Raw genomic sequence first — 55,778 nt, forward strand, 5'->3', positions numbered from 1 at the left:
GCAGGGCCAGCGGGGTGATCAACGGGACGGTCTTCTCGATCCGTCTGTCCACGACCGCTGGTGGGGTGGCCTGGCTGGGGAGGGTGTTCATCAGTGGGGACCTTTCCGCCGGACTTCCGCGGTCGATCCCGTGGTCAGCGCCGGCTGCGAATGAGAAAAGGCAAGGACGGATGTCCTTGCCTCGAGCCGGCTGGTGGAACTTGGTCAGGCGTCAGCGATCGGCTGAGTCGCCCGGCACCACAGCCGGCCACTCAAAAAATCGCCAATAGCAACGCTTCACGTCCGAAACGATAGCACCCGCCTCCCACCCCGCCTTGGCGGTGGTGAGTAACCGGGGGTGTTCGTTCGTCGTTGAGGGTCGCAACGACATGTTGATGTTCTAAGGGGTGCAGTGAGGCCGCGAACGTTCGAACTGGTCAGGTACCACGACCTCAGCGGGGTGTCCGGGACCGGTGTGGTGGCCGAGGGCTGCGTGTTCACCGACGGTTCGGTGGCGCTGCGCTGGCGCGGCAACAATCCTGCGACGGCGGTGTGGCCTGATCTCGAGTCGGTGCTCGCGGTGCACGGTCATCACGGCGCGACCGAGGTCCGCTGGCTCGAGCCCGAGAGGTCCGAGCCTGATATCGACCAACTGTTCGGCACCTCCCACACCGTGCGCCCGCCGACCGGCATCGCCGACCCGTCCGGTCTGCCGACGCCGCATCCCCGCGGCTGGGCCGCCGCCCGCCACCTCCGCTGACCCGTCCGCTCGGCGGAGCAATCGACCGCAGTACCACCGACCCGCAGTACCACTGACCGCAGTACCACCAACCGCACGGGAGCCACCGCCATGGACCTCACTGCCGATCGGCCGCGCCTGCTGCCCACCCTCGACCCGTCGTGGACGACACCACTGGGCAACCAGCGGTTCGGGAGTTTGTCAGGTAGAACTGGGCTCGTGACACAGATCTACCTGGTCCGGCACGGTGAGCCGGACTACACGCCCGTCGACAGCCGGGGCTGGCCCGGTATGGCGGCCGACACCGCGCCGCTCAGCACCGACGGCGCCAAGCAGGCCGAAGCCGTCGCGGATCTGCTCAGCGGCATCGGCGCGACGTACCTGGTCACCTCGCCGTTCACCCGGGCACTGCAGAGCGCCGCGATCATCGGCCACCGCCTGGCGCTCGGCGTACGGGTCGACTACGACCTGCGCGACTGGCTGCCGGACAGCACGGGCTCCTGGCGTGGGGCGGCCGACGTACGGGCCGCACGGGCGGAGTTCGACGAGTACGGCGGGGAATGGCCGGAGGGGATCCGGCGGCCCTGGGAGCCGCTGTCGCGGGTTCGTGAGCGGGCGCGGGCCGCGTTGGCCCGGCATACGGCGAGCACGGACGGCCCGGTGCTGGCGATCACGCACGCCTTGGTGATCGAGGCACTCACCGGCGTACCGAACACGGCGCACGGCACCCACGAGTACTACCGGTACGACCCGGCCGACGACGCCTGAGCGCTATTCTCGACCAGTGCCTGCCGACGGATCAGCCGAGTCCGTGGCCCCGTCGTCCGCGCTGGAGCGCGCCGGCCGCGTAGCGCCACCACTGGCCGCAGTACTCGCGGTGATCGCACTGGGCGGCGTGGTCGGGTCCCTGGCCCGCTACGGGCTCGCTGAGGCGTTCCCGCACAGTGCGGGGAGCTTCCCGGGGGCGACGTTCGGCACGAACGTTCTCGGGTGCTTCCTCATCGGCGTACTGCTCGCCCGGCTCACGCCGCTGTCGCATCCCCTGCTGCGACCGTTCCTGGGGACTGGGATTCTCGGTGGGTTCACCACGTTCTCGACCTTCGCTGTGGACACGGACCGGCTGCTGCCGGACCACGTGGTCGTGGCGTTGCTGTACTTCTTCGGGACGGTCTTGACGGCTCTCGTCGCGACGCTTCTCGGTGAGCTGACAGCCAAGGGTGTACGCCGGTGAACCTCCTGCTGATCGCCGCCGGAGCCGCAGTGGGCGCTCCCCTGCGCTACCTGACCGACAAGCACCTCGTACACCGGCTCCTGGTCGGCACCACCACCGGCACACCGTTCCCGTGGGGCACTTTGACGGTGAACGTCCTCGGCAGCTTCCTCCTCGGCCTGATGACCGGCACCACCAACCACCCGATGACGCTCCTGCTCGGCGTCGGCTTCTGCGGCGCCTTCACGACGTACAGCACCTTCGCCGCCGAAACCACCGCCCTGGCCACCACCGGCCACCCCACCAAGGCAGCTCTGAACGTGGTGCTGAACCTCGCCGCCGGGTTAAGCGCCGCGATCCTCGGCGCCACAATCAGTTAGGTACTTCCGCGGTGATGGTCGCCCGTGGGTTGCAGCGGGCGGTGGAGTCTTCAGCGGCTAGGTCGGAGGGCGGCTGGCTTCCGGGTACCGGCGACGCTGGCTCGCCTTCGGGGGACGCTCGACTAGGTGCAGCCGTGCGCTGTTTCGGTCGCGACGGCGGAGCGGCGTGCTGGGGTGGGTGGGTTGAGCGCCCGACGAAGGCTAGCGGTGGGCGGCGGTTACCAGAGCGTCTACGGCGTCGGCGAGGGTGGGGACCCAGCCGGTGGGGGTGCCTAGGGCTTGCCAGCCGGGGCCGCCGATGACGAGGGAGTACGACGGGCGGGTGCGGGCCAAGGTCTGGAGCGCCTCCGCGTCTGCGGTTCTGGGGGCGCTGGACCAGATGAAGACGGCGGCCGGGCGGATTCGGCGTACGGCGGCTGACAGGGAGTTGATCGGCGTTGCCGCGCCGAGGGTTTGCACGCGGACGCCTCGCTCGGCCAGCGCAGCTGCCAGAGCCAGTAGCGGCAGCGCGTGGTCTTCCAGCTCGAGACAAGCCAGTACTACGGGGCGCGTGCTCTCGTCCGGCTTGTGGCGCTCGATTGCTCGGCGGGTGTGGTACCGAAGCCCTCCCGCGACCGCGTCCGACGCGAGGTGCTCGACCTCGATGCACTTGCCGGTTCGCTCCCACTGCTCGCCGACACCGACCAGCAGCGGCACCAGCCTGCTGGTCCACGCCTCGACGGCGCCGGAGCGGTCGAGGCTGCGGGCGATCTCGTGGGTCAGCCGCATGCCGTCCATCTCGTTCGCGAGCTGGAACAGGTCGGCCGCCTCGACCGGCTTGGCGGCGCGGGGCCGGCGGACGAGGGTGCGGGGGCCGTCGGCAACGGAAGTGGCCGATGTCACATTGGGTGATCGCACGGGGTAGATCCGGTCACGAACGGTCGAGGCGGCCTCGGCGGTCGGGACACCGGAGTTCACCAGTTTGACCATCGCGCGCAGCCGGGCGAGATCTTCCGGGCTGTACCGGCGGTGACCGCCTGCTGAGCGTGCGCTCGGGCTCAACCCGTACCGCCGCTCCCAGCTTCGCAGGGTGGGCGCGGCGATCCCCAGGCGTCGCGCGGCCGCGCTCACGGTGAGGGTTTCGGAGTCGGTCGGCACGCCGTTCATGATGCCTGCCCCGGGCCGCCGAACGGCAGAAATCGCCACCTGCTGATAACAACTCGACCGAGTTTCGAGACAACAAGGGTTGAACTGCGCATGAGTTGAGCATAGTTTTCACCGAGCGCCCGTCCGCGCTCACGGTGAGTCAAGGAGGTTGCCATGTCGAGAGGGATGCCTCGCCTACCCCGCCCGCTCATGGATCTGTGGGACTGGCAGTCGCAGGCCGCGTGCCGCGACGTCAACCCGGAGCTGTTCTTCTCCCCCGAATCGGAGCGTGGCGTTCGCAAACGCGCTCGCGAGATGGTGGCCAAGTCGCTCTGCGGTACCTGTCCGGTCCAGCCCGAGTGCCGTCAGCACGCTCTCTCCGTCGGGGAGCCGTACGGCGTCTGGGGCGGCACCACGGAATCCGAGCGGGACAACGTGGTACTTGCCGAACACAGGAAGTCCGCCTGACGGCCCGCGCGGGAAGCGGCACTCCGGTGCCCGATCAGACCCTCCCGGGTCCGGTTGCTCGGCCAGAGCAGCCGGACCCGGGCCCCACCACCCGCCGAAAGCAAACCCTCGAAATTCAAGGGGTGGCAGAACGGCAGTGAGTGGAATCGATGCCAGGCGCAGCGTTCAGTACTTCGGCATGCCGGCGACCGGCTCGGCTCAGGTCGAGCGGGTCAGGCCGCGGGAGCGTAGTACGGAGTTCTCCAGGGGTCTGAAGACGAGCAGTTCGATGCCGACGCCGACGACGAAGATCAAGATGATGCCGGCGAAGACCAGCGAGATGTCCGACAGCGACATGCCGTTGTGCAGGTACTGACCGAGGCCCTCGCCCAGGTCGGGTGAGGTCGCGATCAGTTCGGCCGCCATCAGCGAGCGCCAGGAGAAGGCCCAGCCCTGCTTCAGCCCGCCCAGGAACCCGGGCAGCGCGGCCGGCAGCAGGATGTACCTGATCCCACCGACCCGCGAGGCGCCCAGGGCCTGGCCGACCCGCGGCAGGATCGGCGGCACCTGGTCGAGACCGGACACCAGGCCGTTGGCGATCGACGGTACGGCGCCGAGCAGGACGACCCAGTAGATCGCGCGGTCGTTCAGGCCGAACCAAAGGATCGCCGCGGGCACCCAGGCCACCGAGGGCAGGCTCTGCAGACCGGACACGAGCGGACCGATCCCCCGCCGGACCACCTTGAGATTGGCGATCGCCAGGCCGAGCGGCACCGCGATCACCAGCGAGATGGCGAACCCGATCACGGCCCGGTGCACCGAGACCCAGAACAGGTCCACGATCTTGCCGGTGGTGACGAGGCTCCAGATGTTGGCCCACACCGCCGACGGCGCCGGGAGCTTGTACTCCTCCCAGATCGCGGCCGCCCACAGCGCCTGCCAGATCCCGATCATCAGTGCGATCGCGACGACCGGCGGCAGGACCCGGGCCGCGAGTCGCTTGGCCACCGCCGCCGGGCCGGTCGCCCGGTCGGACAGCGGCGTGTCGAGGGCATCCAGACCGGCTCCGACGGACTCGGCGTCGGCCCGTGCGACCCGTTCTTCCAGGCTCGCCTCAGGCTGCATGGCTGCTGATCACCCTTCGCAGCTCGGCGTTGATCTCGTCGACCGTCGACACCTCGGACGCACCGGCGAGACCGTCGACTGTCCACTCACGAACGACGCGACCCGGCCGGGACGACAGCAGTACGACGCGCTGCCCGAGCCGGACGGCCTCCCGGACGTCGTGGGTGACGAAGAGGATCGCCGTACCGGTGGCTCGCCAGATGCGCAGGAGTTCGGCCTGGAGTACGTCGCGGGTGATCGCGTCCAGGGCCGAGAACGGCTCGTCCATCAGCAGCAGCGAGGGCTTGTGCCGGTCACCGTTGGAGGTGTGGTCGGCCGTCGAGGCCAGCGCGCGTGCCAGGGCGACGCGCTGGCGCATGCCACCCGACAGCTCATGCGGCCGCTTGTTGCCCAGTCCACCAAGGCGGACCAGGTCGAGCAGCGCGGCTGCCTTGCGCCGGCGCTCGGAGCGACCGACTCCGGCCATCCGCAACGGCAGCTCGACGTTGCCCGCGGCCGTGAGCCAGGGCATCAGCGCCGGCTCCTGGAACACCACGGCCGGGCGGGACGAGCTGAGGTCGATCGTGCCGGACGATGCGTTGTCCAGTCCGGCGACCAGGTTGAGCAGCGTCGTCTTGCCGCAGCCGGATGCGCCGAGCAGGCAGACGAACTCACCGGCCTCGACCTGGAGATTCACCTGGTCCAGCGCGACCACGGACTGCTTGCCGTTGCCGAACACCTTGCCGACCCCGTCGAACCGGACGGCTTGCTGAGCTTCGGTACGAACCCGTTGTGCCTCGACTGTCGCGGTCATGTTCGCCTGCCTCTCGATGGCTCCGAGTCCTACTTCTTGTCCAGGCCGGCCGGGTCGACCTCCGGCTTACCCGCGGCTTTCAGTACTTCGTTCAGCAGCGTCAGGTTGGCGAAGCCGGCCACGTCCGGGGCGTCCTTGGCGATGCCGGCGGTGACCTGGTCCTTGGCCAACTGCGGGAAGTCGGCCGCGACCGGGTCGGCGGTGAGCTCGATCTTGCTGAACGCACGCTCGATCACCGGAGCCTTGAGCGCCTTGCCGGTCAGGCTGAGCAGTTGCGCGTTGACCGTCTTCTGCGCGGCGGCCTTGTCGGCGGTGCCGGCGTCGATCGCGGCGACCAGGCCGCTCAGCAATGCCTTCACCGTGGCCGGGTGCTCCTGCAGGAACTGGGTCCGGACGATCAGGACCGTGGTCGGGAACTTGCCACCCGGCCACAGCTCGGCCTCGTCGACCAGCACCTTCGCGCCGGCGTCCAGGATCAGCCGCGACGACCAGGGCTCGGGCAGCCAGGCGCCGTCGACCTCACCCTTCTTGAAGGCGTCCAGGGTGGCGGCGTTCTCGAGGTTGGTGACCTTGACCTTGCCGGTCAGGTTCTTGCCGGCCAGCCACTTCTTCAGCGAGACGTCCTGGGTGTTGCCGAGCTGTGGTGTCGCGATCGTCTTGCCGGCCAGGTCCTCGGGCTTGGTGATGGTCGGCTTGACCACGAACTGGGCGCCGCCCGACACGGTGCCCGCGATCAGCCGGACCGCGTCGCCCTTGGACTTGGCGTAGGCGTTGATCGCCGGGCCGGAGCCGATGAACGAGGCGTCGAGCGATCCGCCGAGCAGCGCGGTGACCGCCTCCGGGCCGGCATTGAACTTGGTCGGCACCAGCTTCGTGCTGCCGAGCTCCTTGGCGAACAGCCCCTCGCCCAGGCCGATCAGGGCCGGCGCGTGGGTCACGTTCGGGAAGTACCCGAGCCTGAGCTCGGTGGCCGCCCCCTTGTCGGCGACCGGCGCCGCGTCGTCGCCGGACTTGTCGGCGCGCGAGCAGCCGGCCGCGACCAGCAGCGCGACGGCGACAGCGGCGGCCGCGACCAGGCGCGGAGTACGAGTGAAGTGCTTCATTCGGCGGATCCTTCGGTCTCAACGGGACGCGCCGTCTGACCGGCCCGTCCGTCTGTGCGATCGGAAGAGATTGGGCCGAGGTCCCCCCTGGGCTACCGCTCTCGACCTTGAGTAAACAGCAGAAATTGAACCAACTCAATAGCCTTAGGGTTCATTGCTGTCCACTGACTGAGACCGGGAGAGCCGTTTCTGGACAGGAATCGACGCACTGTCACCACAACGGCACAGAAATGCCGATCAGCCCGTCCGGATACCGGAGACGGGCTGGTCGGGCGAAGGCGATCAGCCGCGCGGGCCGTCGTCCGGCTTGGCGTCGTCCACCGGCGTCTCGGTGTCGGCAGGGTCCGGTTCCGGCTCGGGCTCCGGGTCGGCCTTGGCGGCCGGTGTGCCGGGCGTGCCGGGCGCGCCCGGGTGCTCGGGCTTGTCGTCCGCGGCGGGGTGGTTGGACAGCCGCGGGTCGCGGAAGGGCTCCAGCGAGGCGAGGAAGTCCGGGTCATCGTCCGGCGCCAGCGGGCGCGCACTGGGGCGGCGCTTGGGCGCGGGACGGTTCACGGCGACCTGCTGGCGGTCGTAGTACCGGACCATCAGCAGCCAGACGATCGGGCCGGCGAACGGGACGAACACGATCAGCAGGATCCACACCAGCTTCGGCAGATAGGGCACGTCCTCGTCCCGCGTCTGGATGCAGGAGAACAACGCATAGATGGTGAGCGCCAGGCTGATCAGGAAAGGCAGATAACGAGCCACACCCCCACAGTACGGCTCCCCCGCACGCCACGTCGCCGAACCGCTCCGAAGGTCGCACCGATCAGATCGCCGATCGGCTCCGAACACCTGCCGACAGTGCGGGCCCGGCCGCCCGGCAACTCCGGGTGCCGACGGAGGAATGATCGTTAAATTGTTCAGAACTTATGCACCGGTGAGGCTTTGAAGCATGAACGGTCAACGCCGAGCCGTCGCGGTCCTCGGGTCCGGTATCGCCGGCCTGACGGCGGCCCACGTCCTCAGCCGGACCGACGACGTCACCCTCTTCGAAGCCGATGACCGCCCCGGCGGCCATGCGCACACCCACGACGTCACCGACTCGGCCGGCCACGGCCTGCGGATCGACACCGGCTTCATCGTGCACAACGAGCGCACCTACCCCAACCTGCTCCGGTTGTTCGCCGAGCTCGGGATCAAGACCCAGCCGACCGAGATGAGCATGAGCGTGCACTGCGACGGCTGCGGCCTCGAGTACGCCGGTGGCCGCGGTGCCGGCGCGTTGTTCAGCCAATGGCGGCGGACTCTCGATCCGCGATTCCTGCGGATGCTGGCCGAGGTGCCGCGGTTCCATCGGGAAGCGCGGGCCGTGCTCGCGGCCGGGGACGACACGCTGACCTGGGGCGAGTTCCTGCGCGACCGGCAGTTCTCGCCGTACTTCATCTGGCACTTCGCCGTACCGCTGGTGTCGTGTGTCTGGTCCGCCGGGTCGGCCGACGCCGCGCTCTACCCGGCCCGCTATCTGTTCCGATTCCTCGAGCACCACGGCATGCTGACCGTCGGCGGCTCGCCGCGCTGGCGAACCGTCACAGGTGGTTCCCGCTCGTACGTCGATGCCGTAGTGGCCCAGATCAGCACGGTGCTGACCTCGACGCCGGTCCGCACCGTACTGCGGCACGACGACGCGGTCGAGGTGGTCACCGCTGACGGCCGCAGTACTGAGTTCGACCGCGTCGTCGTGGCTACGCATGCCGACACCGCACTGGACCTACTCGGTGACGCGACTCCTGAGGAGAAGACGCTCCTGGGCGCATTCCGGTACTCGGCGAACCCGACCTGGTTGCACACGGACAGCGCTGTGCTGCCCAACTCCACCCGAGCACGGGCGTCCTGGAACTACCGGATGCGCGGCTGCCAGACCGACGAGCCACAGGTCCTGGTGAGCTACTGGATGAACCGTCTGCAAGGACTGGACTCGCCCGACGAGCACCTGGTCACGCTGAATCCCGAGGGCTGGGTCGACCCGGCCACCACAGTACGGCGGATGGACTACGCGCACCCGGTGTTCACGCCCGAGTCGGTGGCTGCAGCGCCGGTACTGCGTACTGCCGGCGGCCCGCGTCTTGCGTTCGCAGGAGCCCACCTCGGCTGGGGGTTTCACGAGGACGGGTGCCGCTCGGGCGTCGAAGCCGCCGAGAGACTGGGGGGCTCATGGTGAAGCCGGAGCTACCGCTGCTTCCTGCGGTCGTACCTGGCCGAGTCAGCCACACCCGGCGGGTACCACTGCGGCACCGGTTCGCCTACCGCACGTACCAGTGGCTCGTGGACGTCGACGACGTGCCGCACCACGGCATACTGGCGTCCTTCTCCCCTGCCGACCATCTCGGCTCCCCAGACCGCACGCTGCGCGAGAACGTGGCTGCCTTCACTGCAGCTCAAGGTGTGGTGCTCGAGCAGGACGACCGGGTGCTGATGCTGGCGAACGCGCGCAGCCTCGGCTACGTCTTCGACCCGCTCAGCGTCTTCTGGTGTCTCAAGTCGACCGGTGAGCTGCGCTGCGTCGTACTGGAGATCCACAACACCTACGGCGAGAGGCATGCGCACCTGGCCCTGCCGGACGACAGCGGACGCTTCTCACTCGGCAAGGAGTTCTACGTCTCGCCGTTCTTCACAGTGCACGGCCGGTACGACGTGGCGCTGCGACTGACTCCGGAAAAGGTGACAGTGGCGATCGACCTCGTGCAGGACGACGTCCGGGTGTTCTCCGCCGCCTTCACTGGACGGCCGCGTCCGGCCAGGAGCAAGGCCGTTGTCGCCGCGGCCCTGCGCACTCCCTTGGTGACCTACCAGGTGTGGACCTTGATCCGCCTGCACGGCATCGGCCTGTGGTTGCGCCGTCTTCCGGTCGTTCCGCGCCGACCGCACATTCCTCCGGAGGGAGTCCGATGAGCACGCTGCAACTCGTGGAGACCGACCGCTGGCCAGGTGTCGCCCGTACGCCGAACAGTCCGGTGCGGGCCGCGGTCGCCCGGCAGATCCTGCGTCGCGCGGTCCGCGACCTTCCGATCGTCGTCCTGCTGCCCGACCGCACCCGGCTCGGCTCGGGCGGCATCGGAGCGCCGGTGATGGAGATCGTCTCCGAGGCGTTCTTCCACCGGATCGGCGCCGACCTGAAGATCGGCTTCGGGGAGGCCTATATGGCAGGCGACTGGCGAGCGGGCCGCGGTACTGATCTCGCGGACCTGCTGACGGTCTTCGCGAGCCGGCTGACGGACCTCGTTCCGCCTGTGCTGCAACGGTTCCGGAAACTGATCGAGCCGCGGCTCGCCGAGCAGAACGACCGGACCGGCGCACGGCTGAACATCGCCCGGCACTACGACCTGTCGAACGACCTCTTCGCCGCTTTCCTCGATCCGACCATGAGCTACTCGTCCGCCTGGTTCTCCGCGGCCGAGGACGACCTGGAAACCGCGCAGGTCCGCAAGATCGACGGGATCCTCGACCTGGCCGGGGTGCGGGCCGGATCGCGGGTGCTCGAGATCGGGACGGGCTGGGGACAGCTCGCGATCCAGGCGGCGCGGCGAGGCGCGACCGTCACCTCGATCACGCTGTCCGCCGAGCAGCGCGACCTGGCCCGCAAGCGGATCGCCGAAGCCGGTGTCGACGCGACCGTCGAGCTCCGCGACTACCGCGAGGCCGAGGGCCGGTACGACGCGGTGGTCAGCGTCGAGATGATCGAGGCGGTCGGCGAGCGGTACTGGCCGGCGTACTTCGCGACGATCGACCGGTTGCTGGCCCCGGGCGGCCGGTTCGGGCTGCAGTCGATCACGATGCCGCACGACCGGTTGCTGGCGACCCGGCACGCGCAGGGCTGGATCCACAAGTACATCTTCCCGGGCGGCCTGATCCCGTCGCTGACCGCGATCGAGCAGATCGCCTCGACCGCCGGCGGGCTGGTGATCGAGACCCGGCGCGACCTGGGCGCCGATTACGCACGCACTCTGCAGCTGTGGCGGGAGCGCTTCGTCGCGCAGGCTCCCGCGGTGGCGAATCTGGGCTTCGACGCCGTCTTCCGGCGGATGTGGGAGTTCTATCTGGCCTACTCCGAGGCGGGCTTCCGGGCCGGCTACCTCGGCGTCTCCCAACTGACCCTGGTCAGGAGCTGAGGAATGGATCTCGCCGGGCGGAAAGTCTGGATCATCGGTGCTTCGACGGGGATCGGCGCGGCGCTCGCCTCCGAGCTCGCCGGCCGGGGCGCGGCGGTGGCCGTTTCCGCCCGGCGGGTGGACGGGCTGCGGGCGGTCGCCGGCGACCGGATGGCGGTCGTGCCGCTCGACATCACCGACGCCGACCGGGTGCCGCACGCCCTGGCCGAGGTCGTCGAGGCGTTGGGTGGGCTCGACATCGTCGTACTGAGCGCCGGCTACTGGAAGCAGATGGGCGAGGACTTCGACGTGGAGTCGTTCCATCGGCATCTCGACGTGAACCTGGGCGGCTTCGCGAACTGCCTCGGCGCGGTGATTCCCTACCTGCGCGAGCGCGGCGCTGGGATGATCGTCGGGATCTCTTCCGTCGCGGGGTATCGCGGCCTGCCCGGCTCGGAGGCCTACGGGGCGACGAAGGCGGCGCAGATCAATCTGCTGGAGGCTCTCCGAGTGCGGCTGCGCCCCGACGGTATCGACGTACTGACGGTCTGCCCCGGGTTCGTCGAGACCGAGATGACCGAGCAGAACACGTTCCCGATGCCGTTCATCGTCTCGGCTCCGGCGGCGGCCAGGGCGATCGCGGACGGGATGGCGAAGCAGTCGGCGCGGATCGTCTTCCCGTGGCAGATGGCGTTGCTGATGAAGGCGGCCAAGCTGGTTCCCGACCGGCTCTGGGCGCTGGCTCTCACCCCTCGGTCGTGAGCTGACCGGATCCGGTCGCGGGTGTTGCGTTCGCCGGGCCGGGTACGTACGGTCCTGCGGGGATTGCGCCGACTTCAGAGCAGGAGCCTGCCCGATGGCCGAATTGACCGACGACGGCTGGACCTCCGGTGGACCGCTGGCGGTGACCAGACCCACGGTCGAGTACGCCGAGCAGCCGCTCGGCACCGATGTCGACCGGCCCCGGCTCGCCTGGATCGCCACCGCACCCGGCTACGGTGCCACCCAGTCGGCGTACCAGGTGGTCGTCGCCACTTCGGCTGAGCTGGCCGCGTCCGGCACTGGGGACGTCTGGGACTCGGGGCAGGTGTCGTCGGACGCGTTCCGGATCACCTACGACGGGCCTGCCTTGGCGCCGCGAGCTCGCTATCACTGGTCCGTCCGGCTGTGGGACGGGTTGGACCGGATTGGGCAATGGAGCCGGCCGACCTGGTTCGAGACCGGGCTGCGGGACGAGGGGTTCGGCGACGCACAGTGGATCGGTGCCGGGACCGAGGCGGCTCCCCTGCTTCGACGTACCTTCAGTGTCGGTCGACCGGTGGAACGCGCGCGCTTGTACGTGAGCGGACTGGCGTATGCCGAGCTGCGAATGAACGGCCGGCGCATCGGCGACGCAGTACTCGACCCGGGCTTCACCGACTACGACAACACCGTGCTGTATGTGACCCATGACGTCACCGACCTCCTGCAAGCAGGCGACAACGTCGTCGGTGCCGCGCTGGGCCGCGGGTTCTACGGCATGACGACGCCGAACGTCTGGCGCTGGCACCAGGCACCCTGGACCGGCGACCCGAGATTGCTGGCCCGCTTGGTGATCACGCATCCCGACGGCAGCGAGACCGAGGTCCGTTCCGACGACTCGTGGCGGGTGACGAGCGGACCGACCGTCTCGGATTCTCTGTATGCCGGGGAGACCTACGACGCGCGGCTGGCCTTGCCGGGGTGGGACGGACCGGGCTTCGACGACTCGGCCTGGTCCGACGCCGTCGTCCTGGCTGCTCCGCGCGGTGTCGTGCGTGCGCAGGAGCATGAGCCGATCCGGGTGGTCGAAGAGGTCGCACCGGTCGAAATCACCGCGCCGCGGGACGGCGTACAGGTCGTCGACTTCGGGCGGACCACCGCCGGCTGGGTGCGGCTGCGGGTCAGCGCGCCGGCGGGAACGAAGGTCAGCCTGCGGTACGGCGAGACGTTGCTGCCGGACGGCGGAGTGGCGGCGGTCAACCGGCATGTCGAGGGCGACCGGTTCCAGCTCGACGAATATGTTGCTGCTGGCAACGGTATCGAGGAGTGGGAGCCGCGCTTCTCGTACAAGGGTTTCCGCTACGTGCAGGTCGAGGGCGCGGCCGCCGAACTGACCCTCCGGGTGGCGCATTCGGACGTCCGCCCGGTCAGCCGGTTCCAGGCGAGTGCGCCGCTGTACGAGCAGATCGAGCAGGCGATGCGGCGGACCGTGCTGAGCAACCTGCACGGCATCCCGACCGATACTCCGACCTTCGAGAAGAACGGCTGGACCGGCGACGCGCAGGTCGGCGCCCCGACGATGGCCGGCCAACTCGACCTGGCCCGGTTCTTCACCAAATGGCTCGGCGATCTGCGCGACAGCCAGCACGACGACGGCCAACTGCCGGTGATCGTGCCGAGCGCCGGCTGGGGTTTCGAGGAGCTCTCCCCCGCCACCGAGTGGTCCACCGTCTACCCGTTCCTCCTCCGCGAGATGCACCGCTGGTACGGCGACGACCGCCTGCTCTCGGAGCACTGGGAACCAGTACTGCGCTACCTCGACTGGGAGCTCGCGCGGGTGGAGGACGGGTTGTCGCTGAGCGTCCTCGGGGACTGGATCCCACCGGGTTACCCGGCCGGACCGCCACCCGAGGACCGACGGCTCACCGGTACGGCGTACCTGTACCGCGCGTTGCTCGCGGCAGCGGAGATCGGCGAAACCCTCGGCCGGGTTGATCAGGTGGAGCGGTTGCGGAAGTCGGCGGCTTCGCTGGCCGACGGGTTGAACCGGGAGTTTCTGGATCGCTCGGCCGGGCTCTACCGGACCGCGAAGGATCCCGACTACCGGCAGACCTCGAACGCGCTGCCGCTCGCTTTCGGGCTGGTCCCGGACGACCAGGTGGAGCGGGTGGTGGCGGGTCTGGTCGCTGATGTCGAGGCGCGAGGATTTCACCTGAATACCGGCTGCCTCGGCGTCGGGGTGCTGTTGCCGGTACTCACGGCGTACGGGCACAGCGACGTGGCGGCCAGGATCGCGTTGCAGCGGACGTACCCGAGTTGGGGCTACTGGTTCGACGAGGGCGCCGACACGATGTGGGAGATGTGGGAGACCGACACCCGGTCGCGCAACCACTACTTCCAGGGCACGGTCACGCAGTGGCTGCTGGAGAACGTCGCCGGTCTGCGGAATGTCGCGAACGGCTGGGAGCGCATTCTCGTCCGGCCGGACGCACGGGATCAGGTCGATTCGGCTTCGCTGCGGATGGATACCGTGCGCGGCCGGGTGTCGGTGTCTTGGCGACGGATCGGGCGGGTGTTCCACCTCGAAGTCCAGGTGCCGGTGGGGTCGACGGCAACGATCCACGTGCCGTCAGCGGGTGACGTGACCGCGGTACCGGCTCCGTACGCCGGGAAGCCTTCCGTTGCGGACGGCTATGCGATCTTCACCGTGGGGTCGGGGCACTGGTCTTTCACGAGCCGGACTTCGTGAAGATCAGGTCGCGGCAGACCCGGCCTTCGGCGTGGGCGCGGCGCTCGAACTTGGTGACCGGGCGCCACTCGGGCCGCGGGGCCCAGTCGGCGTACTGGTTGGTGAGCAGCGGTTCCGCCGTACAGATCTCCAGCATGCGGTCGGCGTAGTCCGCCCAGTCCGTTGCCAGATGCAACGTTCCGCCGGGGACCAGGCGGGACGCGATCAGCCGGACGAACGGCGCGGTGACGAGGCGCCGCTTGTGATGCCGCTTCTTCGGCCAGGGATCGGGGAAGTAGATCCGTACGCCGTGCAGCGCCTCGGGTGCCAGGTGGTCGCGGAGGAAGTCGAGCGCGTCGCCCTTGAGCAGGCGGACGTTGGCGAGTTCGTACTTCTCGATCCACAACATCAGCTGGCCGAGACCGGCCGGGTAGACCTCGGCGGCGAGGTGGTTGACCTCAGGACCGGCGAGCGCGAGCTGGGCGGTCGCGTCGCCCATGCCGGTCCCGATCTCCAGAATCGTCGGCGCCTGCCGCCCGAACCAGTCGGCGAGGTCGACCTGCCCCTCGATCTCCTCCAGCCGCCGGCCGAGCCCGTCCCAGTTCGTCCGCCAGACCCGCTCCTGCCCGGCCGTCATCCGGACACTCCGCCGGACATGGCTGAACACCCCAGCCTGCCGGACCAGCTCCCCCGTCTCCACCCCCCAACCCTAAACGCCGCTCACCGCCCGGCCTTCGCGGGGAGGGCCGGGCGGTGGTCGGGTGTCAGTCGGCCATCCAGGTGAGGCCGAGGCGCTTGACGGTTTGTTTGCCGGCGATGCCGTTGGCGTCCGGGCCGGTCCAGCCCTGGGCGAGCTGGAACTTCTTGACCGCGCCGAGCGTGCCGTTGAGGTAGTTGCCGGTCGGGGCGGGAGCGCCGATCGGAATGCCGTGCTTGACGAGGGCGAGTTGCAGGTTCCAGACGCTGTCGGAGTCCGTCTGGCCCAGGCGCATCTTGGATGCGAAGACCATCCGGTTCTGCCGGAAGCCCAGCCGCTGGTCGTTGTCCGCGCCGAGCGGCAGGTCCCGGCCCTGCAGGACCGTGCTCCAGCCGAGCCACTTCGCGTGACTCCACTTCTCGGTGATCCGCGACAACGGCACCAGATCGATCCGGTCGGGCTTCACGATGTCGTTGCTGGCGATGTACGGCACGTCGCTGCGGTACTCGACCACGATCGCGACGTGCCCCTCCTCCGACGGACCGTGCCAGAAGCAGGGCGCCCCGATCGGCGGCCGCTTGTCCGAGTGCCGATCGATCATCGGAATGGAGTCCCACTCCAGCTGTGCCGACCCGTCCTGCGCGGGCAGGTCCCACGCCGTACGGACGAACACCAGACACTTCCGCCGCCAGCCGGTCGCGCCCTTCTTCCCCTTCGCCCAGTCGGCGGCCTTCGTTGCTGTTCTCATGACGTTCCCCCTGGCTCGGGGCCGCCCACTGCGGACGACCCACTGGACCAGCGTCTGCCGCCACCTTCAGAAACCCTTAAGGCAACGCCTCACCGTTCGCCTCGGCCGCCGGTCGCTCACCAACGGGACGTGAGTTCCTCAGAGGGCGATCTCCAGGGTGTGGCCGGTTTCGAGGTACGTCTTCAGGTTGGCCAGGATCGGGCCCCAGCCGTTGCGCCAGCCCTCGACCTGGTCGGCAGGGATCCGGTCGTGGACGACCTGCAGCTTGACCACCTTCGGCCCGGCCGGCTCGATCGTGAAGGTCACCCGGCCCGGCTCGTCGTCGCGGCGCTCCTCGAGAAACTCGTTCTTGAAGGTGTAAGCGAGCGTCTTCGGTTCGTCGTACACGAGGACCTCGCCGGAATCGGTCAGGCTGTCGTCGGCGCTGTCGTAGAACCGCACCGGCGCGCCGACCGTCCAGTCCGACTCGATCCGCCGGCCGAACCAGTACAGCTTGGTGAAAGCGCCCGAGGTGAGCGCTGCCCACAACTTCTCCGGCGTCGTCTCGATGTAGGTGACGTGCACCATCGCGGGGTTGTTCATGATTCCTCCTCCAAGGCCGCCTTCAGCGCACTGAGGGCGCGTAGCTTGTCCTTTTCGTAGTTGCTGATCCAGCGCTCGGCGATCTCGTTGATCGGCACCGGGTTCAGGTAGTGGTACTTGTGCCGCCCCCGTCGCATCGTCACCACCAGCCCGGCCTCCTCGAGCAACCGCAGATGCTTGGTGACGCCCTGCCGGGTCAGCTCGGACAGCTGCTCGCACAACTCGCCAAGCGTCTGTCCGTTGCGCTCCCGCAAGGCATCCAGCAACTGCCGCCGCCCCGGGTCAGCCAGCGCCTTGAACACCAGATCCACTCCCTCACCATAGGCAACCAAAAGGTTGCCTGTCAATCGGTACTACGCTCCGCCGGGCGTCGCGAGGAAGGTCAGTCGCCCCAGAAGAGGTGGTCGACGGTGTTACGGGCCCGGCGGGTGGCGCGCAGGTAGGCGTCGGAGAAGCGGGAGGTTTCACCGGGTGGGTAGCCGCAGATCTGGGCGACCGCGGCGAGGTCGCGGGGGTCGCGGGGTAGCGAGTCGCTCGGACGGGCCCGGACGAGCATGATCGCGTTCCGGATCCGGGTCGCCATCCGCCAGGCCGTGGCGAGTACGTCGGCGTCGCTCGCTTCGACCAATCCTGCCTCGACGGCTGCTTGCAACGCGCCGAGCGTTCGCGTCGTGCGCAGGCCGTCGACGCGGTGCGCCTCGCGCAACTGGAGCAACTGCACGGTCCACTCGATGTCGGCGAGCCCGCCTCGGCCGAGCTTGGTGTGCGTCGCCGGATCGGCACCACGCGGCAACCGCTCGGCGTCCACGCGCGCCTTGATCCGGCGGATCTCGGTCACATCGCGTTCCTGGATCCCGCCCTCCGGGTAACGCAGTGGGTCGATCAGCGCGCGGAACGCCGCACACAACGAGGCGTCCCCACAGAGCGGATCCGCCCGCAGCAACGCCTGCGCCTCCCACACGGCCGACCAGCGCGCGTAGTACGACTGGTACGACGCCAGCGTGCGAACCAGTGGTCCCTGGCGACCCTCCGGCCGCAGGTCCGCGTCGACCGCGACCGCGGGATCGGCACCGGGCAAGGCGAGCAACCGGCGCAACTCGGTGGCCACCTGGGTGGCGAAGTCCGTCGCCGCCTTCTCCGTTGCCCCCGGCAACGGATCGTGGACGAACATCACATCCGCATCGCTGCCGTAGCTGAGTTCGTGTCCACCGAAGCGCCCCATCGCGACGATCGCCATCCGGGTCGGTTCGTCGCCACCCTTCGCGATCGTCCGCCGGGCCACCTCGAGCGCGGCCGTCAGCGTCGCGACCGAGATCGTCGTCAGCGCTTCACCGACGACCTCGACATCGACGAGGCCGGACAGATCGGCCGCCGCGACCCGGAACAGCTCGCGCCGTCGTACCGCGCGGATCGCCGCCACCGCCGCCTCGGCCTCGTCCTTGCGACGGCCGGCCGCGGACATCTCGGTCAGCAGCGCCTCGGGCGTCCGGGGGGTGAGTTCGCGCTCGTCGGCCAGCATCGCCGTCGCTTCGGGGGCGCGCTGCAGGAGATCCACGGCGTACCGGCCGCTCGCCAGCAAGTGTGCGAGCCGCTCGGCGGACGCGCCTTCGTCCCGAAGCTGGCGCAGGTACCACGGGGTCGAGCCGAGCGCGTCGGAGATGGTCCGGAACGCGAGCAGGCCGGCATCGGGATCGGGCGACTCGGCGAACCAGCCGAGCATCGCCGGCAGCAACGCGCGCTGGATCGACGAACGCCGCGACACCCCTTCGGACAGCGCCTCGATGTGCCGCAGCGCCGACGCGGGATCGTCGTACCCGAGCGCGGTCAGCCGCTGCTTCGCCGCCTCCGGCGTCAGCCGCACCTCCCCGCCCGGGATCCGCGCCACCGCCGACAGCAACGGGCGGTAGAACAACTTCTCGTGCAACCGGCGTACTTCGAGGGCGTGCTTCCTCCACGCCGCGGTGAGGTCCGCGACCGGATTCTTGGTGAACCCCAGCGACCGGCCGAGGCGGCGCAGGTCGTCGTCGTCATCGGGCACCTGATGCGTACGCCGCAGCCGATACAACTGGATCCGGTGCTCCATCGACCGCAGGAACCGGTACGCGTCCGCGAGCACCGCCCCGTCGGTCCGCCCGACATACCCCGAGTCGGTGAGCTGCTCCAACGCGATCAACGTCGTCCCGCTGCGCACCGACTCGTCACTGCGACCGTGCACCAACTGCAGCAGCTGTACTGCGAACTCGACGTCCCGCAAACCACCAGGACCGAGCTTGAGCTGACGATCCGCGTCAGCAGCCGGGATGTGGTCGACGACGCGGCGCCGCATGGCCTGGACGTCGTCGACGAAACCGTCGCGGTCCGCGGCCGACCAGACGAGTTCGGCCGTCTTCTCGGCATAACTGCGGCCGAGCTCGGCGTCGCCGGCGACCGGGCGGGCCTTGAGCAGCGCCTGAAACTCCCAGGTCTTCGCCCAGCGTCCGTAGTACGCGAGGTGGCTGTCGAGCGTCCGGACGAGCGGTCCTGCCTTGCCCTCCGGGCGGAGTGCGGCGTCGACCGGCCAGAGGGTGCCCTCGGCGGTGTGGACCGAACAGATCCGCATCGCCGCCGAAGCCAGCTGGGTCGCGGTCTTCAAGGCCGGCGCCTCGGGCTCCCCTTCCAGCGGCTCGGCGACGAAGAGGACGTCCACATCGCTGACATAGTTGAGTTCGCGGCCGCCACACTTGCCCATGGCAATGATCGCCAGGCGGCAGTCGGCCGCGCCGGGGTGGGCCTTGAAGTAGTCGTTGCGAGCGATCCGGAGCGCGGTCTCCAGGGCACCTCCGGCCAGATCGGCCAGTACTGCGGCGGTTTCGTCGACGAGCAAGCCCTCAGCGAGGTCACGAGCCGCCAGCCGCAGCAACAACCGGCGGTACTCCACTCGCAGCGCGTCCACCGGGTTCTCGGCGTCCACCGCGGTCGCCAGGCACGCCGCCACATCGTCCGGCGTCGGACGGGACGCCGCCAGCGCAGGATCGGCCAGGTCGTACCAATGCCGCGGATGCACACTCAGATGCCGCCCGAGCGCCTCACTGGCACCCAGGACCGCGGTCAGCCGGCGCCGGAAGTCGCCGTCCATCTCCAACGTGCGCGCGAACACCCCGACGTCGAAGCCGTTCTGGTCGAGCGCTTCGACCGTGCCGAGCAGCCCGGTCAGCGCGAGATCGGGATCGGCCGACTCCGACAGCGAAGCGACGACCTGCTCACTGCCCATCGGACTGTGCACGTCCAGCGCGTCCAGCCGGTCCAGCATCCGCCCGGCCTTCTGCGGGTCCGCGAACCCGGCCCGCACCAGCCGGCCCTCACCCGAAACCCTCCGCACTTCCGCCACACCCGTCAGGCTATCTACTCCGCTCGACGGCCGCCGCGCCGTACCGGCCCGCAGACGGCAAGACCCTTGCGTCCGGAGCTCGGTCCGGCTCCGGACGCAAGGGGAGTATCAGCTGGCGTCGGCGTGATCCGGCGTCGACCAGCGGGCAGCCGCGGTCGAGTGCCGGTACGGCGATTCCGTCTCCGGGTTGATCGCACTGAGACCGGTGAGGTGGAGATCAAGGGCCGGCTCGATCACCGGCGTACCGTCCGGGGCCAGCGCGGTCACCTCTTCGACCGTGAGCAGGCCGACCGGGCGGACTCCTTCGGTGATCACCACGATGCCGCCGGGCACCACTTGCTGGGCCCGGTTGCCCTTGGCGGGCACCAGGATCCCCTCGGCCGGCGTCCGCCAGGCGCCCGGTGCGAAGCGGCGCAAGGCGATGCCCGCCTGCCCGTCCTCGGCCGTTCGCGGCGGCAGGTACGCCGTTGCTGTGTAGTCGTAGTCGTAGTCCGGCTCAGGCGGCCCGGACACCCGCCCACCCTGCTGGGGCGTCAACCAGACCACCGTGCCCCGAACAGCGAGCGACCCCGTCATCATGACCATAAGGAGTCATCATGCCGACTACAGCCCGAATATGCCAGGCGACTCCGTGTGTTGGCCGCAATCGGTTCGTGATCCGGCCGAGATTTGTCTCGGCGCCTCAGAGCACGGGCAGCAGCTTGTTCAGTTCGAACGGGGTGACCTGCCGGCGGTAGTCCTGCCACTCGGCGCGCTTGTTGCGGAGGAAGAAGTCGAAGACGTGCTCGCCGAGGGTCTCGGCGACCAGTTCGCTCTCCTCCATCGCCTGGATGGCCTCGGCGAGGCTGCTCGGCAGCGGCTTGATGCCCAGCGCCTTGCGTTCGCGCGACGTCAGCGACCAGACGTCGTCCTCGGCCTCGCGGGGCAGTTCGTACCCCTCCTCGATGCCCTTCAGCCCGGCCGCCAGCATCAGCGCGAACGCGAGGTACGGGTTCGCCGCCGAGTCCAGCGAGCGGAACTCGACCCGCGACGACTGCCCCTTGTGCGGCTTGTACATCGGCACCCGGACCAGCGCGGAGCGGTTGTTGTGCCCCCAGGAGATGAACGACGGCGCCTCGTCGCCCACGGCGAGCCGCTTGTACGAGTTCACCCACTGGTTCGTCACGGCGGTGATCTCGCCCGCGTGCTGCAGCAGCCCGGCGATGAAGGCGCGCCCGGTCTTGGACAGCTGGTACTGCGCGCCGCCCTCGAAGAACGCGTTCCGGTCGCCCTCGAACAGCGACATGTGGGTGTGCATCCCCGAGCCCGGCTGGTCGCTCAGCGGCTTCGGCATGAAGGACGCGTAGATGCCCTGCGACAGCGCGACCTCCTTCACCACCACCCGGAACGTCATGATGTTGTCGGCGGTCGACAGCGCGTCGGCGTACCGCAGGTCGATCTCCTGCTGGCCCGGGCCGCCCTCGTGGTGGCTGAACTCCACCGAGATGCCCATCGACTCCAGCATCGTGATCGCCTCGCGGCGGAAGTCGTTGCCGATGCCTTGCGGGGTGTGGTCGAAGTACCCCGACGAGTCGACCGGTTCCGGGTACGTGCCCGGCGCGCCGGTGAGCGACTTGAACAGGTAGAACTCGATCTCGGGGTGGGTGTAGAAGGTGAAGCCGAGGTCGGCCGCCTTCGACAGCGTCCGCTTCAGCACGTGCCGCGGGTCGGCGAACGACGCGGACCCGTCCGGCATGTTGATGTCGCAGAACATCCGCGCGGTGCCCATCGTCTCGCCCCGCCAGGGCAGGATCTGGAACGTCGACGGGTCCGGCTTGGCCAGCATGTCCGCCTCGGTCACCCGGGCGAACCCCTCGATCGCGGAACCGTCGAACCCGATCCCCTCGGCGAACGCGCCCTCCAGTTCGGCCGGCGCCACCGCCACCGACTTGAGGAACCCGAGCACATCGGTGAACCAGAGCCGGACGAACCGTACGTCGCGCTCCTCGAGCGCGCGCAGCACGAACTCCTGCTGCTTGTCCATCGGCGAGTCCACCTCTCCAGGGGGTTCCAACGATTGTCTTGCGGGACCTCACACAGTCTGCCCCGGCCTTGTTAAGCGCACGTTACGTGTTGCGGCAGCCAACCCGCACACGCAGCCCCGGCGTACGGCGGCCGGAGGTCCGACACGCCGACCGTGATCTGGAGCGGCGACCGCGGCTTCGCACGCTCGATGTTCACGTTATCGGCGCCGGTCGTGACCCAGACATGCCGGATTCGTCACCTGCTCGCGACCCGGAGGGCCTAAGTTTCTCCCGTGCAGACGATCTTCCAGGCCGCCCTGATCGTCGCCGCCGTGCTCTGCGTCAGCGACCTGCTGCTCAGCACCGCGCGCTTCATCCGGTCGGTGCAGGACCGCCGCCCGGCCGAGCTGGACGTCCTCGGCCGGCGCTGGCTGCCGATCCCGGAGCTCGGCTTCGGCATGTTCGCGTTCTGCTGCCCCGGGCTGGTCACGCTCGGCCTGACGCACGAGAACCGGGCCCTGCCGACGATGCAGATCCTGCTCGCGGCCCTCATCTTCGGGTACGCCGGTGCGGTGCTGTCCCGCGTCGTCCGGACCCCGGGCCCGGGCGGCCGGCGGTTCCGGCTACGCGCCGGCCTGCTCCTTGGCCTGCCCGCGATCTTCGGTCTCGTCTTCGGCCTGTCCGGCGTCGCCGGCTGATCGCGCCCGCCACCAGGGCACGATCCGCTCCATCGGGGCGAAGGCGAGCCAGCACACGACCGTCGGCAGGAAGTGGATCAGCAGGATCGCCGTGTTCGCGGCATGGAAGCCGAGGAAGAACAGCGCTCCCATCAACTGCCAGCGGCCCTTCAGCCAAAGAATCGCCGGCGACAGGAACTCGCCGATGATGCCGACCCACTGCATCACGTGCAGCATCCACGGGTGATGCAGCAACCACTCCCCGACCGGATGCGGCCGCCGCACGATCGCCCAGGTCAGGATGGCGCTGCCCGGCCAGGCCAGCGTCCACCCCGCGCCCCGGAGCTTCGCGATCGCCGACAGGAAGTAGGTGCAGATCACCGCGATCTGAACGCACCGGACTGCCCAGCCGGCCGCCTCGGACCTGGTCTGGTCGGCGTACGGATTGCCTGCTCTGGTGGACGCCACGGTCGGCAGGACCCAGAGCGCGACCGTCAGCGCGAGGTGGTCGTGGTCGACCTTGCCGTCGCTCATGCCGATCAGCACCCACCAGGTGAAGGCCGGGGCGACCACCCAGCCGGCGAGCCGCGGGAGGCGGTTGGTCGCGGCGATCAAGCAGGCGACGAGGAGTACGTAGTACAGGGCTGTCGTGTTCGCGACCGACGGCGTCGGCAGGTGGAAGAGGCGCTCCAGCAACAGTGGCTTGTAGAGGTCCGGGTGCTCGCCCTTGAGTCGCGTGTCGCGGACGAACGCGTGCATGTCGAGGATGACGAACAGGTACAGGATCGTCCGCAGCCAGGCGATCCGGGCCAGCGCGATCGGTGGGGTGAACCAGTTGGCGACCGGCTTCATCGGCGCACCTGCCAGGTGGCCAGTACTTCGGACTTCGGCGGGCCGACGACACGGCCCTTGACCAGCGTCGTGGTGTCCCGGATCAGCTCGAGTTTCACGTACTTCGGTTTGTCCGGGTGCTTCTTCGCCCAGCCGTCCGCGACCGCCTGCAACTTGGCCGGGTCCGCGACGATCTCGCCGGTGCGGGCCTCGATCTCGGCCCGCGCGACCCCGGCGCCCTCGATGTTCAGCGGTACGTCGACCGTCGTACCGGCGTCGGTCCGCGCGGTGATCCGGGTGTAGGTGATGGAGGCGTCGTCAGCCACGCTGCCGGCGTACTGCGACATCGGCCCGAACGGCCACGCGTCGTCGCTGGCCTGCACCGAGCCGTTGATCAGCAGCCCGATCCCGGCCAGTGCGACCAGGACGCGAACGCCCTTGCCGATCCTGCCAAGCCGCACGTCCCCGGTGCGGTCGTCGCTAACCTTCACGCCGGTCATTACACACCAAGGCGGTGCCGCGCCCACCTCAGGCCGGTGTCACGATCACGGCCCGCCGCAGTGAGAATATCGGCAGACGTTTACCGAAAGGGACACTTGATGGCGACGATCCAGCAGGTCGCGGAGGCCTTCTCGGCGCACCGGTTCCGGGAGGTCTACGACTTCTTCCACCCCGACATCCAGTGGATCCTGGTCGGCGCCGCGAAGCTCGAGGGCCGCGACCAGGTGGTGGCGGCCTGCGAGGGATCGCTGCAGGAACTGGCCCGGACGACCACCCAGTTCCTCCGCTTCAAGACCGCGGCCGGTCCCGAGGTGGTCGCCGTCGACGCGATCGCCCGCTACGTGGACACCAAGTGGAAAAGCACCTTCGTCTCCAGTTGCGACATCTACGAGTTCACCCAGGGCGCGCTCACGAAGATCACCACCTACACCGTCGAGGTCGACTCCTCCGCCGTGAAGTGAAGCCGCCGTCGATAGGTGATGCTGCGGATGAGGGTTTCGAAGGGGCCTCGGTAGCCGGCGCGGCGCATCTGGTCGGCCAGTAGGACGGTCAGGAGCCAGGTCGCTGTCGCGAGGAGTGCGGTGGTGGTGATCGAAAGATTGTCGGCGAGGCCTGCCAGGTAGGGGGTGAAGGCAACGGTCCAGATCACCGACTGGGTGAGGTAGCAGGTGAGGGATCGCTGGCCGACCGCGGAGATCGCGAGGGTGATCCGGCCGGGGTGGTCCTTGAGCCGGATGGCGATCAGCGCGATGAGGGCGGCGTACCCGAAACCGCCGAGCGTGCCGCAGGCGTCGTGCAAGGGGCCGAAGCGGTCGAGTGGGTGCGGTTCGCTGGTGAAGCCGGCGATCCAGAGCGATACCGGGAGCGCGCCGGCGATGGCAGCGCCGATGCCTAGTACTGCGATTGTTTGCAGTAGAGCCTTGTGTTGCTCGGGGCGCTCGAGGATGCGCCGGCGGCCGGCCCAGACGCCGACGAGGTACGGGCAGGCGAACCCGATCGGGCCGAGGAGCGCGATCACCGGCTGGACCGGGAGGCGGGCTTGCAGGCCGTCGAGGAAGTTCGGCGGCAGCATCGACGGGTCCGGCGGATCCGCGCTGACCGCCATCGACCCGTCGCTCGGGAGAATGGTCAACACGAAGAACGCGAGCGCCGCGAGGAGGATCCAGCGGTCCTTCCACCGGAGCACCCAGACACCGGCGAACAGCAGTACACCGTACGCGGCCAGGATGTCGCCGATGTAGAGCAGCATCGCGTGCAGGAACCCGAGCCCGACGAGCACCAGGCTCCGCCGCCAGAGCAGCCACCGGACCGATCGCCAGGCGACCCCTTGCTCGGTCTGCCGCGCCGCGATCCGCGCCACGCCGTACCCGAACAACACCCCGAACATCGGAAACGCCCGCCCGTCCACCAGCGTCGAGATCCCACCCGCGACCAGCCGATCGACCCCCGACCCCCCACCCGGAAACCCACCCCGAACAACCGCCCCTTGCAAGAAGTAATGCGAGTTGGCCAGCGCGATGAACAACAACATGAACCCCCGCGCCAAATCCGGCCCCAACGCCCGCCGCCCCAACCCGGTAGGCCCACCTGAACTGTCCACGCACTCAGCCAACCGGCAAGGCCCATCACCAGAAATCAGCCAAAGTACCCGGCCCCCTGACCAAGGTATGAAGAGGACGGAGAGAAGGGACCAAGATGCTCGGAGAACTTGCGCGCCGATGGCAGGCAGGACGGCAGCTCAGCCGCGGGTGGAGCGATGTGTCCGAGGACCACGGCGTGATCGTGCTCCGCATCGGGGATCCCGAGCGGATGGTGTCCTACCTAGCCGCCGACGAAGACCTTCCGTACGCCGCCCAGTTGGCGCGCGACGACGAGTATCCGGCTGGGCTTTCCTGGCTGAGCGTGGTGACGACCGAGACGAGTCGGGTGTTGCCGCGGATCCAGGCGGAGGGGCTGGACTATCGGCGTACCGAATGGTTGATGACGGTTGCCTTGGACCGGCAGTCCGTACGCCGTGCGCCCGCGCCGTACGCGGTTGAGGTGGAACTCTGCGGCGACTGGGTCGTTGCGGCGGAGGTTCGCGCGGGAGATGTGGTCGCCGCGAGCGGACAGCTGGTTGTCATAGGTAAGGACGCGGTGGCCGATCTGATCTGGACCGAGCCGGAGCATCGACGCCAAGGGCTGGCCGGCGCGATGATGTCGGCGCTGGTCGAGGAGGCGCGGAGGGCCGGCGCGACTACGGGGTTGCTGGCTGCGTCGCGTGAAGGTCGGGCGCTCTACAGCCGGTTGGGGTGGGAGACGTTCGCCGAGATTCTGGTAGCTCGGACCGGGGTCAGGTGAGGCGGACTCGGGGGTCTATGAGGCTGTAGGTGATGTCTACCAGGAGGTTCATGGCTACGAGGATGACCGAGGCGAGGAGGACCGTGCCCATGATGACGGGGAGGTCGTAGTTGCTGACGCTGTCGACGACCAGGTTGCCGAGGCCGGGGAGGTCGAAGATCTTTTCGGTGAAGATCGCGCCGGAGAGGCTGCCGGCGATGTCGAGGCCGAAGATGGTGATGACCGGGATGAGACCGGCGCGGAGGGCGTGCTTGTAGGTGACCATGCGATCCGACAGGCCCTTGGCGCGCGCCGTACGGATGAAGTCCTCGCTGAGTGTCTCGACCATCGAGCCGCGCGAGTAGCGGGCGTAGTCGGTGCAGCTGTAGATGCCCAGCACGAGCCACGGCGTGAGCAGGCCGCCGAACCATTTCGCCAGGTTCTCCGACGGTGGCGTCCAGCCTCCGCGCGGGAGGATCGGATAGAGGATGGTCAGGTACAGCGCGACCATCAGGCCGACGATGTAGTACGGCACCGAGCTGACCACGAGCGTGGTGCTCATCAGGAACCGGTCGCTCGCGGTACCTCGCCGCTTCGCCGCCATCGCGCCGACCGAGACACCGATGGTCAGCACGAGCAGGGCGTACCCGGCCACCAGCGACACCGTCACCGGCAGCCTGCTGGAGAGCATGTCGTACACCGGCCGGTCGTTCTTGAAGGAGAAGCCGAGGCACGGCGCGGGGCAGTGCTGGGTGAAGCCGGACGTCACGAAGTCCCGGCCCACCACGATGCCTTCGACGTACTCCGCGAACTGCTGCACCTTGGGCCGGTCCAGATGCAGGTTGCGCTTGATCTCGTTGTAGCGCTGCTGGGTGCAGTTGCGCTCACCGCAGATCGCGCCGGCCGGGTCGGTCGGCGCGACGAAGAACAACGTGAAGGTCGCGACCAGCGTGACCAGGACGACGCTGAGGGCGCTGACCAGCCGACGACCAACGAAGTGCACCACGAGCTGACTCCTGCATCTGCCGACGGATCCGGGGCGACCCCCAGCCGCCGCGACATGGTTCCATACCCGGCCGTCGCCGGTTGCCATCGACCGGCAGATCTACGGCGCAGGCGTCAGACCGCGCCGAATCGTTCGGTGTGGATGCGGCGCAGCGGGATGCCGCGGGCGGAGAGTTCGTGGCTGACGGCATGGACCATCGGCGCCGGGCCGCAGAGGAAGTAGTTGAGCCGGGCCGGGTTGCGGGGCAGGTAGCGGTTGAGCAGTTCGCCGCTGATCCGGCCCGCCTCGCCGATCCACTCCGGCCCCGGCCGGCTGATCACCTCGACGACCTTGAGGTTGAGGCGCTGGCGGACCTCCTCGATCTCGGGCCGGAGCATCAACTCCTCGACGGTCCGGGCTGCAATGATCAGCCAGTGCCGGCGACGGTCGCGGCGATCGGCGAGCGTCCGGAGCATGCTCAGCAGCGGGGTGATGCCGACGCCGGCCGCGATCATCATGAACCCCGACGAGCCGTCGTACCCCTCGATCGTGAAACCGCCGTACGGGCCGTCCAGGAACACCCGGCGGCCGGGCCGCAGACCACTGAGCAGTTCGGTGTAGTCGCCGAGTGCCTTGATCGTGAACTGTTTGACCTGGGGCCGCTGCGCCGTCGAGGAGATGCTGAACGGATGCTCCTCGAACACGAAGGCGGTGGAGCCGAACTTGAGCCAGGCGAACTGCCCGGCATTGAACGGTACGCCGGCATGCCGGTCGGCCCGGATCGTCAGGGTGACTCCGTCGCCAGGCTCGTGTCGTACTTGCTCGAGCAGATAGGACCGTCGGCTCGCACGCAGCGGCAACCACAGCCACCGGCGTACGGTCAGCGCCGCCACCAGCAGTCCCGTCGTGCAGAACCAGATCGCCAGCAGCGGCTTCGAGATCAGGTGCCGAAGCCACCAGACGTGCAGCCAGGCAGTCAGCAGCACGATCCACGCGAGTGCGTTGTGGACCAGTCGCCACCCTTCGTACCGCGGCTGGCGGCTGGGCCTGGTGATCGCGAGGCCGACCATCAGGATCAGCGCCAGCGTCGAGCAGGTCGCCGCCCGAGCGGCCCAGGTGGTGTGTGCCAGGTCGAAGATGGCGAAGTGGCGCCGGTCCTCGATCAGCACCGCGACCAGGTGCAGCAGTACCAGGACCACCGCCGCCTTCGCGATGGACCGATGGATCTTGAGGATGGTCTCGATCCCGAACGCGGCGATCAGTGGCGACACCCGCGCCGGCAGGATCACCGCGACCACCAGCGCGGAGAAGGCCACCAGGCCGAGGCTCAACGCGATCGCCTCGCCGACCGACAGGTCGTGCGAGCCCAGTGACAGCCAACTGAGGAACAGCGGAACCAGGAGTGCTTCGAGATAGAGCAGGAACCAGCCGATCCGGGCAGCTGGTCCGTGCACATGCGTGCTGACAGGTCTTCGGCGGATCATCTCGGTTCCCATCCGCATCCTTCGGGGGTGTGACTGGAACCTACGCCCCCGCGGAAGTGGTCCGGAATGCCCCATTTCGTTAAGAAATAGCCCTGTTCGATTCCACCTTGGTCCAGCCCGGCACAACAGTTGCCGTAGGCAACCAGATCACTCACCGACTTACTCCTGACAAAGTCGCCCGGGGAGTTGGCTGAGCGCGGGCCCGACTTGGCAGTAGGGTTCGGGGCGTGCCTCAGCTTCGGGTTGCTCTTGCTCAGCTCAACGTCACGGTCGGTGATGTGGACGGGAACCTCGACAAGGTTGTCACCTGGACCCGCAACGCCGTCGACCGCGGCGCGCACCTGGTCGCCTTCCCCGAGCTCGCGCTGACCGGTTACCCCGTCGAGGACCTGGCCCTGCGCGGGTCCTTCGTCGACGCCTCGCAGGCCAAAGTGCACACGCTGGCCGAGCGGCTGGCGGCCGAGGGCCTTGGCGAGATCGTCGTCGTGGTCGGCTACCTGGACCGCGCCACCGGTACGGCGATGGGCGTCGACCGCCTCGGCCGGCCGAAGGGCTCGCCGACGAACTCCGCGGCGGTGATCCACCGCGGCAAGGTGGTGACGTCGGCGGTCAAGCACCACCTGCCCAACTACGGCGTCTTCGACGAGTTCCGCCACTTCGTGCCGGGCGACTCGCTCCAGGTCGTCCGCATCCACGGCATCGACGTCGCCCTGGTCATCTGCGAGGACCTCTGGCAGGACGGTGGCCCGGTAGCGGCCACCCGAGCTGCTGGGGCCGGTCTGCTGCTGGTGGTGAACAGTTCGCCGTACGAGGCCAACAAGGACGACGTCCGGGGTGAGCTGGTGACCCGCCGGGCTCGCGAGGCAGGCTGCGCACTGGCGTACGTGAACCTGGTCGGCGGCCAGGACGAGCTCGTGTTCGACGGGGACTCACTGATTGCCGATGCCGAGGGCAAGGTGTTCGCGCGGGCACCGCAGTTCGAGCAGGGCAGCATGGTGGTCGACCTGGACCTACCGGCCGCCACCGGTACGCCGGGTGGCGACCACGAGGGCATCCGGATCGTGCACACCGTGCTGCAGGAGGACCCGCTGCCGGCGTACGAGCCGATCGCCGCGGCGGTGGCGCCGCGACTGTCGGACGAGGCCGAGATGTACGGCGCGATCGTGACCGGCTTGCGCGACTACGTCCGCAAGAACGGGTTCAGGTCGGTCCTGCTCGGCCTGTCGGGTGGGATCGACTCGTCGCTGGTCGCGGCGATCGCCTGTGACGCGATCGGTCCCGAGCACGTGTTCGGCATCTCGAACCCGAGCGTCTACTCCAGCGAGCACTCACGCGACGACGCGGCCGAGCTCGCCGCCCGGACCGGCCTGAACTACCGCGTCGTACCGATCCAGCCGATGGTGCAGCCGTTCCTGGACACGCTCGGCCTGACCGGACTGGCCGAGGAGAACCTGCAGGCGCGGGTCCGGGCCGTCATCTGGATGGGCCTGTCGAACGCCGACGGCCACCTGGTGCTTGCCTGTGGCAACAAATCGGAGCTGTCCGTCGGCTACTCGACCATCTACGGCGACTCGGTCGGCGGGTACGCGCCGCTGAAGGACGTGCCGAAGACGGTGGTCTGGCGGCTGGCCAAGTGGCGGAACGCGGATGCCAAGGAGCGCGGCAAGCAGCCGCCGATCCCGGAGAACTCGATCGTGAAGCCGCCGTCGGCGGAGCTGCGGCCCGGCCAGGTCGACACCGACTCACTGCCGCCGTACGACCTGCTCGACGACATCCTCGACGACTACGTCGAACAGGACCGCGGCAGCGCCGAACTGGTCGCCGCCGGATTCGACACCGACGTCGTGTCCAAGGTGATCCAGTTGGTCGACAAAGCGGAGTACAAGCGGCGGCAGTATCCTCCGGGTCCGAAGATCACCCACAAGGCGTTCGGCCGGGACCGCCGGCTGCCGATCACCAACGCCTGGCGTGAAGATGCAAGAAAGGCGACCGAGAGCTGAGTGGATCGTGGCGTAACCGCCCTTACTCCGACGACTCCTTCCCGCGGACGGGCGGCTTCCGCCTGCCCGAAGACAGCGACGAGGACGATGTGAGCGATCCCTCACCGACAGCCGGTGGCGCTCACTCACCGCAACGGTGGGACGATGAGGCCATGGTTGACAACTTCATGTCGGCCGGTACCAACGGCGACGCCGACGACGAGCTGCCGGCGCCGTACGGGACCGGACCGAAGAACCGGACAACCGAGGAGCACCACCGCTCGGACTACAGCTACACCGAACCGGATCGATCCGGCGACGGGTGGCGCGATCGGTCGACCGCGCTCGACGGGCTCGACCCTGCCCCGTCACTGCCGAACGCACCCCGGTCGTACGAGCGCGGCCCGGTGCCCCAGCAGCCGTACGTGCCGAAGCCGCCGTTCCTGCCCGGTCCCCCGCCGGCCGCGCCGTCGCGCGAGCAAGGCGGCTACCAGGGCCAGCAGCAGTCGGGCCAGCAGTACGGCGAGCAGCCGTACTCGGAGCCGTCCCGTTCGTACGGCGACTCCTACAGCGAGCCCAGCTCCGACCGGTACGACGAGTCGCCGTTCGCCCCGCGTACGCCGTACCAGGAACCCACCTCGTTCCGGCCTCAGCAACCACCGGCTTCGTCGCAGGGACCCCAGCAGGGCTCCCAGCAGGCTTCTCCGCCGTCGCAGAGTCCGTTCGCTCCTAACCGCAACGGGACCAGCGGCCACCCACCACAGCCGGCGGCGCCTTCCACTCCCCGCCCGAGCACCCCGGCTTCCAACGGGCTGAGCTCCAACGGCACGGTCAGCTCCAGTTCCGCGCAGGGACCCGCGCAGTCAGCGCCGCGGCCGCCGCAGCCGCAGTCCAGCAACGGTTCGACCGCGCACGGTGCCGGCAGCAACGGCTGGATTCAGCCGTCGCCTCCGAGCACGTCGCAGTCGCAGCCGTCATCGCAGTCCCAGACCGGCGCGCTCAGCAACGGTCTTTCGCAGCAATCGCCGCCGCGCGCCGCCGGTCCGGCGCCGACGAGGCCGGCGCCGAGCGCACCGAGCACACCGAACGCACCGAACGCACCGAGCCCGGCGGCTCCTGCTGCGTCGAGTGCGCCGACCGGTTGGAGTGGACAGGCGCCGAGCACCGGCCAGACACCCAACGCCTCCAACGGCTATCCCTCCGACCCATCAGCGGAGTACGAGAGCAACGCGCCGATCAGTTCGGCCGCGACTCCGTCGACACGCAACCCTGCTCCGAGCCAGCAGAGCCCGGCCACGCCGCAGGCCCCGGCTGCTCAGCAAGGCGGTAGTAGGCCGGTCGGCGCCCGCCGTCGTGCCGACGTGCAGCAGGACGCACCGAGCCAGGTCCCTGAGCCGGCCGCATCCCACCGAGCCGCCCGCCGCGCGCAACCGATCGCCAGCACCGCACCAGGCGAATCAGCCGGTACTTCGGCGTCGCCGTCCACCCCGAGTACGCCCGGCGACTCTCCGAACCGCCCACGCCGGTACAGGATTCACCACCTGCGGGACATGAAGAACCGCGGTGAGAAGTGGGCCATGCTCACCGCGTACGACCAGTACACCGCCGAGATCTTCGACGAGTCCGGCATTCCGGTGCTGCTCGTCGGCGACTCCGCCGCGAACAACGTCTACGGCTATGACACGACGCTGCGAGTCACTGTCGACGAACTGATTCCGTTGGCGCGTGCGGTCGCTAGTGCCGTGCAGCGCGCGTTGGTGGTGGCCGACCTTCCGTTCGGTTCCTACCAGGGATCACCGGAGCAGGCTTTCCACACCGCTGTGCGCTTCATGAAGGAGGCGGGCGTGCACGCGGTGAAGCTGGAGGGCGGGCGGACCGTCGTACCGGCTGTGGAGAAGCTGACGCAGGCCGGCATCCCGGTGATGGCGCACATCGGTTTCACTCCGCAGAGCGAGCACAGCATCGGCGGGTATCGCGTGCAGGGTCGTGGTGACCAGGCGGCTGGGCTGATCGACGACGCGGTCGCGCTCGCCGAAGCCGGCGCATTCTCGGTCGTGCTCGAGATGGTGCCCGGCGATGTCGCCGCGGAGATCACCAAGCGGATCTCGGTCCCGACCATCGGCATCGGCGCCGGTCGCGACACCGACGCGCAGGTGCTCGTGTGGCAGGACATGGCCGGCCTCCGCTCCGGCCCGATGCCCCGCTTCGTCAAGCAGTACGCCGACCTCCGCAGCATCCTCACCACAGCCGCGACCACCTACGCCGCCGAAGTAGCCAGCGGCGCCTTCCCGACCGACGATCACACCTTCTAGATCCAAGGGAGGGCTGAGCGTTCCGACCAGTACTCGTAGGGCTTCTGTGCGAACTCGGTCAGGGGCTCGGCCGTGGCGTGCTTGAGGTTGCTCTCGAGTTGCTCTGAGGTGGTCGCGCCGCTGAGTACTACGTCGGCCCACGGTTGGGCAGCTGCGGCGCTGATCGCCAGCGAATCCGGGGCCACGCCGTGTTCGGCGGCGAAGGTGTTGAAGGGGGTTTCGCCGGCCTTGGAGGTGAGGCGCCCGTTGGCCACGGCTTCCTTGACCACCACGAACCATCCGGCGTCGTGCGCCTCGGCAAGCGCCGTACCGACCGATGGCTCCAGGACGTTCCACGTCGACTGCACAGCCGTGAACGGGCCGCCGCCGAGTTTCAAGGCTTCGCGCAGCGTCTCGGCTTGATAGGGCCCACTGGTCGACAGGCCGACCCGTACGCCGTCGGCCGCGAGTTCACCGAGGCGATCGAGCAGCTTGCCGTCGGAGAGCGCGGGGCTGTCGGAGGTGAGGCTGTGGACCAGGTAGAAGTCCGGTCGTCCGCCGAGGGCCGCCAGCGTCTCGGGCCACTGGCGTTCGAAGGTCTGCAGCGAGTGGTCTTTGACCTCGTGCGTCGTTGCGTCGTCGCGCCAATCGGCGACGTACGTGTAACCCCACTTCGAGCCGATGGTCAGCTGACTGCGGCGGTCAGGAGTCAGCCATTCGCCCAGGAAGACCTCGGCGAGACCGTACGAGCGGGCCGCGTCGAAGTACCGCACACCGGCCTGCCACGCCTGCTCCAGCAGCTCGTGCGTCCGGCGGCGAAGGTCCTCGACCTCACGACCGGGCGGGAGATCCTGGTCGTGGCCGAGATTGATGTACCCCGGCCGTCCGAGTGCGGCCAGTCCCAGGCCGATCCGTGCAGTCATGTCATCGATCGTCTCACCGGCAACCAACAGCACCCGCGCCGAGACGCGCCGTACGACGAGTCTTCGGCGGCCCTTCGTCGCTTACCGTTTTGTGGTGTGACCGATTCCCGCCTGCCTCCGCCCGGCACCGTCGTCCGGCGTACGACGGCCCGAGTCCTTCCCGTCCGTGGTGACGGGAAGGTCCTGCTGCTGCACGGGTGGGATCCCCTGGTTCCGGCGCGGCCGTACTGGTTCACCATCGGCGGCGGCGTCGAAGCCGGCGAGACGGTTGCGCAGGCCGCGAGCCGCGAACTGCGCGAGGAGGTCGCTCTGCTGGTGCCGGCCGACTCGCTGGGCGAGCCGGTCGCGACGAACACGATCGAGTACCACTGGGGCGGCTGCCCGATCATCCAGCACCAGACCTTCTTCGCGGTCCGCGTGGACGCCGTCGAGGTGAGCTTCGCCAACCAGGAGGAACTCGAACTGGCGACGATCAGCGACCACGGCTGGTGGCATCCCGACGACCTCGAGGCGACCGGTCAGGCCGCGCACGTCACCATTCCCGGGCTGCTCCGGCAGGCCGTGAACGCGATCGAGTTGCGCAAGGCGTCCTAGACCGGAGCCCTAGCGGGCGCGGGCTTCCTTCAGCACCTTTTTCTTGACCTTCTTGTCCACCTTGTAGTGGACGCGGTCCAGCCGCTCCGCGCAGCCGGCATCAGCCAGCCGCTTCAGGACCACCGGGCACTTCTTGCACCTCGGCTTGTCCTTGCAGCACTTCTTCTTCGCGGTCACGGACGGCACCAGGCGAGTGTAGGTGAGGCATACCTAACCGTCTACCTGACAGCGCAGTCTTCGTGGCGCACGTCACTGCAACTGTTCGGTGAGCACGCTTCGGGCCTCGGTGAGCGATGGGCCGTACCAGGTGAGGTGGCGGCCCGAGACGCATTTGGCCGGCCGGGTAAAAGCCTCCGGTCCGTCATTCACCGAGAACGCATACGGCTCGTCCGGCAAAACAACCAGGTCGTACTCCGGCAGCGCGGCCGGGTCGAACTTCGGATAGCGCTCGGGTGATTCCGCCAGCACGTTGTCGATGCCGAGTCGCCGCAGCACATCACCCGCAAACGTGTCCCGTCCCAAGGCCATCCACGGCCGCCGCCAGATCGGCACGATCGCGCGACGACGCGGCCCGGCGTACGGCGTACTCCAACTCGCGGTCGCGTCGGTCAGCCATTGCGGGACGTCACCGGTGATTGCCGAGAGCATCCGGCGAAGACAGCCGAGTGATTCGTCGAGCGTCGTCGGCGCGGTCACCCAGACCGCGATTCCGGCCGCCCGCAATGCGTCGAGATCGGCTTCGCGATTCTCTTCGGCATTCGCGATCACGACGTCCGGCGCGAGCTCACGAATCAGTTCGAGGTCGGGGTTCTTGGTACCTCGCACGCGTGTCACGTCGAGGTCTCCGGGATGCGTGCACCAGTCCGTCGCACCGACCAGCAACTCGCGATGCGTGGCGGCGATCGCTTCCGTCAACGAGGGCACGATACTGACCACTCGACGCACTCGCGACGGCATCGCGAGCACTGTTCCCACATCGTCCTGCATGGCAGCGAAACCTGTCTTTCCCGGGTCGTTCGGCAGAGGTTGCCGAGGACAACACTTGTGCCGGAGCACACCGAATCGGCCGATCCGCGGCAACTTCGCGTGCGTGTCGCCAACAAATCTTTCCCGGCTTCCGGCATGCTCCGGGTGCGGTGAAAACCCTTCTCCACAAGGATTTTCGCACTATTCACCCGGATAGCGTATCCGGACGCCTTAAGCTGCACACGTTTCAGGTGCTTTACGTAGCCACCAAGTGTTGTCATCATCATGACGACGAGGAATCCACCGTGGTTTTCCTCAGCCGCACCAAGGAGGCAGAAGTGCCAGCCAAGAAGGCAGCCGCAGGGAAGGCGACAGCCAAAAAGGCTTCTCCCGCCAAGAAGACTGTCGCCAAGAAGGCCAGCGCCGCGAAGACGACCACCGCGCGCAAGGTCACCGCAGCGAAGAAGACGACAACGGCGAAGAAGGTGACTGCGGCGAAGAAGGCACCGGCCACAAAGGTCGCCGCGAAGAAGACCACCGCGAAGAAGACCGTGGCCAAGAAGGCGCCGGCGAAGAAGACCGCCGCCAAGAAGACCGTGGCGAAAAAGGCGCCGGCCAAGAAGGTGACCGCGAAGAAGACGGTGGCGAAGAAGGCGCCGGCCAAGAAGGTGACCGCCAAGAAGGTGACCGCCAAGAAGGCCCCGGCGAAGAAGACCACCGCCAAGAAGACCGTGGCCAAGAAGGCGCCGGCGAAGAAGACCGCCGCGAAGAAGGTCGCCGCCAAGAAGGCGCCCGCTCGCAAGGTCGCCGCGAAGAAGGCACCGGCCACAAAGGCCGCCGCCAAGAAGGCGCCCGCTCGGGTGGCCGCGAAGAAGGCGCCGGCCCGCAAGACCGTCGCCAAGCGCGCGACGACGACCCGGAAGGCCCCGGCGCGCAAGGCCGCCGCGAAGAAGGCCTGATCCGGCGCAGTAGCCGAAAAGCTGCGGGGCACCACCGTTTCCGGTGGTGCCCCGCAGGCGTTTCCGCAGCAGTCAGTCGTCGTTCCACTTGGGGTCGTTGTCCCAGGCCTCGTTGCGTTCCTGGACCTTCTCCAGCGCGCGGGCCGCCTTTTCCGGCGAGCTGTACGGCCCGAGTCGCTCGGAGGCCTTGTCGCCTTCGTAGGGCTCGACCTTGCCGGTCTTCACGTTGTAGTACCACTCGTTGCTGTGATCGTCGGACATAAAGGATGACCACCTCCCGGTCGCTTGTCGCAACTCTCTAGAATGATCCCACCATGTCGCTTCTCACTCCTGGCATCATCTCGCCTCGCCGTCCGGTACCCGCTTCCATTCCCCGGCCGGAGTACGTCGACAAGCCCGCGCCCACGCCGTACGAAGGCTCGTACGTGACCGCGCCGGAGTTGATCGAGAAGATGCGCGTCGCGAGCAAGCTGGCCGCGCAGGCGTTGCAGGCCGTCGGTGCTGCCGCCAAGCCCGGGGTGACGACCGACGAACTCGACGCGATCGGCCACGAGTACCTGGTCGAGCGCGGCGCGTATCCGTCGACGCTGGGCTACCGCAACTACCCGAAGTCGTTGTGCACCTCGGTGAACGAGGTGATCTGTCACGGCATCCCGGACGACCGCCCGCTCGAGGACGGCGACATCGTCAACGTCGACATCACCGCGTTCCTGGACGGCGTGCACGGCGACACCAACGCGACGTTCCTGGTCGGCGACGTCGACGAGGAGAGCCGGCTGCTGGTAGAGCGCACGCAGGAAGCGCTCAACCGCGGCATCAAGGCGGTCAAGCCCGGCCGTCAGGTGAGCATCATCGGCCGCGTCATCGAGTCGTACGCGAAGCGCTTCGGGTACGGCGTCGTCCGCGACTTCACCGGCCACGGGATCGCCACCTCGTTCCACTCCGGGCTGATCATCCCGCACTACGACGACGAGCGGTTCGACGACGTGATGGAGCCGGGGATGACGTTCACGATCGAGCCGATGCTCACCCTCGGCAGCTACGACTACGACCTGTGGGACGACGGCTGGACCGCGACGACAAAGGACAAGTCCAGGACCGCGCAGTTCGAGCACACCCTGGTCGTCACCGACACCGGCGCCGAAGTCCTCACCTTGCCGTGAACGCGCGCTACACGCAGTACGAGCGCGCTCACCTGCCCGGCATCGTCGCCCTGTGCGAAGCCGAAGGCTGGCCGAGCTTCCCGGCCGACCACGAGCGCGCCCACGCAGTACTGACCGGACCCGGCGTGACGTCGGTCGTTGCCCTCGACGACAACGGCGAAGTCGTCGCCTTCGCCTACCTGCTGAGCGACGGCCATATCCAGGCCTACCTGGCGGAGTTGGCGGTCGCAGCCACCCATCGCCGCCAGGGCATCGCCCGAGCTCTCCTCGAATACGCCATGCCACTGACTGGTGCCCAACGCATCGACCTGGTCACCGACACCGCCCAGGACTTCTACGCTTCCCTCCCCCACCACACCTTCAGCGGCTTCCGCATCTACCCCGGCTGGAAACCCACCGACTCGTAGAGCCGCCGCGCCGGAACGTTGTCTTCGGCAACTCTCAGCGCCGACTGCGTACCAACGGTCGCCAGCAGAGCACGGGCAAGCCCAAGGCGGCGATGTGTGGGCGCGACGAACAGCTCGATGATGAACGGACAGTCCGGCGTATCCGGCCAGGGCGCCCGCTCGACGACCAGCAACGCACCGACGAGCTGATCGCCCGCCACCGCCAGCCAACTCCAGTCGCCACTCAACGTGCCGTAGGCGCCGTCGAAGGTCGCGCCGATGTCGTCGATCGCCTCCGCCTCGCTCGCGCAAGCAACCCCCGGCTCGTACGACTCGAAGTACAGCCGACCCAGCGGGATCGTGTCGACGGGTGTCGGCGTACGGAGTACGACGTCCGCGGGTAGCGGACTGGTCGTCGCCGGCGAGGCCTTGCGAATCAGCAGCATCTACAGCGCCAGAGCGTCGGCGATCACCTTGCGGCCGAAGGAGACGGCGGTTTTGGCGTCGGTGGTGGTGAAGGTGATCGGCTCGCCGGCCCGATGGGACAGGCAGCGCGAGATCAACCCAGTCCAGTCGGGGAAGGCGACCAGGGCGTGTTCGCCGGCGGCGGTCTTGGACACGATGTTGCCGGTAGCAAGTAGTGCGTGCAGCCGCGGTACGCCGAGGACGACCCACGGCAGCGCCCAGTCCGGCATCACCGCATCATCGGGTCGGTCAGCGACAGCCGCCTCGAGCTGGTCGTAGGTTGGTTGCCAGTACGACGTGAGGTTGGCGCGGGTGAAGTCGACGAGCGCCTGGTGATCGTCGTGAACGACCAGGCCCGGCGTCCTGCGAACAGCCAGGGATTGACGCGCCATCTCCGACCACAACACCGGACCTACCGGGCCGCCACTCGGGTCTTGCTTGAAGATCCCGTCCAGTGAGAACGCCACCGGCTGACGAGGATCGGGCGGGGAGGCGAGTTCGGCGGCGGTCAGGTAGGTCACGTCGAAGGAGGGCTTCGCCGGTAGGCGAGCATGCACCTCGCGCACCGCCTCGACATCCTTCAGCGGCTCGGCGAGCACCACTACCCCGTCGATATCGCTGCGACCGGGCCGGAAGTCGCCGAGTGGCACCGAGCCGGTCAGATACAGCCCGACGACGTGGTCCGGCAGCGCCTTGTCGATCAGTTGCAGGTACTGCGAGGTGACCGACTCGACGTCGCCGGGCAGGATCATCGGTTGGAGGCGTTCTGGATGAAGGTGGCTAGGTCTTCGGACTGGCGGAGGCGGGATTCTTCGTTGACGTACATCATGTGGCCGGCCGGGTAGTAGCGGAGTTCTATGTTGGCGTGGAGTTCCGCGGGGATCTGGAGGCGGGCGACTGTGTGCTCCGTGGCGAAGTACGGGGTGGCGCAGTCGTAGTAGCCGGAGGCGATGTGGACCTTCAGGTGGGGGTTGGCTCGCATCGCCTCGGCGAGCTTGTCGGCGACCGTGACGTGGTTGCTCTCGAACTCCTTGAACGACCAGTCCTTCGCCGCATCCCGGCTGAGGAACTCGTACGGCAGGTCGTTGTGGTACTCGAGTTCCGCCCGCACGTAGTGGTTCAGTGCCGCGGTGTAGGGCCCGATGATCGCGCGGAACGACGGGTCGTCGTTCGACACCTCACCAGCGGAGTCCACGTCCCAGCCGGTGAACCTGCTGTCCAGCCGACCGACCACCCGGCGACGCGAGCGCAGCAGTTCGGCGAAGAAGCGGGTGTGCTCGATGCGCAGGTTCACCCGGTCGAGGTAGTCCTCCGCCAGCCCGGTCAGCGATGCCAGCCGGGCGATCACCTCGGCCCGGTAGTCGTCCGGCAACCGGTTGCCCTGGGCAAGCGCATTCGGGTACCGGCCGGCGGCGTACCGCTCCGCGTCCGCGAGCACGTCGGACAGCTCGCGGTCCGGGACCAGCCCGTGGTAGTGCGCGGTCGCGGCGTACGACGGCAGGTACAGCGCGAACGGCAGGTCGTTGCCCGGCGTGAAGTCGAGCGTCCCGAACTCCAGTACCGCGGAGATCAGCATCACGCCGTTCAGGTACATCCCGTACCGGTCCTGCAGATGGGCGGCCAGCCCGGCGGCGCGCGTCGTACCGTAGGACTCGCCGGCCAGGAACTTCGGCGACATCCAGCGCCCGTTCCGCGACGTCCACAGCCGGATCACCTCACCGACGGACTCCAGGTCGCGGGTGAACCCGTGGTACTCCCCCGGCTTCTCGCCCTCGACCGCGCGCGAGTACCCGGTCGACACCGGGTCGATGAACACCAGGTCGCTGTGCCGCAGCAGCGTCTCCGCGTTGTCCTCCAGCCCGTACGGCGGTGGCGCGAGCTCTCCGACGTCGCCGGAGACCGCGCGACGCGGCCCGAGCAGCCCGAGGTGCAGCCAGATGCTCGAAGATCCCGGGCCGCCGTTGAAGGCGAACGTCACCGGCCGCTGCGAGGCGTCCGCGTCGTCGAGCGTGTACGCGGTCAGGAACACCTCGGCCTTCGGCAGGTGCCCGTCGAACTTGCCCTCGGTGAGCACCTCCTGCCGCAGTACGACGCGGCCGGTGGTCGCCGTGTACTTCAGCGTCTCCTTGCCGATCCGCAGCTCGTGCCGCGTGGTGACGAGATCGTCGACGGGCGCCTTCGCCGCCGCGGTAGTGCTTTCCCCAGCCGTCTCAGGAGTCGCCATGCCGAAAACCTATCAGCGCCTTCCCTCACCCCCGGTACGAATTTAACGACCGGCCGGCAGGTCATGCAGCACGCGAAACCCCATCCCGTACTGCGAACCCGGGAAGCGCAAGGGTCGGCGTACCGAGCGACAGGAGGTATCACCCTGGAGAGCTCTGCCGGTTCTTTGCCTGAGCGTGCCGTCCAGGTGATCGTGCTGACACCTCCTGTCCGTCGGTACGCGCGGTTCGGGGGTGGCGCCGATAGCCTTTCGGGTATGGCGGTGATTTTTCATCTGGCGTTCGTGGAGCAGTGGGAAGCGGCACGGGAGGCGGAGTGTTATCGGTGGTCCACCAGGGGGCAGTCGCTCGATGACGGGGCGGCGTTCATCCATTGCTCGTACGCCGATCAGGTGGCGACGGTGGCCAACTCGTTCTACGCCGATGTGACCGAGCCGCTGTGCGTGCTCGTGATCGAGGTCGAGCGGCTGGTGTCGGCGTTGTGCGACGAGGATCTGGACGGGATCGGGATGTCGTTCCCGCATCTGTACGGGCCGCTCAATCCGGACGCGGTCGTCGAGGTCCGGCCGTACGAGCGGGGCGCGGACGGGCGTTGGCCGGAAGTCGCTGCGCAGGCACTATCCTGAGGGTGAACGGGTCGGTCGGGCGATCGCGTCGTTCATCGGTAGTGCCGCGGTTTCGCGGTCACCCGGTGGCCGCCGAGGAAAGTCCGGACTCCACAGGGCAGCGTGGTGGGTAACGCCCACCCGGGGCAACCCGCGGGACAGTGCCACAGAGAACAGACCGCCAGCGGCTTCGATGGACCCCGTGGTTCATCGGAGTGCGGGTGAGGGTGAAACGGTGGTGTAAGAGACCACCAGCTCCCCAGGTGACTGGGGAGGCTCGGTAAACCCCACGTGGAGCAAGGCCAAGAGGGCGGCGGGCAACCGCCGCCTGCGCGAGCGTTCGAGGGCTGCCCGCCCGAGCTCGCGGGTAGGCCGCTAGAGGTGCCCGGCAACGGACACCGTAGATAGATGATCGCCGACCACAGAATCCGGCTTAAAGACCGGCCCGTTCACCCATCACCCGCACTGACGACGGCCTGCCCGAACCTAATGGCAGCCGTCGGCGTGGTGGTCGGGGGCGGGGATGCGGCCGGCGGGTAGTTCCCAGGGTTCCTGGCGGCCCAGGGCGGTGAGGTCGATGACGGTGCCGGAGAAGCCCAGGGAGTCGGTGCCTCGGCCGTACGTCGAGTAGGTGTGGTGGACGGCGTCGCCGGTGCGGAGGAAGCAGCTCATGCCGTGCAGGTCGAACGGCTGCTCGCCTTGCACGAGGCCGCCGCTCGGCAAGGCCTCCCACTCGGCCTTGGTGCGGTAGTTGTACTCCAGCGGCAGCACCGACTCGTCGAGCGTGACGTGGAAGTCGTAGTTGAAGCTCGTCCCGGCCGACGAGTACCACGGGAACGTCCAGCCCCGCTGCTCCTTGTAGGCGGCGATCTTCTCGTACGGCGCGCGCGACACCGCGGCGTACGTGGTCTGCATTTCGTGCAGCCCGTCCAGCCGGCCGATGTCGTCGGACAGCCACGTGCAGTTCGGGCAGCCCGCGTCCCACTCCGGAGCGAACATGAAGTGGTACACGACCAACTGCAGCCGACCCTCGAAGACGTCCAGCAGCCGCACAGGTCCGTCGGGACCGGTGAACACGTAGTCCTGCTCCACCAGCACCATCGGCAGCCGGCGGCGATTCGCGTTCAGCTCGTCGCGCCGCCGCGTGAACTCCTTCTCCTCCGCCAGGAACTTCTTCCGCGCGACCAGCCACTCCGACCGCGAGACGACCTCAGGCAGCTCCATGCACTTCTCCCGTTCACAGGCACCCCGGAGCGGAGTGCGTTCGCTGCGGACGTCGGAGCCGCCCGGCCCGGCTCGACATCCAGAACGCTAATCGGTCAGGTCGAGTTCGTAGTACTGGCTGAGTACGCCGTCGGCGAAGCGTTCGTCGAGTTCGTCGCCGGTCAGCCGGAAGCCGCGAGCGAGGTAGATCTGCCCGGCCGCGACTTGGCGGTCGGTGGTCCACAACACCATCCGCTTGTAACCGGCCGAGCGCGCGAACGCCAGGCAGGTGTCCACCAGTTGCGCCCCGAGCCCATGGCCACGCGCGGCAGGATCGAGCAACAGCAACCGCAGCTTCGCCGTACCGTCGTCCGGCCCGCGCACGCAGAAGATCGACCCGACCCGCTCCCCGTCGAGCTCGGCGATCCAGGCGGCCTCGTACTGCGGATCGTGCGAGGCCGCGTAGTCGGCGACGATCCCCGCCACCAACTGCTCGAACTCACTCCCCCAGCCGAACTCGGCCGCATACAACTCGCCATGCGCCATCACCACCCAGCCGAGATCGCCTGGCTCCACAGCTGCCCGGATCACCGTCTCACTCATCGTCCAACTCCAGTTCGTAGTGCAGCTCGACGAGGTCCAGCCCGAAAGCCCGATGCGGGCGCTTCCGCGTCAAGGTGAACCCGCGACCCGCGTACATGCCCTGCGCGGTCACCAGCGGGTCGTTCGTCCACAACTTCAGCCGCCGGAACCCCGCAGTACGGCCGAACTCCACAGCCGTGTCGAGCAGCCGGCCGCCGAGCCCAAGGCCACGCGCGTCCGGGTGAACCAGCAGACAACGCAGTACGACGGTGTCGGGCTCGTCACCCGGCAGGCAGAACGCGCATCCCAGCCGGCGACCGTCGTCGTCCGTCGCGATCCAGGCCGCGCCGCCACCGGCGTCCTGCTTGCTCGCGAAGCCGGCGACGTACCGCGCGGTGAACGCCTCGAAGCTCTCGTCGAAGCCGAACTCGCGCCGGTAGACCTCCCCGTGCGCCATCACCACCCAGCCGAGGTCCCCCGGCTGTCCCAGTTCTCTGATCTGCACTCTGGCTACCCCGCTCTACTGACACGACTGTTTCAGTGAGCGATACTAACCCCGTGGCCACGACGAAACCAGCCCCCTCCGCGCGGGAGACCGAGTTGCTCGACCGCGCCTACGCGTACTCGCTGACGCACGGGCTGGCCGATCTGTCGTTGCGTCCGCTGGCGACCGCGATCGGCTCGAGTCCGCGCGTGCTGCTGTTCCTGTTCGGCAGCAAGGACGGGCTGATCCGCGCCCTGCTCGCCCGGAGCCGCACCGACGAGCTGGAGCTCCTCCAAGAGATCAACAGCCGGTACGACGATGCGCCCGGGCTCGAGGTCATCGCTCGGGAGCTGTGGAGCTGGCTCGCCGCCAAGGAGCGACGCCCGCTGATGACCTTGTGGGTCGAGGCCTACGGACGGTCCCTGGTCGCGCCGGAGGGACCGTGGGCCGACTACGCCCGCTCGACGGTGGCCGACTGGCTCGAATTGCTCGCGACAGCGCAGCCCGAGCAGGAGCGCACGAGTAGCCGCGGCGAAGCACGGCGTACCGGCGTACTGGCCATGTTGCGAGGAGCGTTGCTCGACCTCCTCGCTACCGGCGACACCGATCGCGTGACCGCGGCCGTCGAGGACTACCTAGCCAACTAGTTCAAAGGCAATCGTGCCGGCACTGATGTCGGCCTGGACCAGCTTGACGCGGACCGGTTGGCCCAGCGGCAGCGCGGTCTTGCCGGTGACGCGGCCCTCGATCGCGACCGTGGACAGCGCGACGATGCCGCGGGTCTGCTCGCGATCGTCGACGTCGGTGATCACGCCGTCGAACCCCGACCCGACCTGATCCGCGACCAGCCCCGCCTCGACCATCGACACGATCGCGCGCTCGTAGGCGTGGGCCTTGCGATCGGCCTCGTCCATGATCTTCGGGATGTCGTCCATCGACTCGCGGACCCAGTCCGGCACCGGGGTGTCGGCGCACAGCGCCACGCAGATCTCGCCGGTCCAGCGATCCACCAGCCGCCGCAGCGGCGCGGTGACGTGCGCGTACTCCGACTTCATCGCCGCGTGCTCCGGCTGCTCGGGCACCCCACCGGAGAACGAGGTGTACCCGGCGCCGCGGAAGAGCACCGTGCACGCCGCGAGCATCGCCGCGTGGGCCGGCACCTTCGGGTCCAGACCGTGGATGAACTGCGCGTACGACGTACCGACCGGCCACGCGATCCCCAGCGCTTTGGCGGTGTTCTCCAGCTTGCGGCGAAGGTCGTCGTGGGACTCGGGCAGCGTGCGCAGGATGCCGATCTCGCCGTACATCATCAGATGCGCGGCGGCCATCCCGGTGAGCAGGGAGATCTGCGCGTTCCAGCCCTCGACCGGGAGCGGCGCGCGGAACTCGAGGCTCCACTCACCGTTGCCGCTGACAACTTCCTGGTCCGGGATCGGCAGGTTCACGCCGCCACGTTCGAGCTCGCGCTGCTCGCGGAGCTTGCCGACCTCGCGGAGCAACTGCAGCGATTCCGACGCCGTTCCGGCATCCAGGTCCTGCTGTACGCCGGCGTAGTTGAGCTTGGCGCGCGACTTCACCAGGGCGCGCTTGCAGTTCACGTCCGTGCCTTCACCCGAGGCGTCGACCTGGATCGTCCAGAGCAAGGCCGGCCGGACCTGGTCGGGCAGCAACGACGCCGCGCCCTCGGACAGTTCCGGCGGATGCAGCGGCGTGCGCTTGTCGGGCGCGTAGAGCGTCTCGCCGCGCTTGCGCGCCTCGACGTCGATCGGGTCGCCGGGCCGGACGAACGCGGCGACGTCGGCGATCGCGTAGTACACGGTGTAGCCGTCGCCGTTCCGCTCGATGTGCAGGGCCTGGTCGAGGTCCATCGAGTCGGGCGGATCGATCGTCACGAACTCGAGGTCGGTCCGGTCCAGGTCGGGCAGCCGCGGGTTGTCCGCCGCGGTCAGCGCCGCCTGCACCACCTCGGCCGGAAACTCCGCCGGTACGTCGAGTTCGCGCCGGATCGCCGACAGCGACGCCCGGAACACCTCGGGGACTTCCTCGGCGAAACGCACCCTTTGCAACGGCACCCGACCACTCCGTCCACTCAGCCCACCACCCCGTCGTGGTGGGTTGTAAGGGTCAGACTAGCGAGGGCTGGAGGTTGAAGGACTTCAGCGAGGCCAGGCCGTCGGCGTACCAGTGGATCTCGGTGATGGCCGCGGGGCGGAGTTCCATCCGGAACAGCGACGTCATCGGGGCCTGCAGGACGCCGCGGACCATCAGTTTGATCGGCGTCACGTGGGTGACCACGACGACCGTCTTGCCCGGGTACGCCGACAACACCGAGTCGCGGGCGGACCTCGCTCGCCGGGCGCAGGCGTCGAACGACTCGCCACCGGGCGGCGCGACCGACGTCGACTCCATCCACGCGTTGAGTGCCTCGGGCCACTTCTCCCGCACCTCGGCGAACGTGAACCCGTCCCACTCGCCGAACGAGCACTCGATCCACGCGTCGTTCACCACCACGTCGAGCCCGAGCGCCCCGGCCACCACATCGGCCGTCTGCCGGGCCCGCAGCATCGGGGACGAGATCACCGCGTCGACGCCACCGATCTTCGACAGGTACTGCGCGGCCGCGTGCGCCTGCGCCACCCCGGTCTCACTCAGCGCCGGGTCGGCTCCACCGGCACCCGAGAACCGCTTGTCCACGGTGTGCGGCGTCTCGCCGTGCCGCAGGAAGATCAGCTGCGTCGGCGGCTCGGTCTGCGCACCCCAACCGCGCATGGCCTTCTGCTGATCGGTCGCCTCGGTCGGTACGGCGGCTGCTGCGGGAGCCGCCTCGCTAGGGTGGCGCGGAACCGGAATGCCGTCGAGCGCCATGTTCGCCAGCGCGTCGGCGGCCGCGTTCTGCGCCCGCGGCACCCAGGTCCACTCGGTCCCGAACGGCGCCAGCGACTGCGCCTTCATCGCCAGCGGCTTCATGTCCGGGTGCTTGATCTTCCACCGGCCGGCCATCTGCTCGATCACCAGCTTGGAGTCCATCCGCACCTCGATCGAGGCGTTCGGCGCGTACTCCGCGGCCAGCTCCAGGCCGGCGATCAACCCGCTGTACTCCGCGACGTTGTTGGTCGCGATGCCGATCGTCACACCGGCCTGAGCGATCACTTGACCGGTCCCGGGGTCGCGCACCAACGCGCCGTACGCCGCCGGGCCGGGGTTGCCGCGCGAGCCACCGTCGGCCTCGACGATCACGTGGGAGTAACTCATACGCTGCTTTCCGAAGTACGAACCAGAATGCGGCCGCACTCCTCACAACGCAGTACAGCGTCAGGTGCCGCGGCCTTGAACTTCGTCAGGTCGGACGGCGCCAGCTCCATCCGGCAACCCATGCAGCGCTTGCCGACCAGCGGCGCCGCCCCGATCCCGCCGTTGCGCTCACGCAGCTTCTGGTACGTCGTGATCAGGTCGTCCGGCAACTCCGCGGCGACGGCCGCGCGCTTGTCGCCCAGCACGGTGCGCTGCTCGTCGAGCTCCTTGAGCGCGGCGTCCCGGGTGCTCTCCAGCTCGGCCTGCCGGCCGGCGAACGCCTCCGCCCTCGAACGCAGGTCGGCCTGCACCGCCTCGGCGGCCTCCAGCCGCTCCATCACTTCGAGCTCGGCGTCCTCCAGGTCGGAGATCCGGCGGTCCAGCGAGCCGATCTCGTGCTGCAGGTTCTCCAGGTCGCGCGGCGAGGTGACCGCGCCGGAGTCGAGGCGCTGCTGGTTGCGGGCCTTGCGCTGGCGGACCTGGTCGACATCGCTGTCGGCCTTCTTCTGCTCGCGCTGCAGATCGCTGACCTCGGTGTCGGCGGTGACGAGTTCGCGGTCGACCACGGACTTCTCCGCGCCCAGCTCGGCCAGGGCCTGGTGCTCGGGCAGCGATTTGCGCTTGTGGGCGACCTGATCCAGCTGCAGGTCGAGATCCTGCAGGTCCAGTAACCGGCGTTGGACGGCGGGCTCGGCGTTCAGGGTCGGCTCCTTTTAGCTCAGTTCAATTGTCAGCAACCGCACCGTCAGAGCCGCAGGGTCCAGGCGTCGGTGCAGAGCGTCGAGATGTGAGTGTCCACGGTACTGCCCCGAGCTCGCAAGGCAGCAATCCACCTGCCGTGATCAGAAGAACCGGCCGACGATCTCGGTCGCCAGCGGCTCGAGATCTTTCGTCCGGGCCGGGTCGAGCCGGCCGGCGCGGCCTTTCGAGAAGGCGAAGTCGAGCTCGAGGAAGACCCCTTGCCCGCAGTCCACCACCAGCACGTTCTCGGCCGCGCCGGTCTTGAGCTTCGCCTCGCGACCGGCGATCTTCGGGGACTGGAGGTCCGACTGGTAGGCGAGCGACGACTGGTTGCTGATGCCCACGACGATCTGGAGGCGATGTGCCTGCTCCACATACGTGCAGCTCTCGTCGCGCGTGGTCACGGGCTGGAGACCGGCTCCGAGGATTTTGCCGACTGAGGCCGTACTGATCGCGCAAACCACATTGGGATCCGCCTGCGCTCGGCGAAGGATCTCCGCGGCACTTTTCGGCGCATCCACCGGCACGTAGGGCTGGCACGGTGTCCGGTCGTCGAGGTTCAGATCCGCGCAGGCACCCGGCCGAGGTGAGTCAGGTTCGTCCGCGCGCAGGTACAAGGGGTACTGCGCCGAGGCTCGCTTCGGTGCCGGACCGGCGAGAAGCGTCTGGGCCTTCCTGACCAACTGCTGTCCCGCGGAGCACGTCGGCGCAGTGATGTCGACCCGGATCCGGTCGTTCGGGGCCGGCTGCCCGGAAAGTCCCTGGTCCCACGTCAGGCTGCACTCCTTGTACTCGTCCACCCCGACCGTCCGGCCGCCGATCCGCAGCGTCTTCTTGGACGCCTTCAGCGCGGTTCCGTACCAGATGCCGAGGCTCGCGGTACGGCCGGTGCAACCGTTGACGAAGTCCGACGAGGCGCCACCGAGCTGCAGCGATCCGACCGGCTGACCGAGAATCGCGCTCAGTGCTGCGCAACCGCTCCAGCCCGCCAGCGGTACGCGCGCCGGAGTACCCGCCTTGGTCAGCACCGGAACGGCCGCCGCTGCGAAGGCATCGGCCTCGCGGCAAGCGGTTTCGGGTCGCGTGAACTTCGTGGAGCTGAAGAAGCGGATCGAGTAGTCGAAGGACACCGGCATCCAGACCGTGCACTCGTCATCGAAGCGCTGCCGGTAGATCCGGGCACCGCGCACCTCGCCGAGCTCCCACGCGAACCGTTTGCTCCAGTCACCCCACGCGCCGAGTTCGGCGCGGACCAGAGCGTTCCGGCCCTCGATCTCGCAGGTATGCGGACTGGTTCTGCGGACGGTCGCCTTGCCGAGGCTCGGCGCCTTGGTGGGATCGAGCAACCGGCAGGCGTCGATGCCGGTCAGCGTCGAGACGACCCTGGCGAGGTCGCGGTCCTTCGGAACCTCGGCCTTCGGGTGAGACACCGAGGGCAGGCCGGCCGGCGTGCCGGTCGGCTGTGCCGGCTGTGGGTTCGTCTCCGGCTTCTCGGCGGGTCCGCAGGCCGACAACAGCAGACCGGCCAGCACCAGCGCGACGGCCCCCAGACGCAGGTTCATGGGCGCCACCCTAGAGCCGTTCGGGTCTAGTCCAGCGGCAGCTGGCTTTCAGTAGCGAGCGGTCCAGGCGTCCGTGCAGATCGTCGACACGGTCGTGCTGATGGTGAATCCCCGCGAGGCGAGACGGTCTGCGACCAGCCGCTCGGCGTCCTCGAGCCACGGCCATTCGCTGGCCCAGTGTGCGACGTCGATCAGCGCCGGGCCCTCGTCGTACGCGCGTGCCTCGGTCGCCGGGTGATGCCGGAGGTCGGCCGTCACGTACGCATCGACCCCCGCGGCGCGGACCCGGTCGAACTCGGAGTCGCCCGCTCCCCCGACGACAGCCACGGACTCGACCCGCCGCTGCAAATCACCGGACACCCGTACGCCGTGCTGCGTCGGCGGCAGGTTCGCGGCAACAGTCGCAGCGAACCCCTCGAGCGTCAGCGGCTCCGCCAGTACGCCGATCCGCCCGCCGCCGAGGTCGCTCGGCAACGCGGCCAACTCGAAGATGTCGAACGCCGGCTCCTCGTACGGATGCGCGCTCCTGATCGCTTCGACCGCCGCCCGCCGGCGATGCCGCGGCAGCACCATCTCCACGCGGGACTCGGGCACGACCTCGATCTCACCGACTTTGCCGATCGCCGGATTCGCACCTTCCCGCGGGCGGAAGGTGCCTTCGCCGGCCGACATCCACGCGGCGCGGTCGTAGTCGCCGATCTGTCCGGCACCAATCGCGGCGAGAGCGTCGATCACCTTCTGGGTGTCGTCGACCGGCACATAGACGACGAGCTTGTCCATCGGGTCCTGCGGCAAGGCCTTCAGCGGCCGGGTGTCCTGCAGGTTGAGCTTCCTGGCGAGGGCGTCGCTCACGCCGGGGTTCGCGTTGTCCGCGTTGGTGTGGCAGACGTGCAGCGCCGTACCGCTCTTGATCAGGTCGTGGATGACCTTGCCCTTGGGCGTGGTCGCCGCGACGCTGTTCACGCCGCGGAGCAGCAGCGGATGGTGGGTGACCAGCAGGTCGAAGTTCCCGCTGATCGCCTCGTCGACGACGACCCGCATCGGGTCGACCGCGAAGAGGATCTTCCGCACCGGTTGGTCCAGGTCCCCGGTCACGAGCCCGACCGCGTCCCAGCTCTCCGCCCAGGCAGGGTCGTACAACGCGTCGAGGACCGCAAGCACGTCACCAAGTGTCGGTTCCACGCCACCATCCTGCCGCGTCGAGGCGCGAGACGGCCGCAGGGGGCAGCCGCCTCGCGTCACGGCGTACGGGAATCTCTTGCTAGATCAGCCAGGCGGTCGTGTCGGAGGGAAGCTTGTCGCCTTCGAGCGGGCCGCTGGACAGGACGACCGCGCCCTCGGGGAGCTCGATCGGGGCGGCGCCGAAGTTGGTCACCGACTGCCAGCCGCCCGGGCGCTTGAAGTGCAGGGCCCACTCGACTCCGTCCACCCATTCGAGGGCCTCGCTGGTCTGCAGGCCCCGGCGTACGGCGAGGGCCTTGCGGTAGAGACTCAGCGTCGATCCGGGGTCGCCTTCCTGCGCCTCCACGGAGTACTGACCGAACCACGTCGGTTGCAGCAGGTGCGAACCGCCCGCGCCGAAGCCGAACGACAGCCCGCCGATCGTCCACGGCAGTGGCACGCGGCAGCCGTCGCGGCCCTTTTCGGCCCCCTTCGAGCGGAAGTACGCCGGGTCTTGCAGGCTCGCCGCCGGCAACTCGCCGACCTCCTGCAGACCGAGCTCCTCACCTTGATACAGGTACGCCGAACCGGGCAGCGCCAGCATCAGCAGAACCGCCGCCCGCGCACGCCGCAACCCTTGTACTACGTCGACTGTGGGCTCCGTGCCGTTGCTGAGCAGCCACGCCTTGCCGTCCTGCCAGGCGCCTTCCGGATCGTTCGGCAGCCCGTACCGCGTCGCGTGCCGGACGACGTCGTGATTGGAGAACACCCAGGTGCTCGACGAACCGTTGTCCTCGGCAAGCGCCAGGTTCTCCTCGATCACCTTGCGGAACTTGGCGTAGTCCCAGTCGGCCTGCAGAAGATCGAAGTTGAAGGCCTGGCCGAGCCCGTCGGCACTCGCGTACCGCGCGCGGCGGGCGGCCGGGACGAATGCCTCGGCCACGGCCGAGCGGGGCGGGTCGTACTCGTTGAGCACCTTGCGCCACTCGGTGTAGATCTCGTGCACCTCGTCGCGGTCCCACAACGGGTGCAGGCCGTTGGACTCCGACTGGCGCGGCAGCGTGGTCTTCGACGGCAGCGGCTCACTGAGGTCCTTGACCAGTGCGTGCGCGACATCGATCCGGAACCCGTCGACGCCGCGGTCCGACCAGAACCGCAGGGTGGTCAGGAAGTCGTCGCGGACCTCCTGGTTGTGCCAGTTGAGATCGGGCTGCTCGGCCGCGAAGAGGTGCAGGTACCACTGGCCGTCCTCGGTCCGGGCCCAGGCGGATCCACCGAAGACCGAGTCCCAGTCCGACGGCGGCTCTGCTCCGGCCGGGCCGGTCCCGTCGCGGAAGATGTACCGGTCGCGTTCAGGTGAATCCTTCGGGGCGGCGAGGGCCTCGCGGAACCACTCGTGCCGGTCCGAGGTGTGGTTGGGGACGATGTCCACGATCAGCTTGATGCCGGCGGTGTGCAGCGCCTCGACCAGTTCGTCGAAGTCGGTCAGCGTGCCCAGCCGGGGGTCCACGTTGCGGTAGTCGTCGACGTCGTACCCGCCGTCGGCCAGGGCGGAGGGGTAGAACGGGCTCAGCCAGACGGCGTCGATGCCCAGCTCGGTCAGGTACGCAACCCGGCTGATGATGCCCTGCAGATCGCCCACGCCGTCGGCGTCGGAGTCGGCGAAGCTGCGCGGGTAGATCTGGTAGACGACGGCCTGCCGCCACCAGTCGGGGTCGGACGATTCACGTGCGGGGATCACCTGATCTGTGCTGGTCAAGAGCGCCTCACTCGGTTGGTTCCGGCGACCGGCGGTCCGCGGTGTTTCCGGCGGATGGCGGCGGGGTTGCCGGTTGATTTATATAGACTCTAAATTTAGATTCTGCAGTATTGTGCGCGGGCGGTTGCGAGGAGGTCAAGGGGGAAAATGACGAAGACGTCGGCGGCCACACCACCGCTGTTACGCAGGGTCAACGCCGGGAAACTGCTCGGCGTACTGTCGAGCACGGGCGTGATGACCGGCACCGGCCTGATCGAGGCCACCGGCCTGACCCGCGCGACGGTGCATGCCGTCTGCAACGACCTGATCGCGATGGGCTGGGTGGTCGAACACGACCCGGGCCGGGACGACAGCCTGGTCGGCCGGCCGTCGCGACGGTTCGAGTTCAACAGTCACGCGGGGTATGTGCTCGGGATCGACGTGGGCGCGGCCAAGACGACGGTGCTGCTCGCGGATCTGCGCGGGGAGACGGTGGCGAAGGCCGGGCGCTCGTTCCAGCGGTCCACTTCTGCCGCCGAGCGCACGTCGCACGTGCACGACGCGGTCGTCGAGACGTTGTCCGTTGCGGGGATCACGGATGCTTCGGTGCTGGCCGCGGGAGTCGGCGTCGCCGCGCCGGTCGATCGGGACGGGAACATCCTGGTCGACGACGAGTTCTGGCGGCAGTTCGACACCGGGCTGACCACGCGGCTGACGTCGTTGCACGGCTGGCCGGTGCTGCTGGAGAACGACGCTAACCTGGCGGCGCTGGGCGAACACTGGCGCGGCGAGGCCCGCGGGGTCGACGACCTCGTCGTACTGCTGGCCGGTGAGCGCTTCGGTTCCGGGCTGATGGACTCGGGCCGGCTCTTGCACGGCAGCCGCGGTGGGGCCGGCGAGATGGTCTACCTCAAGCTCGTCGAAGGCGTCGGCGACACCCACGGGATCGCCCGGATCGCCCGTGAACAAGGGCTTTCCGCGGTCGCCTCATCCGTTCCGACCCGATTACGGGAGCTCCCCGGGCCGGTCACCGCCGAACTCGTCTTCGCCGCCGCGGCCGACGGCGACAAAGTTGCCCAAGGCATCCTTGACGACATCGCCACCCGAACGGCCCGCGTCATCGCCACCCTCGGTATCGTCTTCAACCCCGCCCTGGTGGTCATCGGCGGCGCCGTCGCCTCGGCCGCCGGCTCCCTCCTCCCCCAGATCGAGGCCGACCTGGCCACATTCACCGCCACCCCACCACGAGTCACCACGTCCTCTCTCGGCGACGCGATCGTCGGCGTGGGCGCAGTACGCCACGCCCTCAACTACGTCGAAACCCACGCCCTCGACCTCGACCTCCACCCACGCCCCTGACCAACGATCCGAGGGCTGGCGGGATAGCCAGGTGGAAAGAAACAATCGCCAGGTGCAAGTTTGTTTCCAGTCGGGAGGCCCGCATGAGTGAGCAGGAGTGGCGCGAGTTCTTGACGGCCGATGGCCTGGACGACTGGGTGGTGTTGCACGGCGGCGCGGTTGCTGTCTTCAGGACTCAGTCGTTGAGCGATGCCGCACGCCTTGCCGTGGCGATCGCCGAGACCTCGGGCGTCGAAGGCTCGGGCGTCCGGCTGTCGATCGACGGCGAGCAGCTCAGCGTGCGGTTGAATCGCGGCGTCTGGAAGCTGGAGGCCGGCCACATCGAGCTCGGGCGGGCGATCTCGGCGACTGCGCGACAGTACGGCGCCGTCGCCGATCGGGCGAGTGCACAGGAAGTCTCGCTGGCGATCGCGGCCAAGCCCGAGTCGATCGAAGTCGGCTTCTGGCGCGCCGCGCTCGGATACTCGCCGCTGGACGACGACAACGCCATCGATCCGCTCGGCCACGGCTCCACTGTCTGGATGCAGGAACTCAACCCGGACAAGCCTCTGCGGCACGCGATGCATATCGACGTCTCCGTAGCTCGCGAACACGTCGAGGCCCGCGTTGCGGCCGCCCTGGCTGCCGGAGGCCGCATCGTCGACGACTCCGAAGCCCCCCGCAGCTGGATCCTCGCCGACAGCGCCGGCAACCGCCTCTGCATCTGCGGCTGGCCAGACGGCTCCACCCTCACCAATCTGCAGTAGCTCAGTCGACCCCGACCGTCAGCCGTACGACGCCCCGCGCCGCGTCGGCCAGCCACCGTCCCGGATCCGTCCAATCCGGGTCCACCAAATCGGGGGCCGCCGACACGACGCGGGGCGAACTCAGGGTTGTCTGGTGAGGGCTTTGGCTACTTCCTCGAGGACGACGAGGTTGCGGCCGTAGGTGACGGCGGTGGGGACTGCGGCGGGGACGATGGCGCGGTCTTCGGGGATGCCGGTGCAGAGGATGAAGATGTCGCCTTCGTGGCTTTGGAGCAGGTGGTCGAGGGCAGCGCGCATCCACGGCGTACGGATTGCATCTTGGAGGGCGACGACCAGCGGGCGGCCGATGGCGGCGTTCTGGGCAGTGGCGAGGGCGGCCGAGTCCTCACCGCGGAGGACGACGCCGTCCGAGGTCGGTGCGACGCGGGCGAAGACCTCCGGAAGTCCACTGAAATAAGGGTTCCAGGCGGGGTGCAGGCCCTGGGTCAGATCGACGACGTACGGCGAACTGCCGAGCGCCGGGAACTCCTGGCGGGCAACGATGCGGGCGGCGACCTCTCGCACCGGGGCACCGTCGAGTCCGGGCGCCCGGTTGCGGGTCGCCAGCGAGGCGGCGAGCGAGCGGACGCGGCCCGCGGCGTCGGCGAGGCGGGCCTCGTCGAGGGTTCCGTTGCCGACGGCATCGACCAGGCGGGCGGTCAGCGTGTGCGGGTCCGCTTCGCCGATCGCGATCATCGCCAGGTCGGCGCCGGCCCGGATCGAGGCGACGGTGGCGTCCTCGATCGACCGGGTCGCGGTGATCGCCTGCATCTCCAGGGCGTCGGTGGTGATCACGCCGGTGAAGCCGAGTTCCTCGCGGAGCAGGCCGTGCAGGATGCGCCGGGACAAGGTGGCCGGCTGGTCGTCGTACGCCGAGAAGACGATGTGGGCGCTCATGATCACGTCGGCGCCGGCGTCGATGGTGGCCTTGAAGGGGGCGAGTTCGACGGCGGTGACCTGTTCGATCGAGCGGTCGACGCGGGGCAGCGCGAGGTGGGAGTCGACGGCGACGTCGCCGTGGCCCGGGAAGTGCTTCGGGCAGCCGGCGATCCCGGCCTCGCGAACACCTTCCAGGAAGGCGACGCCGTGCCGGGCGACAACGGCAGCCGTCGTACCGAAGGAGCGGGTGGAGATCACCGGGTTCGCCGGGTTGCTGTTCACGTCGACGGACGGGGCGAGCATCAGGTCGATGCCCAGCGAGGCGAGGGTTGCGGCCGCGTCGCGGGCCGAGGAGCGGGTCAGGTCGAGGTCGTCGAGTTCGCCGAGGGAACGTGGTGAGGCGAGCGGCCAGGGGTTCGCCGGCGCGAGGTGGCTGAACTCGCCGCCCTCGTGGTCGATCGCGATCAGCAGATCGGGGCGCTCGGATCGGAGCGTGGTGGTCAGCGCGGAGACCTGCTCGGCGTCGACGACGTTGCGGGTGAAGAGGATGACGGCCCCGAGCCCGGCCGCGACGGCACGGCGGAGGTCGTCCGGAGCGGTCGTCCCGTTGAACCCGACGATCAGCGCACCGGCGGCATCCCGATCCAGCGACTGCGGCGGCGGGGCGGCGAAGGTCCTCAACTGTTCACTCATCTGCCCACCCTCTCCCGCTTCCGCACCCCGCCGCCACCCGGCGTCCATCACACAGC

58 protein-coding genes and 1 other RNA gene (1 of these 59 running past the window's edge) are annotated in these 55,778 nt (G+C 68.7%); 24 read left to right on the forward strand and 35 right to left on the reverse strand.

Annotation, left to right across the window (positions count from 1 at the left end; all coding sequences use genetic code 11):
• Positions 1-91, reverse strand: partial view of a 3-deoxy-7-phosphoheptulonate synthase gene (locus tag EV138_RS03750; protein ID WP_133977040.1) — the 5' end (the start) only. It extends 998 nt beyond the left edge of the window; the window shows 91 of its 1,089 coding nt (coding positions 1-91); it begins with the start codon at positions 89-91; its stop codon lies beyond the left edge, outside the window.
• A 300-nt stretch (positions 92-391) separates the two neighbouring features.
• Here EV138_RS03750 and EV138_RS03755 point away from each other — a divergent pair, with 300 nt between their 5' ends.
• From EV138_RS03755 to crcB (EV138_RS03770), 4 genes are all read left to right on the forward strand, one after another.
• Positions 392-739: a hypothetical protein gene (locus EV138_RS03755; protein WP_133977041.1), complete on the forward strand. Its 348-nt coding sequence runs from the start codon at positions 392-394 to the stop codon at positions 737-739.
• Between the two features lie 90 nt (positions 740-829).
• A complete protein-coding gene (locus EV138_RS03760) occupies positions 830-1,486 on the forward strand; it encodes a histidine phosphatase family protein (RefSeq protein ID WP_238157942.1) in 657 nt (218 codons plus the stop codon).
• Between the two features lie 16 nt (positions 1,487-1,502).
• Complete coding sequence (gene crcB, locus EV138_RS03765; protein WP_238157943.1) at positions 1,503-1,949, forward strand: fluoride efflux transporter CrcB; 447 nt, start codon at positions 1,503-1,505, stop codon at positions 1,947-1,949.
• Complete coding sequence (gene crcB / locus EV138_RS03770) at positions 1,946-2,308, forward strand: fluoride efflux transporter CrcB (RefSeq protein WP_133977042.1); 363 nt, start codon at positions 1,946-1,948, stop codon at positions 2,306-2,308. The genes crcB (EV138_RS03765) and crcB (EV138_RS03770) overlap by 4 nt, the downstream gene beginning before the upstream one ends.
• Positions 2,309-2,509: 201 nt before the next feature.
• Here the strand turns inward: crcB (EV138_RS03770) and EV138_RS03775 are convergent, their stop codons facing one another.
• Positions 2,510-3,454 (reverse strand): MerR family transcriptional regulator, encoded by a 945-nt coding sequence (locus tag EV138_RS03775; protein ID WP_166678480.1) that lies wholly within the window; start codon positions 3,452-3,454, stop codon positions 2,510-2,512.
• A gap of 153 nt (positions 3,455-3,607) precedes the next feature.
• Here EV138_RS03775 and EV138_RS03780 point away from each other — a divergent pair, with 153 nt between their 5' ends.
• Entirely contained in the window at positions 3,608-3,901 is a 294-nt protein-coding gene (locus EV138_RS03780) for a WhiB family transcriptional regulator (protein ID WP_012920258.1), read from the forward strand.
• Positions 3,902-4,099: 198 nt separating this feature from the next.
• Here EV138_RS03780 and EV138_RS03785 read toward each other — a convergent pair whose 3' ends face one another.
• From EV138_RS03785 to EV138_RS03800, 4 genes are all read right to left on the reverse strand, one after another.
• Positions 4,100-5,005 (reverse strand): ABC transporter permease, encoded by a 906-nt coding sequence (locus tag EV138_RS03785; RefSeq protein WP_133977044.1) that lies wholly within the window; start codon positions 5,003-5,005, stop codon positions 4,100-4,102.
• Entirely contained in the window at positions 4,995-5,798 is an 804-nt protein-coding gene (locus EV138_RS03790; protein ID WP_133977045.1) for an ABC transporter ATP-binding protein, read from the reverse strand. The genes EV138_RS03785 and EV138_RS03790 overlap by 11 nt, the downstream gene beginning before the upstream one ends.
• Before the next feature lie 29 nt (positions 5,799-5,827).
• Positions 5,828-6,901, reverse strand: coding sequence for an ABC transporter substrate-binding protein (locus EV138_RS03795; RefSeq protein WP_133977046.1), 1,074 nt, complete (start codon positions 6,899-6,901; stop codon positions 5,828-5,830).
• Positions 6,902-7,183: 282 nt separating this feature from the next.
• Positions 7,184-7,648, reverse strand: coding sequence for a PLD nuclease N-terminal domain-containing protein (locus tag EV138_RS03800; RefSeq protein ID WP_133977047.1), 465 nt, complete (start codon positions 7,646-7,648; stop codon positions 7,184-7,186).
• Positions 7,649-7,835: 187 nt separating this feature from the next.
• On the opposite strand from EV138_RS03800, the gene EV138_RS03805 reads away from it, so the two are divergent.
• From EV138_RS03805 to EV138_RS03825, 5 genes are all read left to right on the forward strand, one after another.
• Complete coding sequence (locus EV138_RS03805; RefSeq protein WP_133977048.1) at positions 7,836-9,101, forward strand: NAD(P)/FAD-dependent oxidoreductase; 1,266 nt, start codon at positions 7,836-7,838, stop codon at positions 9,099-9,101.
• Entirely contained in the window at positions 9,095-9,832 is a 738-nt protein-coding gene (locus tag EV138_RS03810; protein ID WP_133977049.1) for a DUF1365 domain-containing protein, read from the forward strand. The genes EV138_RS03805 and EV138_RS03810 overlap by 7 nt, the downstream gene beginning before the upstream one ends.
• Entirely contained in the window at positions 9,829-11,049 is a 1,221-nt protein-coding gene (locus EV138_RS03815) for an SAM-dependent methyltransferase (protein WP_133977050.1), read from the forward strand. The genes EV138_RS03810 and EV138_RS03815 overlap by 4 nt, the downstream gene beginning before the upstream one ends.
• Positions 11,050-11,052: 3 nt before the next feature.
• A complete protein-coding gene (locus EV138_RS03820; protein ID WP_133977051.1) occupies positions 11,053-11,790 on the forward strand; it encodes an SDR family NAD(P)-dependent oxidoreductase in 738 nt (245 codons plus the stop codon).
• A 94-nt stretch (positions 11,791-11,884) separates the two neighbouring features.
• Positions 11,885-14,518, forward strand: coding sequence for a family 78 glycoside hydrolase catalytic domain (locus tag EV138_RS03825; RefSeq protein WP_133977052.1), 2,634 nt, complete (start codon positions 11,885-11,887; stop codon positions 14,516-14,518).
• Here EV138_RS03825 and trmB read toward each other — a convergent pair.
• From trmB to glnA, 7 genes are all read right to left on the reverse strand, one after another.
• Positions 14,499-15,197: a tRNA (guanosine(46)-N7)-methyltransferase TrmB gene (gene trmB / locus EV138_RS03830; RefSeq protein ID WP_133977053.1), complete on the reverse strand. Its 699-nt coding sequence runs from the start codon at positions 15,195-15,197 to the stop codon at positions 14,499-14,501. The two genes, EV138_RS03825 and trmB, sit on opposite strands and share 20 nt — an antisense overlap.
• 64 nt (positions 15,198-15,261) lie before the next feature.
• Positions 15,262-15,942: a peptidoglycan-binding domain-containing protein gene (locus EV138_RS03835; protein WP_133977054.1), complete on the reverse strand. Its 681-nt coding sequence runs from the start codon at positions 15,940-15,942 to the stop codon at positions 15,262-15,264.
• A gap of 138 nt (positions 15,943-16,080) precedes the next feature.
• Positions 16,081-16,524, reverse strand: coding sequence for an SRPBCC family protein (locus EV138_RS37870; RefSeq protein ID WP_133977055.1), 444 nt, complete (start codon positions 16,522-16,524; stop codon positions 16,081-16,083).
• On the reverse strand, positions 16,521-16,835 hold the full coding sequence (locus EV138_RS37875; RefSeq protein WP_133977056.1) for an ArsR/SmtB family transcription factor: 315 nt from the start codon (positions 16,833-16,835) through the stop codon (positions 16,521-16,523). Before EV138_RS37875 ends, EV138_RS37870 begins: the two co-directional genes overlap by 4 nt.
• A gap of 71 nt (positions 16,836-16,906) precedes the next feature.
• Positions 16,907-19,891: a bifunctional [glutamine synthetase] adenylyltransferase/[glutamine synthetase]-adenylyl-L-tyrosine phosphorylase gene (locus EV138_RS03850; protein ID WP_133977057.1), complete on the reverse strand. Its 2,985-nt coding sequence runs from the start codon at positions 19,889-19,891 to the stop codon at positions 16,907-16,909.
• A 108-nt stretch (positions 19,892-19,999) separates the two neighbouring features.
• Positions 20,000-20,404, reverse strand: coding sequence for a hypothetical protein (locus EV138_RS03855; protein WP_238157944.1), 405 nt, complete (start codon positions 20,402-20,404; stop codon positions 20,000-20,002).
• A gap of 169 nt (positions 20,405-20,573) precedes the next feature.
• The gene (gene glnA, locus EV138_RS03860) at positions 20,574-21,914 is read right to left on the reverse strand and encodes a type I glutamate--ammonia ligase (protein WP_133977059.1); all 1,341 of its coding nucleotides are present in this window, start codon (positions 21,912-21,914) and stop codon (positions 20,574-20,576) included.
• A 273-nt stretch (positions 21,915-22,187) separates the two neighbouring features.
• On the opposite strand from glnA, the gene EV138_RS03865 reads away from it, so the two are divergent.
• Positions 22,188-22,592: a hypothetical protein gene (locus EV138_RS03865; protein ID WP_133977060.1), complete on the forward strand. Its 405-nt coding sequence runs from the start codon at positions 22,188-22,190 to the stop codon at positions 22,590-22,592.
• Here the strand turns inward: EV138_RS03865 and EV138_RS03870 are convergent.
• Positions 22,518-23,423, reverse strand: a complete 906-nt coding sequence (locus tag EV138_RS03870) for an HTTM domain-containing protein (RefSeq protein ID WP_133977061.1) — start codon at positions 23,421-23,423, stop codon at positions 22,518-22,520. The two genes, EV138_RS03865 and EV138_RS03870, sit on opposite strands and share 75 nt — an antisense overlap.
• The gene (locus tag EV138_RS03875) at positions 23,420-23,893 is read right to left on the reverse strand and encodes a hypothetical protein (protein WP_238157945.1); all 474 of its coding nucleotides are present in this window, start codon (positions 23,891-23,893) and stop codon (positions 23,420-23,422) included. The genes EV138_RS03870 and EV138_RS03875 overlap by 4 nt, the downstream gene beginning before the upstream one ends.
• A gap of 108 nt (positions 23,894-24,001) precedes the next feature.
• Here EV138_RS03875 and EV138_RS03880 point away from each other — a divergent pair, with 108 nt between their 5' ends.
• Entirely contained in the window at positions 24,002-24,364 is a 363-nt protein-coding gene (locus tag EV138_RS03880) for a nuclear transport factor 2 family protein (protein WP_133977063.1), read from the forward strand.
• Here the strand turns inward: EV138_RS03880 and EV138_RS03885 are convergent.
• Positions 24,328-25,434: a DUF418 domain-containing protein gene (locus EV138_RS03885; RefSeq protein ID WP_133977064.1), complete on the reverse strand. Its 1,107-nt coding sequence runs from the start codon at positions 25,432-25,434 to the stop codon at positions 24,328-24,330. The two genes, EV138_RS03880 and EV138_RS03885, sit on opposite strands and share 37 nt — an antisense overlap.
• Before the next feature lie 164 nt (positions 25,435-25,598).
• On the opposite strand from EV138_RS03885, the gene EV138_RS03890 reads away from it, so the two are divergent.
• On the forward strand, positions 25,599-26,243 hold the full coding sequence (locus EV138_RS03890; RefSeq protein ID WP_133977065.1) for a GNAT family N-acetyltransferase: 645 nt from the start codon (positions 25,599-25,601) through the stop codon (positions 26,241-26,243).
• On the opposite strand, the gene EV138_RS03895 is transcribed toward EV138_RS03890, so the two are convergent.
• Complete coding sequence (locus tag EV138_RS03895) at positions 26,236-27,228, reverse strand: ABC transporter permease (RefSeq protein ID WP_133977066.1); 993 nt, start codon at positions 27,226-27,228, stop codon at positions 26,236-26,238. The genes EV138_RS03890 and EV138_RS03895 overlap by 8 nt on opposite strands.
• Before the next feature lie 113 nt (positions 27,229-27,341).
• Positions 27,342-28,703, reverse strand: coding sequence for a ferredoxin reductase family protein (locus tag EV138_RS03900; RefSeq protein ID WP_166678481.1), 1,362 nt, complete (start codon positions 28,701-28,703; stop codon positions 27,342-27,344).
• Between the two features lie 215 nt (positions 28,704-28,918).
• Here EV138_RS03900 and EV138_RS03905 point away from each other — a divergent pair, with 215 nt between their 5' ends.
• Positions 28,919-30,691: an NAD+ synthase gene (locus EV138_RS03905; RefSeq protein WP_133977068.1), complete on the forward strand. Its 1,773-nt coding sequence runs from the start codon at positions 28,919-28,921 to the stop codon at positions 30,689-30,691.
• Between the two features lie 152 nt (positions 30,692-30,843).
• Positions 30,844-32,982, forward strand: a complete 2,139-nt coding sequence (gene panB / locus EV138_RS38555) for a 3-methyl-2-oxobutanoate hydroxymethyltransferase (RefSeq protein WP_238157946.1) — start codon at positions 30,844-30,846, stop codon at positions 32,980-32,982.
• Here the strand turns inward: panB and EV138_RS03915 are convergent.
• The gene (locus EV138_RS03915; RefSeq protein ID WP_133977069.1) at positions 32,979-33,884 is read right to left on the reverse strand and encodes an aldo/keto reductase; all 906 of its coding nucleotides are present in this window, start codon (positions 33,882-33,884) and stop codon (positions 32,979-32,981) included. The two genes, panB and EV138_RS03915, sit on opposite strands and share 4 nt — an antisense overlap.
• A gap of 96 nt (positions 33,885-33,980) precedes the next feature.
• On the opposite strand from EV138_RS03915, the gene EV138_RS03920 reads away from it, so the two are divergent.
• The gene (locus EV138_RS03920) at positions 33,981-34,478 is read left to right on the forward strand and encodes an NUDIX hydrolase (protein WP_133977070.1); all 498 of its coding nucleotides are present in this window, start codon (positions 33,981-33,983) and stop codon (positions 34,476-34,478) included.
• 9 nt (positions 34,479-34,487) lie between these two features.
• Here EV138_RS03920 and EV138_RS37160 read toward each other — a convergent pair whose 3' ends face one another.
• Positions 34,488-34,664: a hypothetical protein gene (locus EV138_RS37160; protein ID WP_157979518.1), complete on the reverse strand. Its 177-nt coding sequence runs from the start codon at positions 34,662-34,664 to the stop codon at positions 34,488-34,490.
• 63 nt (positions 34,665-34,727) lie between these two features.
• Positions 34,728-35,465, reverse strand: coding sequence for a helical backbone metal receptor (locus EV138_RS03925; RefSeq protein ID WP_133977071.1), 738 nt, complete (start codon positions 35,463-35,465; stop codon positions 34,728-34,730).
• A 317-nt stretch (positions 35,466-35,782) separates the two neighbouring features.
• Between EV138_RS03925 and EV138_RS03930 the strand changes: the two genes are divergently transcribed.
• Complete coding sequence (locus EV138_RS03930) at positions 35,783-36,403, forward strand: histone H1-like repetitive region-containing protein (protein ID WP_133977072.1); 621 nt, start codon at positions 35,783-35,785, stop codon at positions 36,401-36,403.
• Positions 36,404-36,475: 72 nt separating this feature from the next.
• Here EV138_RS03930 and EV138_RS03935 read toward each other — a convergent pair whose 3' ends face one another.
• The gene (locus EV138_RS03935) at positions 36,476-36,664 is read right to left on the reverse strand and encodes a hypothetical protein (protein WP_133977073.1); all 189 of its coding nucleotides are present in this window, start codon (positions 36,662-36,664) and stop codon (positions 36,476-36,478) included.
• A 53-nt stretch (positions 36,665-36,717) separates the two neighbouring features.
• Between EV138_RS03935 and map the strand changes: the two genes are divergently transcribed.
• A complete protein-coding gene (gene map, locus EV138_RS03940; protein ID WP_112236585.1) occupies positions 36,718-37,566 on the forward strand; it encodes a type I methionyl aminopeptidase in 849 nt (282 codons plus the stop codon).
• On the forward strand, positions 37,563-37,973 hold the full coding sequence (locus tag EV138_RS03945; RefSeq protein WP_133977074.1) for a GNAT family N-acetyltransferase: 411 nt from the start codon (positions 37,563-37,565) through the stop codon (positions 37,971-37,973). Before map ends, EV138_RS03945 begins: the two co-directional genes overlap by 4 nt.
• Here EV138_RS03945 and EV138_RS03950 read toward each other — a convergent pair.
• From EV138_RS03950 to EV138_RS03960, 3 genes are read right to left on the reverse strand one after another with little or no spacing between them, the layout of a single operon-like run.
• On the reverse strand, positions 37,943-38,398 hold the full coding sequence (locus EV138_RS03950; RefSeq protein WP_133977075.1) for a GNAT family N-acetyltransferase: 456 nt from the start codon (positions 38,396-38,398) through the stop codon (positions 37,943-37,945). The two genes, EV138_RS03945 and EV138_RS03950, sit on opposite strands and share 31 nt — an antisense overlap.
• Positions 38,399-39,169 carry a nucleotidyltransferase domain-containing protein gene (locus EV138_RS03955; RefSeq protein WP_133977076.1) on the reverse strand — a complete coding sequence of 257 codons (771 nt, stop codon included), beginning with the start codon at positions 39,167-39,169 and terminating at the stop codon, positions 38,399-38,401.
• Positions 39,166-40,641, reverse strand: a complete 1,476-nt coding sequence (locus tag EV138_RS03960) for a S10 family peptidase (RefSeq protein ID WP_133977077.1) — start codon at positions 40,639-40,641, stop codon at positions 39,166-39,168. The genes EV138_RS03955 and EV138_RS03960 overlap by 4 nt, the downstream gene beginning before the upstream one ends.
• Before the next feature lie 255 nt (positions 40,642-40,896).
• Between EV138_RS03960 and EV138_RS03965 the strand changes: the two genes are divergently transcribed.
• Positions 40,897-41,265, forward strand: a complete 369-nt coding sequence (locus EV138_RS03965) for a DUF952 domain-containing protein (protein ID WP_133977078.1) — start codon at positions 40,897-40,899, stop codon at positions 41,263-41,265.
• 7 nt (positions 41,266-41,272) lie between these two features.
• An RNA gene (gene rnpB, locus EV138_RS03970) (RNase P RNA component class A) lies at positions 41,273-41,696 on the forward strand.
• A 34-nt stretch (positions 41,697-41,730) separates the two neighbouring features.
• On the opposite strand, the gene EV138_RS03975 is transcribed toward rnpB, so the two are convergent.
• The 3 genes from EV138_RS03975 to EV138_RS03985 all read right to left on the reverse strand — a co-directional run bounded on the left by EV138_RS03975 (position 41,731) and on the right by EV138_RS03985 (position 43,534).
• Entirely contained in the window at positions 41,731-42,468 is a 738-nt protein-coding gene (locus tag EV138_RS03975; RefSeq protein ID WP_133977079.1) for a DUF899 domain-containing protein, read from the reverse strand.
• 87 nt (positions 42,469-42,555) lie between these two features.
• Positions 42,556-43,050, reverse strand: coding sequence for a GNAT family N-acetyltransferase (locus EV138_RS03980; RefSeq protein ID WP_133977080.1), 495 nt, complete (start codon positions 43,048-43,050; stop codon positions 42,556-42,558).
• Positions 43,043-43,534 (reverse strand): GNAT family N-acetyltransferase, encoded by a 492-nt coding sequence (locus EV138_RS03985; RefSeq protein ID WP_238157947.1) that lies wholly within the window; start codon positions 43,532-43,534, stop codon positions 43,043-43,045. The genes EV138_RS03980 and EV138_RS03985 overlap by 8 nt, the downstream gene beginning before the upstream one ends.
• A 53-nt stretch (positions 43,535-43,587) precedes the next feature.
• Between EV138_RS03985 and EV138_RS03990 the strand changes: the two genes are divergently transcribed.
• Positions 43,588-44,160 (forward strand): TetR/AcrR family transcriptional regulator, encoded by a 573-nt coding sequence (locus EV138_RS03990; protein WP_133977081.1) that lies wholly within the window; start codon positions 43,588-43,590, stop codon positions 44,158-44,160.
• Here EV138_RS03990 and EV138_RS03995 read toward each other — a convergent pair.
• From EV138_RS03995 to EV138_RS04020, 6 genes are all read right to left on the reverse strand, one after another.
• Positions 44,149-45,585, reverse strand: a complete 1,437-nt coding sequence (locus EV138_RS03995; protein ID WP_133977082.1) for an RNB domain-containing ribonuclease — start codon at positions 45,583-45,585, stop codon at positions 44,149-44,151. The genes EV138_RS03990 and EV138_RS03995 overlap by 12 nt on opposite strands.
• A 52-nt stretch (positions 45,586-45,637) precedes the next feature.
• On the reverse strand, positions 45,638-46,765 hold the full coding sequence (locus EV138_RS04000) for a bifunctional RNase H/acid phosphatase (RefSeq protein WP_133977083.1): 1,128 nt from the start codon (positions 46,763-46,765) through the stop codon (positions 45,638-45,640).
• Entirely contained in the window at positions 46,762-47,505 is a 744-nt protein-coding gene (locus EV138_RS04005) for a zinc ribbon domain-containing protein (protein WP_133977084.1), read from the reverse strand. Before EV138_RS04005 ends, EV138_RS04000 begins: the two co-directional genes overlap by 4 nt.
• Before the next feature lie 141 nt (positions 47,506-47,646).
• Positions 47,647-49,107, reverse strand: coding sequence for a hypothetical protein (locus tag EV138_RS04010; RefSeq protein WP_133977085.1), 1,461 nt, complete (start codon positions 49,105-49,107; stop codon positions 47,647-47,649).
• 48 nt (positions 49,108-49,155) lie between these two features.
• Positions 49,156-50,289: a Nif3-like dinuclear metal center hexameric protein gene (locus EV138_RS04015; RefSeq protein WP_133977086.1), complete on the reverse strand. Its 1,134-nt coding sequence runs from the start codon at positions 50,287-50,289 to the stop codon at positions 49,156-49,158.
• 79 nt (positions 50,290-50,368) lie between these two features.
• Positions 50,369-52,027 carry a glycoside hydrolase family 13 protein gene (locus tag EV138_RS04020; RefSeq protein ID WP_133977087.1) on the reverse strand — a complete coding sequence of 553 codons (1,659 nt, stop codon included), beginning with the start codon at positions 52,025-52,027 and terminating at the stop codon, positions 50,369-50,371.
• Between the two features lie 147 nt (positions 52,028-52,174).
• Here EV138_RS04020 and EV138_RS04025 point away from each other — a divergent pair, with 147 nt between their 5' ends.
• Both EV138_RS04025 and EV138_RS04030 read left to right on the forward strand, forming a co-directional pair.
• Positions 52,175-53,365 (forward strand): ROK family protein, encoded by a 1,191-nt coding sequence (locus tag EV138_RS04025; protein WP_133977088.1) that lies wholly within the window; start codon positions 52,175-52,177, stop codon positions 53,363-53,365.
• An 83-nt stretch (positions 53,366-53,448) separates the two neighbouring features.
• A complete protein-coding gene (locus tag EV138_RS04030; RefSeq protein WP_133977089.1) occupies positions 53,449-54,111 on the forward strand; it encodes a VOC family protein in 663 nt (220 codons plus the stop codon).
• A gap of 120 nt (positions 54,112-54,231) precedes the next feature.
• Here EV138_RS04030 and nagZ read toward each other — a convergent pair whose 3' ends face one another.
• Entirely contained in the window at positions 54,232-55,722 is a 1,491-nt protein-coding gene (nagZ, locus tag EV138_RS04035) for a beta-N-acetylhexosaminidase (protein ID WP_133977090.1), read from the reverse strand.
• Positions 55,723-55,778 lie beyond the last annotated feature (56 nt).

Origin of the sequence: Kribbella voronezhensis (assembly GCF_004365175.1) — a bacterium.
GTDB lineage: Bacteria > Actinomycetota > Actinomycetes > Propionibacteriales > Kribbellaceae > Kribbella > Kribbella voronezhensis.

Excerpts from the sequence above, each read along its gene's own strand:
- EV138_RS03785 (WP_133977044.1), bottom strand. The coding sequence starts at position 5,005 with ATGCAGCCTGAGGCGAGCCTGGAAGAACGGGTCGCACGGGCCGACGCC.
- EV138_RS37870 (WP_133977055.1), bottom strand. The coding sequence starts at position 16,524 with ATGAACAACCCCGCGATGGTGCACGTCACCTACATCGAGACGACGCCG.
- EV138_RS03815 (WP_133977050.1), top strand. The coding sequence starts at position 9,829 with ATGAGCACGCTGCAACTCGTGGAGACCGACCGCTGGCCAGGTGTCGCC.
- EV138_RS03780 (WP_012920258.1), top strand. The coding sequence starts at position 3,608 with ATGTCGAGAGGGATGCCTCGCCTACCCCGCCCGCTCATGGATCTGTGG.
- map (WP_112236585.1), top strand. The coding sequence starts at position 36,718 with ATGTCGCTTCTCACTCCTGGCATCATCTCGCCTCGCCGTCCGGTACCC.
- EV138_RS03870 (WP_133977061.1), bottom strand. The coding sequence starts at position 23,423 with ATGAAGCCGGTCGCCAACTGGTTCACCCCACCGATCGCGCTGGCCCGG.
- EV138_RS04025 (WP_133977088.1), top strand. The coding sequence starts at position 52,175 with ATGACGAAGACGTCGGCGGCCACACCACCGCTGTTACGCAGGGTCAAC.
- EV138_RS03925 (WP_133977071.1), bottom strand. The coding sequence starts at position 35,465 with ATGCAGGACGATGTGGGAACAGTGCTCGCGATGCCGTCGCGAGTGCGT.
- EV138_RS03955 (WP_133977076.1), bottom strand. The coding sequence starts at position 39,169 with ATGATCCTGCCCGGCGACGTCGAGTCGGTCACCTCGCAGTACCTGCAA.
- EV138_RS03795 (WP_133977046.1), bottom strand. The coding sequence starts at position 6,901 with ATGAAGCACTTCACTCGTACTCCGCGCCTGGTCGCGGCCGCCGCTGTC.
- EV138_RS03885 (WP_133977064.1), bottom strand. The coding sequence starts at position 25,434 with ATGTTGTTGTTCATCGCGCTGGCCAACTCGCATTACTTCTTGCAAGGG.
- EV138_RS03825 (WP_133977052.1), top strand. The coding sequence starts at position 11,885 with ATGGCCGAATTGACCGACGACGGCTGGACCTCCGGTGGACCGCTGGCG.
- panB (WP_238157946.1), top strand. The coding sequence starts at position 30,844 with ATGGTTGACAACTTCATGTCGGCCGGTACCAACGGCGACGCCGACGAC.
- EV138_RS03790 (WP_133977045.1), bottom strand. The coding sequence starts at position 5,798 with ATGACCGCGACAGTCGAGGCACAACGGGTTCGTACCGAAGCTCAGCAA.
- EV138_RS03775 (WP_166678480.1), bottom strand. The coding sequence starts at position 3,454 with ATGAACGGCGTGCCGACCGACTCCGAAACCCTCACCGTGAGCGCGGCC.
- glnA (WP_133977059.1), bottom strand. The coding sequence starts at position 21,914 with ATGGACAAGCAGCAGGAGTTCGTGCTGCGCGCGCTCGAGGAGCGCGAC.
- EV138_RS03965 (WP_133977078.1), top strand. The coding sequence starts at position 40,897 with ATGGCGGTGATTTTTCATCTGGCGTTCGTGGAGCAGTGGGAAGCGGCA.
- EV138_RS03950 (WP_133977075.1), bottom strand. The coding sequence starts at position 38,398 with ATGCTGCTGATTCGCAAGGCCTCGCCGGCGACGACCAGTCCGCTACCC.
- EV138_RS03805 (WP_133977048.1), top strand. The coding sequence starts at position 7,836 with ATGAACGGTCAACGCCGAGCCGTCGCGGTCCTCGGGTCCGGTATCGCC.
- EV138_RS03935 (WP_133977073.1), bottom strand. The coding sequence starts at position 36,664 with ATGTCCGACGATCACAGCAACGAGTGGTACTACAACGTGAAGACCGGC.
- EV138_RS03810 (WP_133977049.1), top strand. The coding sequence starts at position 9,095 with ATGGTGAAGCCGGAGCTACCGCTGCTTCCTGCGGTCGTACCTGGCCGA.
- nagZ (WP_133977090.1), bottom strand. The coding sequence starts at position 55,722 with ATGAGTGAACAGTTGAGGACCTTCGCCGCCCCGCCGCCGCAGTCGCTG.
- EV138_RS03915 (WP_133977069.1), bottom strand. The coding sequence starts at position 33,884 with ATGACTGCACGGATCGGCCTGGGACTGGCCGCACTCGGACGGCCGGGG.
- EV138_RS03900 (WP_166678481.1), bottom strand. The coding sequence starts at position 28,703 with ATGGGAACCGAGATGATCCGCCGAAGACCTGTCAGCACGCATGTGCAC.
- EV138_RS04010 (WP_133977085.1), bottom strand. The coding sequence starts at position 49,107 with ATGAACCTGCGTCTGGGGGCCGTCGCGCTGGTGCTGGCCGGTCTGCTG.
- EV138_RS03960 (WP_133977077.1), bottom strand. The coding sequence starts at position 40,641 with ATGGCGACTCCTGAGACGGCTGGGGAAAGCACTACCGCGGCGGCGAAG.
- EV138_RS04000 (WP_133977083.1), bottom strand. The coding sequence starts at position 46,765 with ATGAGTTACTCCCACGTGATCGTCGAGGCCGACGGTGGCTCGCGCGGC.
- EV138_RS03760 (WP_238157942.1), top strand. The coding sequence starts at position 830 with ATGGACCTCACTGCCGATCGGCCGCGCCTGCTGCCCACCCTCGACCCG.
- EV138_RS03975 (WP_133977079.1), bottom strand. The coding sequence starts at position 42,468 with ATGGAGCTGCCTGAGGTCGTCTCGCGGTCGGAGTGGCTGGTCGCGCGG.
- EV138_RS03820 (WP_133977051.1), top strand. The coding sequence starts at position 11,053 with ATGGATCTCGCCGGGCGGAAAGTCTGGATCATCGGTGCTTCGACGGGG.
- EV138_RS03980 (WP_133977080.1), bottom strand. The coding sequence starts at position 43,050 with ATGAGTGAGACGGTGATCCGGGCAGCTGTGGAGCCAGGCGATCTCGGC.
- EV138_RS03890 (WP_133977065.1), top strand. The coding sequence starts at position 25,599 with ATGCTCGGAGAACTTGCGCGCCGATGGCAGGCAGGACGGCAGCTCAGC.
- EV138_RS04030 (WP_133977089.1), top strand. The coding sequence starts at position 53,449 with ATGAGTGAGCAGGAGTGGCGCGAGTTCTTGACGGCCGATGGCCTGGAC.
- EV138_RS03835 (WP_133977054.1), bottom strand. The coding sequence starts at position 15,942 with ATGAGAACAGCAACGAAGGCCGCCGACTGGGCGAAGGGGAAGAAGGGC.
- EV138_RS03880 (WP_133977063.1), top strand. The coding sequence starts at position 24,002 with ATGGCGACGATCCAGCAGGTCGCGGAGGCCTTCTCGGCGCACCGGTTC.